This window comes from Thermoanaerobacterium calidifontis, from assembly GCF_055381745.1.
In genome coordinates, this window is record NZ_AP042436.1 from 2,556,349 (window position 1) to 2,614,019 (window position 57,671).

Below are 57,671 nucleotides of genomic sequence, written 5' to 3' on the forward strand. Positions count from 1 at the left end.
ACATGACCATTAACATGGCCAAGGTAATCCTGCTGCTCTCTAAAGTACTTCTGGGAAAAGCGTACTATAAGAGCGATGATTCCCATTGATACAGGTATCATCAAAAATGTAACACCTGTCATCTCTACGCTTATGGTAAGCATCATTATTAAAGCACCGATTACCGATGTGACAGATGTGATGATCTGTGTAATGCTCTGGTTTAATGTCTGGCTTATTGTATCAACATCATTTGTTATACGGGATAGTATTTCACCGTGGTTTGTGCCGTCAAAGTACTTAAGCGGCATGCGGTTTATCTTCTCCATTATGTCCCGCCTAAACTTGTAGGTGACTTTCATTGCCACGTTTGTCATTATCCAGCCTTGTATATAGCCAAGACCTGAGCTTAAGATGTAAAGGCCTATAAGCAGGAGGATTATTCTGCCAATGTAGTCGAAGTCAATATTTCCTGTACCTGCTATCTTTGCCATGACACCTTCGTAAAGCTTCGTTATAGCCTTGCTGAGTATCTTAGGCCCCGCTATAGACAGTGCTGCACTTCCTGCCGCAAAAAGTATGACGAAAAATATGGAAATCTTGTATTCGCCAAGATACTTCATCAATTTCTTCATTGTCCCTTTAAAGTCGTTGGCTTTCTCACCGCCCACCATAGGACCGTGACCGCCCATAGGACCACGTCCTCTCATGACGGGCCGCCTTGGAGTATTTGCGTTTCTTCCATCCATTATGCCAATTCCTCCTTTGAAAGCTGCGAATAAGCGATCTCTCTATACGTCTCGCAGGTTTTCATAAGCTGGTCATGTGTGCCTATTCCAGCTATTTTGCCATCATCTAAAACTATGATCTGATCTGCATTCATTATAGTTGATATGCGCTGTGCTACTATTATGACAGTGCTATTTCCAGTGTACTCCTTTAAAGCCTTTCTCAAAGCCCTATCTGTCTTGAAATCAAGCGCTGAAAAGCTATCGTCAAATATATATATCTCCGGTTTTTTGACAAGGGCCCTTGCGATAGACAGCCTCTGCTTCTGTCCACCTGAAATATTTGTAGCGTCTTGCGAAATTTCGCTGTCATAGCCATTTGGAAGTCTTTCTATAAACTCTGCTGCCTGAGCCACTTCTGCAGCCTTTTTAACTTCTTCATCTGTAGCATTTTCATTGCCGAACTTTATGTTTGACATGACAGTGCCTTTAAAAAGGGAAATCTTCTGAGGCACATAGCCAATCTTTTCCCTTAAATCGTGCTGCTTCACATCCCTTACATCTACGCCGTCTACTAAAACTTGACCTTCTGTGGCATCGTAAAATCTCGGTATCAAATTGACAAGGGTAGACTTTCCGGCACCGGTAGAGCCGATTATAGCTGTAGTCTTGCCTGGCTCTGCTTTAAAAGATATATTCGATATGGCATATTCCTCTGCTCCATGGTATTTGTATGAAACATTTCTAAACTCAACAACGCCTTTTTGAGTATCGTCAAACTTCTTGCTTTCCTTAGGATCCAAAACAGTAGGCTGTGTCTCCAATACCTCCGCAATACGGGATGCAGATACAGATGCCCTCGGTATCATGATAAACATCATAGACATCATAAGGAAGGCGAATATTATCTGTATAGCGTACTGCATAAATGCCATCATGTCGCCAACCTGCATCGACGAATTGGCAATGTCATGTGCACCTACCCATACAATGAGAAGGGTTATGCCGTTCATTATAAGCATCATGACTGGAAACATAGTGATCATGACGCGGTTTATGAATAGCATCGTATTTGTGATGTCGCGATTTGCCTTATCAAACCTGTTTTCCTCAAACTCTTGAGTATTAAAAGCCCTTATAACCATCATGCCAGCCAAATTCTCGCGGGCCACAAGATTTAACCTGTCCACCAACTTCTGCACAGACTTGAATTTAGGCAATGCAATAGAAAACACAGTTGAAACCAACCCTAAAAGCACTATGACTGCCAATGCTATTATCCATGACATAGACGCACTTTTCCCAACGGCTCTTATGACACCGCCTATGCCTATCATAGGAGCGTAGAATATCATCCTTATCATAAAGACGATAAGCATTTGTATCTGGGTTATATCGTTTGTGGTCCTTGTTATCAAAGACGCTGTGGAAAACTTATCAAATTCTTCATTTGAAAAGCTCTCAACTCTCGTAAAGAGCTTCTTCCTTATGTCCCTTGAAAAACCAGCGGCAACTCTGGAACCTAAAAATCCCACCATTATGGAACATGCCGCGCTTAAAAGAGTAATGAGTAGCATTATAAGCCCTGTAGATAAAATGTAGTTGGTTTGGATCTTGTCTGTATTTACTCCCAATGATTTATACTCTGACTTTACTGCTGGAGTAGCAGCCTGTATAACCATGTTGTCGCCAAGGGAAGTAAACTTCTTATTCATGTCATCAGTTATTTTCTGCCTCTCTGATTCAGGAATCTTTGCAAATAGCGCAAATAGATCGGCATTTGCTGGGATCTTCATGTTGTTAAATGTGATAAATCCGCCTTTAGCGCTTGACTTCATCTTTTCAACACCTGATACAGCCAAGAACGCCTTGCCCATCGGAAGGTTTATCTTGTCTATCTCTGTCTTGTCTATGTTCTTCAATACGTATATAGGCTCTTTCTTTAAATCAGGATATTTTTTTACGTACTTATCGTAATCTGAGCTGTTTTTGTCAACTAACACATAATCATTTAATACATTGTTTTTATCACTGTCATTCATAAACAATGTCAGTTTATCCATGGTGCTTTTTCTTATGGCATCCGGCACAGCATTGACAATACCTCCTTGCTGTATGCCTTGATTTACTATGTTTGACATGTAGTCAGGAAGGGCCAAATCGCTCATTGCCTGAACAAATATAAATAGTATGGCAACAATAGTTATAAAGATGTATGGCTTAAAATATTTCCGTAATTTTAGCATCCATCAAAACCACCTTTCTTAAAATCATCACTACCTTGACTACTGCTTGATTCAATCAATTTCTTAAGGGTATTAAGCCCCTTTACGATATCAGCATGTTCTTCATCTGTCGCTTTGCTCATTATCGTCTCAAATCTCTCATAAATATTCTTGAAGCTTTCTTTAGACTTCTTTTTGAAATCCTCGTCTACTTTCACATAGACAACCCTCCTGTCATCGCTACTCCTTATTCTCTTTACCATGCCTTGCTTCTCCAGCCTGTCTACTATGCCTGAGACAGTGCTGCTTGATAGTCCCATCTTTTCACTTAAATCGCTTATCTTCATCTCTCCATGGTGCATAAGGATTCCGATGATCATGCCTTGAGGTCCCGTTATATTAAGATCCTTAAACTCGCTTTCCATGTTTTTGTGAATCATGTTCATTATTGACTTTAAAGTCTTTAAAACATCTATTCTTTCGTTGTACTCCTTCAAAAATTCTTCACCTTCTTTCACTATGTTTCTAAACCGTATATTTTGTACGCGAATATTTCGGATGCTAAATAATTATATCGCCGCAAAATAAAAAAGTCAATAGGCTTTCTGAAAATCCCATTAACTTTTTTCATAATTTATATTTCAGTCATCTTCCTTATATTGTTTTTTATGTTTACAACATCTTTTTCATTCCCCAGCAAGACTATATAATCACCAGCCAGTATCTTCGTATTTCCTTTTGGTATTATCTCCTTCCCACCTCTTTTTATTCCAACCACAAGGCAACTATGAGGCCATTCTATGTCTTTTAATTTTTTGCCATCTACAAAAGACCCTACAGCAACAGGCATCTCAAATAATATTTTAGCCGCATCATCACTTTCATCGACATTAGCCACGTTCACTTTGCTTTTTATTATCCTATCAAGCAGCGATTCATATATTGGTTCATTTCCGTAAAAGCCAGATACAATGTAAGCCGTTATGGATACAGTGCTTAAAGCAAGCAAATGGCTAAATGAACCTGTCATCTCCGTAACTAAGAGGCTTCCTGTTATAGGGGCCCTTACGATAGCAGCAAAATATCCAGCCATAGCTAACACAACAAAGTCCTTTAGGTATATGCTATTTATATTAAAGGCATGAATGATAGTTATGCCGTATAAATTGCCTATAAGCGCACCTATTGCAAGAAGTGGCATGAATATGCCTCCCGGCACTCCAGACCCATAGCTTATGATTGTAAAAAGGAATTTAGATATAAGCAATATGGCAACAAATACAAATCCTAAATCCGCACCACTTATCTTATCTACAAGGCTTTCGCCACCGCCAAGCACCATTGGCAGAAAAAACCCTACAATGACTGATAGCAAAAGAGGAATAAAGATCTTTAATTGGGGTATTTTTACATATTTATTGTACAGATCTTGCGATTTTAGAAGCGATTTGTTGAATATGATACCTCCAAAACCTATTATCACTCCCAAAAGCAGCAGATAAAAATATTGAGAAAACGGAACAATCGGCATATTAGCAATATCAAATACCGTCTTAAGTCCCAAAAAAGTATCTGTAATATATGTCGCAGTAAGGGATGATACCATTGATGACACAAGAACGATTGGAGAAAAATTTTTATGAAGCTCCTCCAAAGAAAATATAACCCCCGCTAACGGTGCATTGAACGCTGCAGCCAAACCAGCACCAGCGCCGCAAGTTATAAGGTACTTCTCTTCAAAGCGCATCCTTTTTAATGACCTGCTGACACCTTGACCTAAAGATGCACCAAGCTGGACACATGGACCTTCCCGTCCTAAAGACAGCCCAGCACCGATCATCAATATCGTACCTACAAACTTCATAATGAATATTTTTAGCCAATTTAATTTAAAATAGCCTATAATCGTCCCTTCCACCTGCGGTATGCCGCTGCCACTGATCATAGGCTCCAATTTAAGCATATAGTTTGTAAATATGCCTATCGCAACTAAAAATATAAGCCATATAGGCAAAAGATAAATCTTCGTTTCCAAAACTCTGTATACATCCAAAAGATAGATACCAGCTTTTTCTAATACAAACCTTAAAGCTGATACAACCAACCCTATCAAAACTCCAACAACTATCCCTTCTAATATCAATCTATCTTTGAAATTTTCCCTGTTTTTAAACATTTCATAAATATGACTGCTGCTTTCCATCAGTCCGCCTCCCATACGTTTCATAAAAAAATTATACAACAAATTTATATATATGTTAAGAGATAAGCTAGGACAAAAACCTTCCCTATGGCGCCAGTGGAAAGCAAAAATATCACCAAATATCTCTTGATGTTACCCAAAAAATAATAAATAGCGATTTCCTTTGGTAGCTCATACAAACAAGCTTTCTCCACCTTTTTCAAGCCCTATTATCTCTCTATCTGAATACTTAGTAGTTCTCAAAATATATATGATTACTGAATCCTCCTCCTTATCGATAATCCTTGAGATCTCACTCTTTAGTTTTCTAAAATTTGCATCAGATATTTCACCTTCCAAAACTGAATTTTGTACCCAATTTAGGTACTTTCTGCACGTCTTCAGAACCTTATTTACCCTTTTCTCATTTACATCATATACTAGTATGATAAACATAATATCACCCTTTTACCATTGAGCAACAAATGGCGTGTACTCTTGTTCTTCCATAAGATGTTTTTCCAGCTTATAAAGTTCAAGCCTTATAAGCCTGCGGTATGAAACATTATTGCCTAACGATCTATGATTTATCGTGGTCTTTAGTTTATTCTCGTATTCCTCTATGAATGCCATCTTCGCTCTATCTTTAAGCAAGAGTCCTTCTGCATCTTGGTCAAAATCATCTTTTTTGATGATATTTTTACTCACAACTGTAAATATGACTCTATCTACAATAATAGGTTTAAATATCTCTGAAACGTCTAAGTTTAGTGTAAATCTCCGGAAGTTCGTGGAGTGCAAATACCCTATCCTTGGGTCCAAATGTGTCTTATAAACTTCGCTTAGTACGGTTGTGTACATAAGAGAATTTCCAAAGCTTATAAGGACATTTAGAGAATTTTTTGGCGGTCTTTTGCTTCTTACATCAAACTCAAAATCACTATTCCCTAATATCTCATCAAATGATTTATAGTAATACTCCCTTATATTTCCCTCAATAGCCATAAGCTCATTTACATCAGATGTTCCAGCTATCAGATCTCCTAATCTTTCTATAGCATAAATGATGTCATCCAAGTTTTTGCCTCGGTTTTGATAGTACTTTAAAACTTGACGGATGTTTCTATATGCACCTTCTACAAATCTTTGCGCTATAAATAGACGTTTCTTCTCATCAATATAATTTTCCGCTTGCTTTAATATCATGTAGCCAGAGTTTAAATGCTCTCTCGGATAAAATGACCCTATGTAGTAGCCGTAGTGGTTGAAGAAGTGAAGTATTATCTCCGATTGTGAGATAAACTCCAAAAATCTTTTGTTGAGACTAACTTCGCCAAAAATCATTATTTCAGAAGTATTTTCAACCGGTATAAACTTCCTGCCGTTTTCTCCTTCAAAATACAATGTGTTGTCTTTTCTATGCAATTCTCCGTCTGAAAAAATATAAACAGGCTTTTTCATGATAAGCAAAACTCCTTATAACCACAATTTTTGCAGTAAGGTATCTTTTCAAAAGCCGGCGCCTTGTCCATATTTATAATATCTCTTATTTCATTTATAGCACTTACAACTTCCATCTCCGACTCATTCGTAAGACGCACATCAATCTTTTTTCTCTCATCGGGAAAAAAAAGCTGTCCTTTTGCCTCAATACCGTTTTGCTTCAGCTTATATAAATAAAAAAGAAGCTGAAGCTTGGCACTATCTACGGCTTTTGAGCTTTTCTTTATCTCGCCCACTAACAAATTGCCATTGTCATTTCTCACAAGATCTATGACGACATTCTCAAAATTTATCTTCTTCCTGTCCCTGTCATAAGATATGTCATCGATCAAGCGTCCCATCTCAATGTATGGATGCTCTTGGTCAGGAATTATCTGATGAGCCATAAGCCATACCTGCCTTTTGCAAATGCTGTAACTTTGCACAAGTGAGCCTGTAACTTCTTCATACATAATATCACCTTTTTAAGTGTTCTCTCATTCGCCATGCCACTTTTCCTATCTGGTCAAATGAAATTCCCACAATCTCGCCATCATTTTCCTCTACAAACATCGCTATTATACCACCTTTCCAGTGAAAAGAAATGTATAAGAAATCTTTTCAAAACCACTGTTTCAATTCCTTATAGGTAGGCTAAAAACCTTAACTGGTAGCGCAACAATACAATTACCACAAGGGTTTCAATTCCTTATAGGTAGGCTAAAAACGATTTGAACCCCCACGTCACTAAAGACACTAGATCCGTTTCAATTCCTTATAGGTAGGCTAAAAACGCCGATATGCCTATAATAAAAATAAGGAGGAGTAAAAAATTTCAATTCCTTATAGGTAGGCTAAAAACGGAGGAATTTGTGATGAAACAAAGAAAGTGGACAATGTTTCAATTCCTTATAGGTAGGCTAAAAACGAATTGATTGAAGTAGGACTGCATGAAGATTTAGAAGGTTTCAATTCCTTATAGGTAGGCTAAAAACTAGGCAAATTCGTAGTATGGCTGATTTTGAAGTTATGCAGTTTCAATTCCTTATAGGTAGGCTAAAAACTTGGGAAAGTATACAGTGGTTTATAAAAGAAGCATGTCTGTTTCAATTCCTTATAGGTAGGCTAAAAACTGTTGCTGTGTTTGCCACGAGGAAACGTGGAGGTTGGCTGTTTCAATTCCTTATAGGTAGGCTAAAAACTGAAGATGAGGACAGAACAACTGTAAACGCCACTTTGTTTCAATTCCTTATAGGTAGGCTAAAAACGCAGCCAACACCAGCAGCCAGCACCAGCTGCAGCCAACGTTTCAATTCCTTATAGGTAGGCTAAAAACTAAACCAAAAGAGAGGGGAAATTGCAAATGTTGAAGTTTCAATTCCTTATAGGTAGGCTAAAAACTAAGGCCCTGTTGCGATAACTTCATAACTTCTGCCGTGTTTCAATTCCTTATAGGTAGGCTAAAAACAAACTCATTTTTTGCTGTTCTTAAGTTTTAAAAAAATGTTTCAATTCCTTATAGGTAGGCTAAAAACAAAAGAGAAAAGGAAATCTAATACCGTGTAGTGCTTGGTTTCAATTCCTTATAGGTAGGCTAAAAACATACCTTATTAAGACCATAGCCAATACCCCAAGCAGTGTTTCAATTCCTTATAGGTAGGCTAAAAACTGATAAGTCTATCATTACAAATCTTGTTGCTTTGCCGTGTTTCAATTCCTTATAGGTAGGCTAAAAACAAAGAAATTTTAAATGAGGAAGTGAGGTGTGAAGAAGTTTCAATTCCTTATAGGTAGGCTAAAAACGTTAGAGTAAACATCTATTGCGAAAACAGAAATACTAGTTTCAATTCCTTATAGGTAGGCTAAAAACCTTCTTCAGGACCGAAAATGATCCGGCGGATGATCCGTTTCAATTCCTTATAGGTAGGCTAAAAACTGGAGTAGGAGATGTAAAAGTATTTCCGCTTTGGAAGTTTCAATTCCTTATAGGTAGGCTAAAAACTTAGCATCTCCCTTAACATATCCACTACCATTATGAGTTTCAATTCCTTATAGGTAGGCTAAAAACATCGGCAGTCCTTTTTAAAACTGATAGTGTGTATGGTTTCAATTCCTTATAGGTAGGCTAAAAACCTGTTTGAGTCTTTCAGTCTGTTCTTTTTCGTCTAGTTTCAATTCCTTATAGGTAGGCTAAAAACTGACAAGGCTCTTTTTTAATTTGGCAAAAGTAGGCGAGTTTCAATTCCTTATAGGTAGGCTAAAAACCTTAACTAAAAAATTGATTGATAAACAATATCCATGGTTTCAATTCCTTATAGGTAGGCTAAAAACAAATGTTCATATTCTTTCAACAGCTCACCTTTTCCTTGTTTCAATTCCTTATAGGTAGGCTAAAAACAAAAGAAAATACCAAGAAAAGCGGGGCAATTCCTAGTTTCAATTCCTTATAGGTAGGCTAAAAACTTGGGAATTTCTGGCGGTATTACAACAAGTTTTCTTGGTTTCAATTCCTTATAGGTAGGCTAAAAACTTTTGCATCAGAAACCGGCGACGCAAAGGTTTTTGTGTGTTTCAATTCCTTATAGGTAGGCTAAAAACGCAATACTCACAATAATCTTTTCTAACTTCCTGAAGTTTCAATTCCTTATAGGTAGGCTAAAAACTAAGTTATATGAAGGTTTTTGAACAGGCACAATATTGTTTCAATTCCTTATAGGTAGGCTAAAAACCCGTTTGTTCAAGCATTATTCCTTCCTTATATGTGTTTGTTTCAATTCCTTATAGGTAGGCTAAAAACTTCTAATTATGAACATATCTAAAATTAAAGAGGTAATAGTTTCAATTCCTTATAGGTAGGCTAAAAACTAAAAAAGATAAAAGAGATAAAAGTAACTTTATTGGAGTTTCAATTCCTTATAGGTAGGCTAAAAACTTCTCTGGATTGCGAATATCGCTTTTGCCAAGAAGAGTTTCAATTCCTTATAGGTAGGCTAAAAACGCAAAAAGAGCGAAAAGGTCGATATTATGAAAAAAGTTTCAATTCCTTATAGGTAGGCTAAAAACAATTTCCATACCAGTCCTAAAATACTACAATGTCTTGTTTCAATTCCTTATAGGTAGGCTAAAAACAGAAAGATAGTTATTGTTGACGAAGCATGGATGTTTAGTTTCAATTCCTTATAGGTAGGCTAAAAACCCATTTTGCGCCGGTTGTGAACTTTGTTCCTGCTGGTTTCAATTCCTTATAGGTAGGCTAAAAACCCTTTTTGCCCTCCCATGTTGAATGAAGTATTTACTGGTTTCAATTCCTTATAGGTAGGCTAAAAACTGGTTATATCTTGCTCTTTATACCAAATGGAAGCAGGTTTCAATTCCTTATAGGTAGGCTAAAAACTTCTATACTTTTTTATATTTTCTCCAATAGACATTTGTTTCAATTCCTTATAGGTAGGCTAAAAACCAGCAAACGCACAGCAAGCAGTACAAAACAAAAAATGTTTCAATTCCTTATAGGTAGGCTAAAAACTGCTTCTATAAAAGAGCTGTTATCTTCTTCTATTTGGTTTCAATTCCTTATAGGTAGGCTAAAAACTTAAAGCAGTTTTGCCACACACTGCAGGAGATCAGTTTCAATTCCTTATAGGTAGGCTAAAAACCCGTATCACTCGCATATGCATTCTGCCCGAATGGCGGTTTCAATTCCTTATAGGTAGGCTAAAAACGTAATAGCAGCATTATTATCAGTACCCCAATTATCAGAGTTTCAATTCCTTATAGGTAGGCTAAAAACTGCCATTTAAGACATTCGCTTATATAGAATATTGGAGTTTCAATTCCTTATAGGTAGGCTAAAAACGCAGTTTAGAAGCTGTATTGCAAAGTGTTGTTATAGGGTTTCAATTCCTTATAGGTAGGCTAAAAACGGTTCTTGCCCTGCATCCTTAATGTGCTTTGCAAGAGTTTCAATTCCTTATAGGTAGGCTAAAAACATTTGCAGTTAAAAAGCGGGTGAATTCAGGGAACGCCGTTTCAATTCCTTATAGGTAGGCTAAAAACTTTAAAAAAATTTTTGTAAATAATTTATTGACATAAGTTTCAATTCCTTATAGGTAGGCTAAAAACCTTCGCCATCTGCAACCAGCATATATAATGCTATTCCGTTTCAATTCCTTATAGGTAGGCTAAAAACACACAAATGTACAGACACAAGCACAGGCAGTTAGTATGTTTCAATTCCTTATAGGTAGGCTAAAAACCTGACGCAGATTTTACAGTGTTCCAAGACCCAGCAAGGTTTCAATTCCTTATAGGTAGGCTAAAAACCCTGTGCATACTTTTATTGTTCACTTTGGATATTTTTGTTTCAATTCCTTATAGGTAGGCTAAAAACAATATAACGTTTATAGTAAGCTGAAGAACTCCAACCAGGTTTCAATTCCTTATAGGTAGGCTAAAAACATGGTAATGGTAAACAATGGTCTACTTCTGTTTCTGTGTTTCAATTCCTTATAGGTAGGCTAAAAACTGGTTATAGATGAGGCACAATTAATGTTTAATAGTCGGTTTCAATTCCTTATAGGTAGGCTAAAAACATGGTAATGGTAAACAATGGTCTACTTCTGTTTCTGTGTTTCAATTCCTTATAGGTAGGCTAAAAACTGGTTATAGATGAGGCACAATTAATGTTTAATAGTCGGTTTCAATTCCTTATAGGTAGGCTAAAAACACACAAATGTACAGACACAAGCACAGGCAGTTAGTATGTTTCAATTCCTTATAGGTAGGCTAAAAACCTGACGCAGATTTTACAGTGTTCTAAGACCCAGCAAGGTTTCAATTCCTTATAGGTAGGCTAAAAACCCTGTGCATACTTTTATTGTTCACTTTGGATATTTTTGTTTCAATTCCTTATAGGTAGGCTAAAAACAATATAACGTTTATAGTAAGCTGAAGAACTCCAACCAGGTTTCAATTCCTTATAGGTAGGCTAAAAACATGGTAATGGTAAACAATGGTCTACTTCTGTTTCTGTGTTTCAATTCCTTATAGGTAGGCTAAAAACTGGTTATAGATGAGGCACAATTAATGTTTAATAGTCGGTTTCAATTCCTTATAGGTAGGCTAAAAACATACAATGGTACTCAATATTATATAGTCAGAACTTAGTTTCAATTCCTTATAGGTAGGCTAAAAACGTTGGTTTTAGTGACGATAACCCATTCATAATGAGGGTTTCAATTCCTTATAGGTAGGCTAAAAACCTTATAAAAAACAATTGCGCCTATATCACCACCTATGTTTCAATTCCTTATAGGTAGGCTAAAAACATACCAAAAATTCTCGATAACAGTCAAGAAATATTGTTGTTTCAATTCCTTATAGGTAGGCTAAAAACCCAGTTTGTACTTGATGTATTAAACCCATTACCGCAGGTTTCAATTCCTTATAGGTAGGCTAAAAACTAAAAGAAGGATTTTTAATCCTTCAAATATTTTTTAGTTTCAATTCCTTATAGGTAGGCTAAAAACAAAGACGCTGGCAAACTGAAGAAGGCTTGATTGTTTGTTTCAATTCCTTATAGGTAGGCTAAAAACTGTATTTAATCGTAACAATTTTAATGTGTATTGTTTTGTTTCAATTCCTTATAGGTAGGCTAAAAACTTTGTTTTTCTATATATATTATATTCGACACGTTTTGTTTCAATTCCTTATAGGTAGGCTAAAAACTGCTTTTTATCATTGCTCGCAAATTTGCAAATCCTGGGTTTCAATTCCTTATAGGTAGGCTAAAAACAATTTCAAGGGAATATGCAAGACTTCAAAAAATACATGTTTCAATTCCTTATAGGTAGGCTAAAAACTTTTATTATATATTTCGGTTACCATTTTTGAAAGATGTTTCAATTCCTTATAGGTAGGCTAAAAACTATTTTTATGCCGGGAAGTATCCAAAAAAGAGGCAAGTTTCAATTCCTTATAGGTAGGCTAAAAACTTTCTCTGGATTGCGAATATCGCTTTTGCCAAGAAGAGTTTCAATTCCTTATAGGTAGGCTAAAAACAAGTATAAAGCAAATAGTAAGAATAATCAAAGACATGTTTCAATTCCTTATAGGTAGGCTAAAAACTATTTACACAGCATGACGGGAAACCAATGCACCCGTTTCAATTCCTTATAGGTAGGCTAAAAACTTTTAAAATATCATTTGTTGTGAAATATCTTTTGCCATGTTTCAATTCCTTATAGGTAGGCTAAAAACCGCAAAAACAAGCAAAGCGAATGTTTGCTCTTGCGAAGTTTCAATTCCTTATAGGTAGGCTAAAAACGATATACAAAAAAGAAACTCTGCTTTAACTGATGATTGTTTCAATTCCTTATAGGTAGGCTAAAAACGAACTAGTTCTTGTTCAGTTTCTTCAATCTCTGTGTGTTTCAATTCCTTATAGGTAGGCTAAAAACAGAGCTCTTTGACAAGGCTCAAGAAATAATCAAAAAGTTTCAATTCCTTATAGGTAGGCTAAAAACAAAGAGAAAAAGAGAACAAAAAACAATGATATTATCAGTTTCAATTCCTTATAGGTAGGCTAAAAACACAGGGTCAAAATACCGACAGGTGGTGGCCTTACATTGTTTCAATTCCTTATAGGTAGGCTAAAAACATTGTGAGTGACATAAAAAAATACCTGAAAAGCCTGTTTCAATTCCTTATAGGTAGGCTAAAAACTTCTCTGGATTGCGAATATCACTTTTACCAAGAAGAGTTTCAATTCCTTATAGGTAGGCTAAAAACTGTCATAATCTCTTTTTCTTACCTTTGCTAATGTTATGTTTCAATTCCTTATAGGTAGGCTAAAAACTAGGTTTCCATTCTCCAGCCGAAGAAGGTCCTGCAAGGTTTCAATTCCTTATAGGTAGGCTAAAAACTAACGCCTTATGATACAGTACATCACATAGAACCTATGTTTCAATTCCTTATAGGTAGGCTAAAAACTACGCCAGAATTGGACAAAGTCATTGATGGTGCTATGTTTCAATTCCTTATAGGTAGGCTAAAAACGGTTATGGTATGTGCGTGAGCATAAGGACTATCTGGTTTCAATTCCTTATAGGTAGGCTAAAAACTACGCCAGAATTGGACAAAGTCATTGATGGTGCTATGTTTCAATTCCTTATAGGTAGGCTAAAAACTTCTTCTGTGCTTTTCTCCACCATGTGTACGCCAGGTGTTTCAATTCCTTATAGGTAGGCTAAAAACTGTGCACCCCTCAGGTAATCTGCCACCCATCAGCTGGGGTTTCAATTCCTTATAGGTAGGCTAAAAACTTTCAAGCGTCCTTGTTGCTATTCCTGTTTGACTTGGTTTCAATTCCTTATAGGTAGGCTAAAAACTAAGATTGTAACGAGTGAACTTGATGGCTCTTTTGAGTTTCAATTCCTTATAGGTAGGCTAAAAACCTTCCTACCAGTATCCCTATGCAACCCCTTAACTTGTTTCAATTCCTTATAGGTAGGCTAAAAACGTTATACTTCCGCAGCCTTCTTCTCAAATACAACTGTTTCAATTCCTTATAGGTAGGCTAAAAACTTCTAGGGGGTTTTTTTATGTATGATACTATACGATGTTTCAATTCCTTATAGGTAGGCTAAAAACGCTCTTGTTCCTGCTTTTGCTTTTGCTACTACTACGTTTCAATTCCTTATAGGTAGGCTAAAAACAGGAGTATTATGGGATTGATTTGACTAAGGAATCTTAGTTTCAATTCCTTATAGGTAGGCTAAAAACAATCAGTATTTAAAGCTTATAAATTATTTTATACCTTTGTTTCAATTCCTTATAGGTAGGCTAAAAACAGTTTGGGTATGATGTAATTCTTGTAGCGCAAGATTGTTTCAATTCCTTATAGGTAGGCTAAAAACGCATTATACAGATCGTCCATTTCACCATTTAGAAGGTTTCAATTCCTTATAGGTAGGCTAAAAACCCTACTAAATTATAAACTTCTTCAACAAACTCTTCGGTTTCAATTCCTTATAGGTAGGCTAAAAACCTTGTAGCAGCAACAGGTAAATTAGTAATGGTTACAGTGTTTCAATTCCTTATAGGTAGGCTAAAAACAATTATATTCCTTGTCTTCAAATCCTTCATTGTAGGGGTTTCAATTCCTTATAGGTAGGCTAAAAACATACTTTAGAGCAAAAGAAATGAAACCTGCAACAATGTTTCAATTCCTTATAGGTAGGCTAAAAACTAAGATTGTAACGAGTGAACTTGATGGCTCTTTTGAGTTTCAATTCCTTATAGGTAGGCTAAAAACATCGTACGTATAATAAAAAATATATCATCTTTTATTGTTTCAATTCCTTATAGGTAGGCTAAAAACAATCAGTATTTAAAGCTTATAAATTATTTTATACCTTTGTTTCAATTCCTTATAGGTAGGCTAAAAACTAAATACAAAATTGCCTCCAATCTTGGATATTGAAGGTTTCAATTCCTTATAGGTAGGCTAAAAACAGTTTGGGTATGATGTAATTCTTGTAGCGCAAGATTGTTTCAATTCCTTATAGGTAGGCTAAAAACGCATTATACAGATCGTCCATTTCACCATTTAGAAGGTTTCAATTCCTTATAGGTAGGCTAAAAACCCTACTAAATTATAAACTTCTTCAACAAACTCTTCGGTTTCAATTCCTTATAGGTAGGCTAAAAACACAGACAAAATTGGCGCAGGCTACAGCACAAGCGAAGTTTCAATTCCTTATAGGTAGGCTAAAAACTCGATGAATTAGGCTTGAGAAAGGAGCGTTATATTGTGTTTCAATTCCTTATAGGTAGGCTAAAAACCTATTTTAGCCCATATTTGTCTTTTGTATTTGTTATAAGTTTCAATTCCTTATAGGTAGGCTAAAAACAATAATCATGGCCCTTCGGGGCCTATTTTTTTATGGGTTTCAATTCCTTATAGGTAGGCTAAAAACTATCTTACATCGTTCCTACTTGTCTAAAGACTATTTCGTTTCAATTCCTTATAGGTAGGCTAAAAACTTGCGATTGTTGATTGTGAAATTATATCAAATTGTGTGTTTCAATTCCTTATAGGTAGGCTAAAAACCTATCTGCTATAAAGCTTTGGACTATGCCTGTACTGGCGTTTCAATTCCTTATAGGTAGGCTAAAAACAAATTTAACGCCAAACAATCTTATTTTTTCTTGAGGGTTTCAATTCCTTATAGGTAGGCTAAAAACAATTTACATAGCAGGAGGACAACGCAATACAATTCGGTTTCAATTCCTTATAGGTAGGCTAAAAACGCTTCGTATTCCTGCTGGCATTTATCACAATATTTTGTTTCAATTCCTTATAGGTAGGCTAAAAACTGACTGTGTGCTCCATCCGCCGGGACTGTTCCCCCGGTTTCAATTCCTTATAGGTAGGCTAAAAACCTTAATGTTCCTAAAGAATGCAAAAATGTGATTTGAGTAGTTTCAATTCCTTATAGGTAGGCTAAAAACGTTAAAGATGAAGATATTGAAAAATATAAACTTCCGTTTCAATTCCTTATAGGTAGGCTAAAAACTCTTATTTTTTTTCATTATATCACCCTTTCAAGTCTGTTTCAATTCCTTATAGGTAGGCTAAAAACTACCTGTACCATCATAAGACAAAGAAGTATTACTAGTTTCAATTCCTTATAGGTAGGCTAAAAACTGTAAATATGACAAGAAGGTTAGCAAAAGGTCAGAAAGGTTTCAATTCCTTATAGGTAGGCTAAAAACGAAGGCAAGCTGTATTTGCTCTTTATTATCTGTGCTGTTTCAATTCCTTATAGGTAGGCTAAAAACAAGGCAAAGAAACATATATAAATATTCAATACTCGCTGTTTCAATTCCTTATAGGTAGGCTAAAAACAAATAGACATCGACATAATCGAATTAAATGCGTGTGGTTTCAATTCCTTATAGGTAGGCTAAAAACTACATCTATTCAAATACAACTATACACGATTATAGAGTTTCAATTCCTTATAGGTAGGCTAAAAACGTCTTGTAAATGTATATGACAAAACGACAATTGGCAGTTTCAATTCCTTATAGGTAGGCTAAAAACTACCTTGATGAGTATTTCTCCATATCCAAGCTGTCTAAGTTTCAATTCCTTATAGGTAGGCTAAAAACCTCGGGGCCTTGCGAATCATTTTTACGTTTGTATTAGTTTCAATTCCTTATAGGTAGGCTAAAAACTCTTTAATGAAGTAGAGTGGATTGCAATAAATGAATTGTTTCAATTCCTTATAGGTAGGCTAAAAACAGACAAGCTATGGCGAATGGCTAGACAAGAGAGCTGCGTTTCAATTCCTTATAGGTAGGCTAAAAACCAGACTTTGGATATAGTTGATTCTTTTGGTAATAAGAGTTTCAATTCCTTATAGGTAGGCTAAAAACAAACAGCTAAAAACTTTTTATTATTTTTTATTTTTTGGTTTCAATTCCTTATAGGTAGGCTAAAAACATTATTGCTCTAGCTCTCGAACTATATTTATATAGCGGTTTCAATTCCTTATAGGTAGGCTAAAAACAAAATCTCTGACTTAAGACTTGCAATGGAAGAATTAGAGTTTCAATTCCTTATAGGTAGGCTAAAAACTCGCTGAAATATCGAATACTTCCGCAACACGTTTCAGTTTCAATTCCTTATAGGTAGGCTAAAAACCTACGCCTATTTTGGTATATTCGAGAACTTTGTCTAGTTTCAATTCCTTATAGGTAGGCTAAAAACATATCACCCTGACAGACCAGAGGGAGACCTTGAACTAAGTTTCAATTCCTTATAGGTAGGCTAAAAACAGGAGTAACAATAACAATTAATAACGCTTTATGTAGTTTCAATTCCTTATAGGTAGGCTAAAAACAATTTATGTAGAATAAATTTTGTGAGGTGTTTTGTTAGTTTCAATTCCTTATAGGTAGGCTAAAAACTATCTTGTTAAACTGGATTAAGATGTTAGGAGAGGTTTCAATTCCTTATAGGTAGGCTAAAAACTTATAATTAATAACATCAACAATAGGTATAATCATAGTTTCAATTCCTTATAGGTAGGCTAAAAACAATTTATGTGATTTTACTTATGCAATTTTATTTGTGGTTTCAATTCCTTATAGGTAGGCTAAAAACTTTCTTGACAATTTGAAAGCTATTTATAATTCTAATTTGTTTCAATTCCTTATAGGTAGGCTAAAAACATTATGTATTATATCACATGATTTCGTCAAAAAAAGGTTTCAATTCCTTATAGGTAGGCTAAAAACTACATTGTTTCCAATCAAATTTCAACTCATATCGAAGTTTCAATTCCTTATAGGTAGGCTAAAAACTTAAAAACTTTTTTACTGATACATTTAAAAATGCAGTTTCAATTCCTTATAGGTAGGCTAAAAACGACGTTTTATTACGCAGGAGGATAAAAAGAATAAGATGTTTCAATTCCTTATAGGTAGGCTAAAAACCGACAAAGAGGATATAACATAGACGACGAGAAAGACATGTTTCAATTCCTTATAGGTAGGCTAAAAACTTGCGACGACTGCTATGAGGAATATAGCATTATTAAGTTTCAATTCCTTATAGGTAGGCTAAAAACGGAACTTGGGAATTAAGGGAATTTTTCCCGGGAGGTGTTTCAATTCCTTATAGGTAGGCTAAAAACCCTCCAAAAAATTTTTTATATTTTAGAAGTCTTAATGTTTCAATTCCTTATAGGTAGGCTAAAAACCGTCGTCAACGATGAGGAATACTGTGAGGAATGCTAGTTTCAATTCCTTATAGGTAGGCTAAAAACCGGGAATACGATTTATCAAGACGACGCTTACTGGGAGTTTCAATTCCTTATAGGTAGGCTAAAAACTGTATTGCATCGCTCTTACTTGTCGAAAGACTGTTTCGTTTCAATTCCTTATAGGTAGGCTAAAAACTAGAATACTGGGAGAAGTTTCTGGGAATAGATGTAGAGTTTCAATTCCTTATAGGTAGGCTAAAAACGCGCTTTTAGAAATCCCCGATTTTTCAGCCAAGGCTCTGTTTCAATTCCTTATAGGTAGGCTAAAAACAACTGCATGATAAAAGATAATCCATACAGTGTACTAAGTTTCAATTCCTTATAGGTAGGCTAAAAACGCTTTTATCTTTTGTAAAATATCTATTATTCTAATCAGTTTCAATTCCTTATAGGTAGGCTAAAAACGCAAAGAGTCGTCACTCTTAATATAGACGTGCTCTTTAGTTTCAATTCCTTATAGGTAGGCTAAAAACACAATACATACAATTGTATTTATTTATCAAACTTCGGTTTCAATTCCTTATAGGTAGGCTAAAAACCATGTAAACCACAAGTTCCAGCGTCATGGGACTTGGTTTCAATTCCTTATAGGTAGGCTAAAAACGCATTGCTCTATTATGCAGAAGAAGAACATTTGTGGGAGTTTCAATTCCTTATAGGTAGGCTAAAAACCAGTAATATTCAGGACGCAACTTATTCAGAAAGCATGTTTCAATTCCTTATAGGTAGGCTAAAAACAGTATATGCAAAGATAAAAAAATAATAATAATCGCTGTTTCAATTCCTTATAGGTAGGCTAAAAACTAGCAAGAGTTTGCTTAAATGAAGAACTAGACATATCAGTTTCAATTCCTTATAGGTAGGCTAAAAACGCCTTTTTTAGATGTGCTAACTGTGGCGACATCTTTGAGCGTTTCAATTCCTTATAGGTAGGCTAAAAACCTGGCTTGTATTGCACATGTCAAGCGATGCCACATATGTTTCAATTCCTTATAGGTAGGCTAAAAACTCGCAGGTCAATGGGGCGAAAAAATGATTTGGACAGTGTTTCAATTCCTTATAGGTAGGCTAAAAACTATAACAGCGAGGAGGAGGCGAATAACGATAAGTAGTTTCAATTCCTTATAGGTAGGCTAAAAACGCATTATGTCTATACTGTTTCTGGTCTTACTGTTCATGGTTTCAATTCCTTATAGGTAGGCTAAAAACCCGCAAAAAGAAGAAATAATTTTTGAATAAGAAAGGGTTTCAATTCCTTATAGGTAGGCTAAAAACTAAATTAAATCCTCCAATCTCAAATGCGTGTCATTTAAGTTTCAATTCCTTATAGGTAGGCTAAAAACTTAATACTGCTTTCAATTTCTCACTCCCTCTCTATGTTTCAATTCCTTATAGGTAGGCTAAAAACTGATAGAGATTATAGCCTTGGATCAATAGATTCAGGTTTCAATTCCTTATAGGTAGGCTAAAAACCCGCAAAAAGAAGAAATAATTTTTGAATAAGAAAGGGTTTCAATTCCTTATAGGTAGGCTAAAAACCTTTCTCTGGCATTTTTATTTTGCCAGCGTCTAGCTGGTTTCAATTCCTTATAGGTAGGCTAAAAACGTAGAAGATGTTCAACAATTTAGATAGCACTCATTGTTTCAATTCCTTATAGGTAGGCTAAAAACTAGAGTGTGCTGCCTACCTGTTTTGTCTGACTTAGAGTTTCAATTCCTTATAGGTAGGCTAAAAACCTTTCTCGTATAAATCAAAAATATATATGTGCACAGTTTCAATTCCTTATAGGTAGGCTAAAAACTGCAACAGTTAAAAAATACTCAGTTATAAATCATAGGTTTCAATTCCTTATAGGTAGGCTAAAAACCATTGTTTTTGAAATTTATAGCAGAAAGAAAGATGTAGTTTCAATTCCTTATAGGTAGGCTAAAAACAAGTTATTCCAGCTCTCTATGCTTTTGAGTAACGTGTTTCAATTCCTTATACGTAGGCTAAAAACCAAAATAACTTGACACATACTATACTTTATAATACGTTTCAATTCCTTATAGGTAGGCTAAAAACATAAGAGGCGCTACAATAGCAGGTGCATATTGCGAGTTTCAATTCCTTATAGGTAGGCTAAAAACGGATACCAATGAGTGAGCATCCGCTTGAGAGAACAGAGTTTCAATTCCTTATAGGTAGGCTAAAAACTCATCATCAAAGAAGGATATTTGCTTCGTCTGTTCCAGTTTCAATTCCTTATAGGTAGGCTAAAAACCCAGAATATTTCTTTAAAATACCAGCATCGTCAACGGGGTTTCAATTCCTTATAGGTAGGCTAAAAACACGGAAAGTCATTTGTTTTTAGACAAAAAGATTGTAGTTTCAATTCCTTATAGGTAGGCTAAAAACGTTTTTTGATGTGTTTTATTTTAACTAATATCAACGGTTTCAATTCCTTATAGGTAGGCTAAAAACGCCTTGTATGCCCACTTGGGTTATAGTATGTGTGTGGTTTCAATTCCTTATAGGTAGGCTAAAAACACAGACAAAATTAAAGACAGGTTTTGCAGAGATTAGTTTCAATTCCTTATAGGTAGGCTAAAAACCGTTTAGGTGGCGGGCACTCGTGTCGAGTTTATTGGTGTTTCAATTCCTTATAGGTAGGCTAAAAACCATTCTCCAATTCTTCAAGATAAGCATTTATAGCTGGTTTCAATTCCTTATAGGTAGGCTAAAAACTGCCCAGATCTTGGGTTCAAGGTAGACATCGAAGCAAGTTTCAATTCCTTATAGGTAGGCTAAAAACTTTAATATCTTTATCTAAATAATACTTTAAACGCGTTTCAATTCCTTATAGGTAGGCTAAAAACGTTTGCAAAAGAAACAAAAACGAAGTTTATTCAGTAGTTTCAATTCCTTATAGGTAGGCTAAAAACGCCAAGATGGTGGTGGATAATTGGAGAATGTTCTTGTTTCAATTCCTTATAGGTAGGCTAAAAACAAGGCCTCTAATTTGTCTATCAATCATTCTATCATCCGTTTCAATTCCTTATAGGTAGGCTAAAAACCCTTATCCGCTCCCATTCAGGACTATTATAAAAATCAGTTTCAATTCCTTATAGGTAGGCTAAAAACTATTACTCTTTGGAAATGACATAGCAACATTAAAATGTTTCAATTCCTTATAGGTAGGCTAAAAACAAATTATTTTCGAGTCCATATATTAATTCTGGAGTAGAGTTTCAATTCCTTATAGGTAGGCTAAAAACCACTGTAACAAATACACAGCCTACTGTAACACCTTAGTTTCAATTCCTTATAGGTAGGCTAAAAACCAGAAAATTTTAAAAAATAAAAATCAAAATAAAAAATGTTTCAATTCCTTATAGGTAGGCTAAAAACATTCAAGCGATCTTGATCAAACAGAACAAATTATAATGTTTCAATTCCTTATAGGTAGGCTAAAAACTATATATCAAATTCAAATATTGTTATTAGTTGTAAGTTTCAATTCCTTATAGGTAGGCTAAAAACGTCCTTCAAAGATCTCCTTTGCATCACTGTTAGAATTGTTTCAATTCCTTATAGGTAGGCTAAAAACGTCTGCTAATTCTATAATTGATAGTGTTGTTGCTCGGTTTCAATTCCTTATAGGTAGGCTAAAAACATAAGTGCTTTTGCTTCTGTTGTGTCTGCTGTTATGTTTCAATTCCTTATAGGTAGGCTAAAAACCTTTTTATCGACTATTCTATGTCCTCGCTCAATAAGAGTTTCAATTCCTTATAGGTAGGCTAAAAACGCGTTAGAACGTAGAAAATCCAGCACTTTTATCTTGCGCAAAATTTATCTCATGTAAAGCTTATGCCTTTATTATATCACAAACTGCCGGAAATTCAACTTATCGCTATAGCAATGTGTCGTCGATGTCCAGCAATTTTTGCACTATTGTACATCGACGACACTTACCAAATGCTTAATACATCACTCGTTTTAAACCCTGTTTCACTATCGTAATAATCTTTTAAAGAAGCAGCATTGACATATTTGAAGCCTTCTACTTCTGCAGGCATGTTTTCTGTTTTCTCTGGTATTGATATTACGTATTTATAAAAATCAGCTTTAAATTCGTCAAATATACTTCGCCTTTTAAATAGATTTTTTATTTTCTTGAGGTTGGTATACCTTTGCCATAAGTCTATTGCTTCTTCGTTATACTCTATAAACACATCTACTTTGTAGTATTCATCATCAATGAGTTTAAATTTGCTTACACTTGGCGTCCCATCATCACTGTCATACTTTAGCTTGAAAATCGCATCTAAAATGTCAAGTGTTTCTTTTGATGAAAGATTTTGTGATATTTCCCTATAATAATGATCTATTATGTCTAGAAAATCTTTTTCTGATATTGTTTCGTACTCTGACAAGATCCTTTCAGTAATATTTAGCATGACTTTATTGTAAATCCTCGAAGCGTATTTCCTATTTTTTTCATCAATCAATGATACTACATATACTTCTCCTTTTTTCTCCCAATTTCTGTTACACCTGCCTGCTGATTGATTTATAGAATCCAGCGGTGCCAAATCTCTTACAACAACGTCAAAGTCTATGTCTACACCAGCTTCCACAAGTTGTGTGGTAACAGCGTATTTTATGTTATTTGTCTTTAAAAGGTTTATCCTTTCAAGCCTTTCATGCGGTATTACGTGGGTAGACATGTATACTATTTCTTCATCCGGCAACTTTTCTTTTAATAATTGATAAAATTGTCTCGCTGATGATATGGTGTTCAGTATAAAAAGATAGCTCCTTCCATCCCTTAAATTAAACATATCTATTAGTTCATCAAGATGCATTTCTTTTTGTAAAACTGGCCTTATTACTACTCTATCCATTTGACTGAAGTACTTTCTTTTGTCTGTAAGTTGCCCAATCTCATTATCGTCAAATATCATAGGCTGTGTTGCCGTAACAAATATTATGTATGAATTCAATTTATATGCAACTGCTTTTAAGACTTCTTTCACAAGCTTCCAGTAATAAAAAGGTATTGACTGAATCTCATCAAGTATTATTATGGAATTTGCTATTCTGTGAAATTTTCTTAATGCGCTGTTTCTGTTAGACAAAAGAGTGTGAAAAAGCTGTATAAATGTCGTAACTATGATTTCCGAATTCCAGCCTTCAATCATTATTTTTGACTTTTCTGTGTCAAATTCTGTTTCATTGTCACTATATTTTACTTCTGAAAGATGGTGGTGTTTCAACAATACATTTGTGCTAATATCTATATTATTGCTTTTTAATATCTTTTCAAATTCCTGATAGTTCTGCTCTATTATACTTAAAAAGGGAAGCGAATAGATAATCCTGAAATCTTTGTTGTATACATCGTAAAGCTTCTTTTTCAATTTTAAAGCAAATGAAATAGACGCCAAAGTCTTGCCAAGCCCTGTAGGAAGGTTTATGGATAAAATTCTTTCATCTACATTTATCTCATTTTCATTTACTTCTCTATACGCATTTTCCCTTAATACATTTATTTTGCTATCTTTGTAGCTAATCTGTGATTTGTATTTATCAACTGCGTCTGAAGTCAATTCCGTATAAGATGGCGAAATCTTTCCAATCACGACTTCACTTTTGTCTGCATCTATAAGCAGTGAAAATACATAGTTTATGAGAATATAGTACGTCAAATCCTCTTTTTGCTTTATCTTCCTTAGATATGACCTTATGCTTCTCATCTCATTTTTTATATTCTCTATATTATTAGCTATAGTTGTCTTATTAAGATCAATATTTAAACCAGCTTTCTTTAAATTGTCGCTTAATATCTTAAATTTTGTCTCGTCTATGCTATGAAGTTGAGACTTCATTATCTCTATGTCGCTGTCTTCTAAAGAGGCTTCTGTAGCTACATCATTCAGATTTCCGTGATGCTTTTTTACTGCTATATACGATATAAAAGGAAGCAATATTTTAGTATCATTGTCAATGTCTAATCCGCTTATCTCCTGCTTTACAGCGAAATAAGCTATAACCGCCGAAATCAGTGAATGATGTGTTTCTTTCTTTGATTTAAGCTCTTTTTTCTTATCGTTATCTTGTGAAGTCAAGTATTCTTGAAAAAAGCCTGTAGACTTACCAAGATCATGGCATAAAGCCACAATCTTGACAAGCTTTGATAGAAACTCATCATCCATCAAATTAACCTTGACTTCATCTAAAAACTGCTCTGTTAAATCTGCACATCCTGATAAATGTTCTTCTAAATATTTATCAGGGTGTGAATAAAGCTCAGAAAAACACGATGTGTTCATCTTTTATCACCCAACTATTTGATACGTACGATCTTATGCTTTTGCCGTTGGCTTCATATACTACATCCGCATAATCCAATACAATTCTTTCTTCGTCCATATCGGCAGGAATCTTTTCTTTAAAGTATTTTTTGCCGTCTTCAAAGACTATCCTATCCTCTAAAATATACTTATATGGTAAAACAGAGGATATCTCAGTCTCAACATCTCCAGTCTCAAAAGCATCTTCCACGCCAACAAATCTATAATCCGCAATCATTTCACTTAACCCTAATGAAACTGTGTACACATTTTTGTGATTTTTTAGTTTTTCAATTATGTCATTAAAAAGATCTTCATCTGTGTGATGAAAATATATCCTGTACATAGGGTCTTTTAAAAGCTCCATCTTTACCTGCGTTCGAGCTTCGTGATTTTTCTTTTTCAGTGGGATCCAAAAATTATCCTTTGTATTTATAAGGTTAAGTCCCATTCTCATTTTTTTGACTGGATTTAGAATTCTCACCGCTAATTTGCATTTGTCAGAGCTTAGAACTTTTAAATAATCTTCTTTCCCTATTCCCTCTATCGCACCTATTAATCCTTTTATAGTCGGCGGCGGGGGAAATGAAAATGTAAGCGGCGATGATGTGGTATAGTACTTCTTAAAATGCCCAAAATCACCGTATACGTCAAAAATCAATAACTTCATTCTATACATTCCTTTCTCAAGAACCTCATTATCATCTTTTCCTGAGATGTTTACTGATTTATCCTAAAAGCTTAACTTTTCTGCAGTAAAGTCTTTTACCACATCGCCAAAATCACATGCGACACCATCTACTGCAAAAACTGTCCTTTCATCTAACGCATATCTCAACTTTTCAATTTTGCCTTTGTTTGCATTAAGGCTTTCGATTAATTCTTTTATCTCGATCTTTCCATCTTGTATGTCCCGCAATTCTTCGTCTTCTGTATCATGGACAAATTTTATCCTTTTGTTTAACTCACCTATCTGATAATTTTTTTCTTTCATGACTACCTGAAGCAAAAATCTTGGCATGTGGCCCATCTTTGAATTAGACATAAGGTTTTTGGTACCATTCCACATTGCTTCCAACATCAAATTTACATCGTCATCTGTAAGCGGTATATTCTGATTTTTAGCTGCATTTTCATTTACAATACCATAGAACGAGATAAGAGAATATGGAAGTATATATTTCTCTGTAAATGTTCCTTGAACATTGCCGCTCTGTGACGGCATTACAGTTGTGCCTTTTATGTAAGTCATGTTGACCTTGTGAAGGGACCTTCCATATCCAAACTGAACAGGACCTGTTAAAGTCATAGTTTTGTCCTTCACTGCTGTCGTAGCACCAAAGAGCCTAACATCTATACATTTATTGATGATATCGTCATTCGACCCGAAGTCGCTTATTCTATCATCTTTTGTCCGCAGTTTTCCGCTTTCATCTCTCGTCTCTAAGATAAACACATCCTTTCCTTTATACTCTGCCAAATAATCTCTTATGGTCCTTTTAAGTCTTACGTCTGTAACTATGTTTATGCCTGTTTCCTCATCGATCCTGGGCTTGTTTTCGTCTACAGGATCTCCATTTGGATTTGCAAAGCTTACATCATAAAGAAAAAGTATTTCTGAGCGGTTGTTTATAACGTTGCTCATCATTGTTCCTCCCCTTTACTATAAATTATTGATGCTATTTCGTCTGCAAGATTTAATCCACAGGCGAAGTAGAAGTTTATTTCATCTACTGGCATATGCCAATCATCTCCCGCTAAAAGAAGATAATTTGATACCTCCTTTGCCAGCAGCCTCTTGCCTTTATCAAATGAATCGTACTCCTCAAGCTTATTCTGCACTTTTGGCAAAAGCCCTCTTATGTCTTTTTCATCCATCTTGAGGCTTTTTAGATTTTTCATGAAAGGCTTTGCACCTCTATCTTTGTACTGCTTTCTGAGAAGCAACTCTGTAAGAGCACCTAATAGCACAAGTCCTCTTTTGATAGGCATTTCGAAGTTTTCATCGTACTTTTTAAAGAAATCTGATAATGGTCTTTCCTCCATGGCTTTAACCTCCATTTCTATCAATCCTAAATTTTGTAAAAACTTAATTGTCATCATTCCATCTTTTATAGCGCTTTGATAGTATTTGTCCTGAATGAATTCATCTCTTACCCGCTTCATTATAAATTTTAGTATCAAGTTTATGTCAATTTTCCTGCCTCTAAAAATCCTGTCTGTCAAATCTAAAAAGTAACCGTCAAGATCGCTGTCTCGCTTCTTCATGTCAGACTTAAACAAAAAATTACGTATATTTTTGAAAGTGAAGTTTTCATTAAAAATGCCGTCTACTGTGTCTTTCGCCTTAAAAATCTCCCTTAGATGGGAAGGAAACACATCTTCTATAAGAAGCAGTATTCTTTCAGCAGAATTTTGCTTTTCTATAAATAGATAGTTTAATGAAATTGAGTCATCAGCATCTTTTAAAAAATACATTATGTCGTCTTCATCCGTTATGACTCTTTTTTTCGTTGATTCTTTTAAGGACACAAGCTTTGAAGACTCTTTGAATATGTCCAATATCTCCTCTTTTACAAATTTTTCACCTATTAGAAATTTGGGTATTAGTTGATATTTGAGCCCATAAAACTTAAATGTCAAATTGTTTTCTATGTACTTCTTACCTTCTTCAAGCTTTAATCTGCAGTCTGGACACACAGGAAAGTTTCTCCACGATTTTTTCTCGTCAAACCCTCCGACTATGTACCCTGTTTTATCAATCGTGTAGAAAGCGTACGTGTCAACCTTGCCAAAAACCAAATCCTTCTTCTCACCACATATTGAACATACTTTGTCATTTGCTGAAAGTTTATTGTATTTTTCATTGTCCGTATCTACGAGGAGTTTTCTAAATAGCGGCATATCGCCGATGTATTTGTATGTACTGCCTTCTACGAATTTCAGCATGAGCACAAACTTATCCTTTTTAGAAGATTGTTTGATAAACTTCACGATTTCCTCTAATATCTCATCTCTATTTTCTTGAATAGCACTGTTCAAATTTTCAAGAAATCGCCTTTCATCTTCATCGATGTTTAATCCTTTTTTGCTAAGGATTTTAAACCAACTTAGAATCTTACCGTTAAACGTCTTGTCAGGCTCTGTAATCTTTGCGACAGGCATATAACCAGGGCCATTGCCACCAGCGCTTGAGTACAAGTACCTTGATATTTTTGGGCTGTCTGTCTCCTCTATCGTCACATCTTTGTATTTTACATCATTACCATCGACTGTAAAATTAATAGCTATGATGTTTTTATACGATCCATTTTGATTTGGATCTTCTATCAAAACATCTAAGAGACTTTTCTTTCCAGCACTTATAGACATCTCTCCTATGTCTTTTACAGCATCCAGCATTTTGCGCACCCCCTTTACAATATCTCAAAGCATCCGAAACCTTGTGAGTTTTTGGCTCCAAGTCCTGAGTAGTAAGCAACCTTCAAAAGATCCGGGTTACACTCCACATCATATATTCCCATCCAGCCTTTTATGACTGTATTTTTGTACTTCATGATTTTTTGATATTTCACATTTTCGTTGCCAATCGGATAAAACTTAAAATATGGATCTTTTACCTTCTCACCATAAATTACCTCATACTTTTTTAATAGGTTTTTTAATAAAAGATCAGAAAAGTTTTCATGCCAAGGTGAGTAGTAATAAGTATACCTTACACCCTTGTCCTCGATTGTAGAGTATGTGACGACAGGTGACAAAAACTTTATCCTTGCCTTATCTCTAAAGACAGGTGGATTCTCGATGTTTATTGAATTAAGCTTAAATGTCTGGTTGTTGAATACGCAAAAGTCTTTTTTAAATATGTTTTGTGAAATGTCGTATATAAACTCATCAATGGGAGAAGATACAGTAAGCTTAAATGGTGGCTTTATCAATATCTTGTCATCTCTTTTTAAAAGCCTAAATTCCCCTTCAAGTCTCGAATACGTAAATAGCTTAAACTGCCTTTTCCCATGTTTGAATCCTTCGTCGTGCATGAATGCGCTGAAATCTCCATCTGTCATGCTGTTATATATAAAGCCTTGCACTATGTGATTGTACTGTATAGGCAAGCGCAACTCTTTGTCACCGCTGAACTCCAATACCACCCTCATCGCTTGATACCTCCTCATTTTCAAAAAGAACATCCACACCACATTCCTATTAAAATTTTTTCCAATGTAATATATTCTCCAAAATCCTCCATTTTCCTGCTAAAGTTATGGAAATTTTTAAAAATAATAAGCGGATGATACCGCTTTTTAAGAAGGTCTTTTATCATGTCCAAAACACTTTACATATCTATTAGCCCAGCACAAAACATAAATCATCTCATCTGTCGTAAGTCTTGCAAAATCTATATTGCAGCACTCTTCATTTTTAAACTTATACACAATGGATAGATACCCTTCTACAAACTTTTTAAATGCTTCTTTTTGTGATTTCCCGCCGCCTAACATAAAGGGATCTTTATTTACAAGATTAAGCATATTAAAAAATTTTGTTTTCACTTCATTTTCATTAGCACTTGCTTTCTTCGCACTATCAAAAAGATTTATAACGATGTCTAATATATTCGTCAATTTATTTTTTACAAAGTATTGCCCCATATTTACTGCCATATCATAAATACCGTCTTGCATTTTATCACCTCTCAGTATCCTCTCTGATTGTTTACAGTATGCCAAACGCTCTTTGTATGCCTTCTGTTCCAAGATAGCAACTCTTTCAACCTTTTTACATTCTTGGCCACATCACCATCATTTTCCCCATACCTATTAGCTCTTTTCGATGCATCAATATGATCGTCTATTGATTTCACCTTTACAGAGCCATAGTAAGCAGGCTTGCCATAACCTAATTTAAGGTAGATATCACCACTTAATCCCAGTGAAAAACACAAGAGATCTAATTCATTATCATCTAAGCCATCAAAAAATACTTCCCCTTCAAATATGCTGCCCGGCATTACAAATTCACAAGGTACTGTGCCTTTTTCTATTATATTCGCATCTCCATGGCTGTAAAATTTTATTCCCTTAAATTTCCCATTAGAATCATAATAAAGGCTATTTTCTGCCTTTGGTTCGTAAAATGTCGGTATGTTTATTATTTCTACGCCATTATCTTTCACAAGCATCAAATCAGTAAACCGCAACCTGCTTTTCTTGCCTAATGAGCCAAACATATCGCATATTATGCAATCATTTTGGTCATTTACACTTTTCCCAATCTTGCGTATGTCTTGCTTTGTGTTTATACAGCTTCTTGATACACTCTCAGCAATGGCCCTTGCGCATCCTTTTAAAGATGAACCAGGTATGATATACTCTCCATTGTACTTTGCAAATTCTCTAAATACAGTGCTGCCGTTTTCATTGTAATATCCTGAAAATATATGGACTGGCGTCACTACCTCAATGCTTATTCTAAGCTTACCACTTTTTAACTCAGACGATTTCACATATTTTTTAGCACCTAATATAGGTACAAAGTTATAAGGTTTCATCAAACTCCACCTTCCTGAAACACTCATCATTCAATGACAACTTGGATAATTTTTCTCTTAATGTTTCTCTGTCAAACTTTCTCTCTATGTAAAATCCACAATCTTCATAACCTGATACGTCTTTTCTATCGTAGTATCTCATTGTAAGCTGAACATCTTGTACAGCCATGCGGCCAAAACCCCTTGATGTTATGCCTCCAAAGACTACATACCCATCATCGATTTCATCTAATATTTCCGTAATCACTTTAATCTGCCAATTAAACACATTCTCCATTTTTATTTCGCATTCAAATATGCCATCTTCTACAACTTCAGGCTCAAATAACGCTTTTCCTTTTGAAGCACCCGTTATTCTATCGATGGCAACATTCTTTCTCTTGCCCATCTTAACTTCTCCTATTGGATAAGCATCTTTAAATAGAATTCGGCTCTTTAAAGCAGTATTGCCAAACATTTTACATGCAGGACAGCTTTCTCTGTACCGCTCTTTTCCATTCATACTGCTACTAAGCTTCTTTCCACAATATTCGGATCCAAATATATCACAGCCTTTTAACTTTTTCTCTGCTCTACTTCTAAATACACCTTTTATACTGCTGCCAGGCATCACTACCGTTAACTTACCATCTTTATAAGACCTTAAAAATTTGTTATCAGGCACTGTCGGATCAAAATCATTGTTGTCAGCGGCTTTTATTGAAAGAGGGCTCATGGTCTTTAAATAAAATTTGAAATATCCTTCATTGTGCAGTTCTTTAAACATCATTCCACCTCATTTCTTCATTTAAACCATTAGATACGTACTCCTTTAGATTGGATTTATCGACTTTATAGATCTTCTCATCAATAAGCTTAATAGTTCCTAAACCTCTGCTTGTCATTCCTCCTACTGATATCTGCCCATTTTTAAGCACATTTAGGCAAAGTTTTAAAAGTTCTATATCGTCGTCATCCAGATTATCCCCTATCATGTGAAGCTTAAATCTCGTGCCAGATGGAGTAATCTCGTAATTGTACTTCTTTCCATCTTTCGCAGTACCTGTATCTCTGTCTATGCCAACACCATCTCTCATATCAAAAAAAGTCTTTTCATCTATCGAATTTAAATCTTTTATAGTAAGTTTTGCTGCTAAATGATTTGAGCCAAAAAGCCTACAAACATTGCAAGAACTTTCGTATATTTCTTCTGCAATTTTTTTGTAATCTTTGTCGTACTTAGTTTTTAATCTTTTAACATCGTCATCACTCACACAAGGTTCATCATTGACTATTAGACATGACCTATAACCTTCAAAAGCGCCGCTTGAAAGGACTCTTTCAACAAAGCTTCTAAGGACTCCTTTTAGACTTGAGCCAGGTATTAAAGGTAGACCATTTTCATCCTTTATAACAGGTGAATCAACTTCAGTAGGATCCATGCTTTCTTGGCCTTTGCCTATGTGAATAGGCTTTAAAGCTACAATTGTACCTTTCACAATATACTTATTTTCAAATTTATCAAACATCTACATCACCTCTTATCATCCTTTAATGCTTATTTCTATTTTTAAAATAGCCGCTTTGACTCTCATTGTTTCTCATTGGCTTTACTCTGTAAGATGACTGCCAATACAAATATCCAAAAAATAGACTTAAAGCCTTTGGCAAAATATCTTCAGGTACATCATTTTTTATCTTCCTCATGTATTCTATTATCTTATCTCCATACTTCATGCCATCAAAGATGCTATTCCAGCCGTTGCCCCTTGATTCTTTGTACTTTATGTAAAGTTCAAATTCATCATAAGAGTCGATATTTGAAGCAATTTCAGCCAATGTCCTGTATTGTGATATGCCAATCTTGTCTTTTTCTCTTCCTTTTTCATCATTTGCGTGAATCGATAAAAAATCTCTTTTTGATGCTATTTCATCTGAATATTCAATCAGCTTTTGCTTTAACTCTTTGCCTATATTCATATTTTAATTACCTCCATTCAAATGTATTTTATCGCAAATTTTCACATTCCCATATCCATTTGCAGTATTTTGCCCAATACCTGACTTCTCCGCAGAATACAGCTTGTCTTTGATGCCATCAATGTCTTCATTTGTACCGATTAAAACGACAGAGCCTTTTTCTATATAAACTGATGGTTTCTCCCTCATGTCATCCGTTGGTTTTGATGTATCGTATCCTCTGTATAAATTGCTTTCTGAGTAAACTTTTATCACGTCATATTGAAATCCAAGATTTAATATTTTCTTCCACAATTCTTTGTAATCATCTGTCGTCTTTAAAGGAATATTATAGTCTATATCAGGTATCATGTCTGAATAAAAATCAAGCGTTATAAGCGTCTTATATGTCTTACCACCATACTGCCTTTTGCCGACAATTTTATTCAACTTTTCGATTCTTTCTATCAAATCAACTTCATTTCCTGCACCTTCACTACATATTTCGATCTCGCATTTACCAAATCCGCTGGAAGTATCTGCACCAATCCTAAGCGTTTTAAATTCTTCAAGATCATTTGTTCCATCTACATACCCTTCAAATTCTAAGCCTTCTTCTATTGCTAATATGCTGTACAATCCTCCATCTCTTGCTGTCTTCGTGTATGGATCGATTGCTGTTCTTGTAAAAAGCCTCTTAGGGACATCTACCATTTTCCCATCTTTATAATACCCTGTAGCAAACTCCATTCTCTCTTTGCATCTTGGACATTCACTCTTTCTATTAAAAAGCACATCTACAAGACCATGGTCAATGTGATACTTGCATTTCATTGCAGAAAGCGGAAATGGCCTTGCACCATCATAATAGAAGTTGTAAAATCTTATATTGCTAAAATTCCTACACCAATCTTTATACTTACATCTGCTGCACTTTTCATGATCTCTTATGTATATCCAATTGTACCTGCCATTTTTATCAGGTCTTCCTACATCGTGCAGTGGACAATTCCTCAAAATCTCTCTTGCAATAGCTGCCCTTATAACGTCACCTGGTATGTAATCTTTAGTAGTTAAAAAATTCCCTACCAAGTTTCTAGCACCTACTATAAGAGGTGAAATAAGGTTTAACTTTACCTTTATCATTCATCCCCCTCCTTAACATCAACATGGACCCATCCATATCCTCTGCTTTTACCCGCCCCAATGCTTTCTATCATTTTTAAAGATATCAAGATGAGTTCTTCGTACTTTTCTGTACTCTCATCTAAGTATAAATCCATTGTTCCTTTGAATGCACCACCTTCATAGATTTCCATTGAGTTTAGCGAATTGTCTTTTGCCACTTTTCTATACCTATCAACAGAAGTTGAATACCTTATAGTCCTGCTGCCAATGTTAACACTACTTTCATCTAATAATAAATCATCTATATACAACTTAGATGGGTTATACCCAGGTGAACCAAATACCTTGCATACAGGGCACGTGCACTTCATATCATCACGGTGTTCTTCATCGATCAAAGACATGAAATTTTGCCTCATGATCCCTTTCATTGTAGAAGCAGGTATATAAGGTTTTCCGAGCCTATCTTTTATAAAGTATTTATCCACAAGGTTGCCAGTGCTACTGCCTGTAGCAATGCACATTGGGGATTTTAATTTTACAACTATGTTAAACGTCTTTTTCAAAATATCACCTCAATCCTATACATAATCCCAAATCTCGGTAATATCATACCATGGCGAGTAGTATTCCATGCCGTTTTCACCTGAAAACTTAAAAAGCCCTTCTTCAAAACAGCCATTGGCTATCTCCACAAGTCCTTTTTCAAAGTCTTCTATATTTGACCTTGACCTATCATACATGTAAAAAAGCCTAAACTCCAATGGCAACATCATGCTTGCAGCATCCCTAAGTTTGTATATATGGTTTTTCATCATCTTTTTGCTTTCTTTCATTTTCAGTATCAAGTCTACAAGCTTAGTCATTTCAATCCACGTGTAATTTAAAATACCTTGATGTATGAAATCATAATTGCTACCTTTATCCCTATTCAATTCCAAATACATATTGCTTTCTAAAACCGCAAATGAAACAGTACCAATTTTGTTGTCCATCTTTTTTGAATATGATTTAGCTTTTTTCAAAAGCTTATTGGCCAATTCAAACATATTCCGTATAGGTGTGGAATATTTGCTTATTGCAACGCCAATAGACATTGTCACATTTGCACTTTTGTTAATATCCGACTTATTTTGAAATTCCATGTCAAATGTTTCAATAAGCTTTGACGCCATTATCAAACTGGATTTTGCAGGGGTTATTATGAATATATCGTCTCCTCCAAGTTCAATAACTTCAAATGGGATCTCTTCTCCTTCTACCTCATACCCTTTCCGTATAGCCTCCAATGTCGCTTTAAAAGCAGAACTTTCCGCTTTTCTGCTAAAATACATCATCTCGTACACATTTTTTATGTTCTTTATTATGTTCCCGAAGTTATTGCCATCACCGTATATTAATGCCATGTATCCATTGTTTTTAAAAGCCCCAATCTCGTCTAAGCCTTGAACTTTTTTGCCGCCGTATTGTCCTTGTCCAAATCTTTTTAAGTGCATTCTCTGAAATTCCTCATGAAATCCACTTTTAGCGTAAGTCCCAGCTTCAATTTTGTGAAGGCAGCTTAAGCATACTCCTTTTTCCCCTTCACTTGTCTGAATTGTATAGTGGGCATCTCTCAAATTACAGAATTTACATATCAATTTAGATTTGCTTTCTATCTGTTTGTGGGTTATCTCATTTATCACCATGTCTTTGTCTTCTATTCCTTTATTTATATCACCATAATTTGGATCAACATTTAAGTACAGCTTTAACTTTTTCCTGTCTTCCAGCATTTCTTCACAATCTCTTATGACATCTTTATAATCATTCAGTAGATCTTTTAAAGTTGTTTTGTACGATATAAAGGCACTTTGAGCTGTTATCGTCACATCTTCATAAAGTCTTTCTAAGTCATACTCTATATCAATATCATTATCAGGAACTACTGCAAAGACATTTCCTCCACCACAGTAGATAATAGCCTCTGGTATAAACTTCTCTTTGAAGTAATCAGGAATCCTTACTCTGTTTATGTTGTCTAAAAGATAGCTGGAACCTCTCAAGCACTTTATATCATTGTTCTCAACGATGTACTTTTTTGTCTTGTATACACCGCCTTTTATTATCTTTATATCTGCATTCTTTATGGAATCTTCAAATTTTTCTCCAATCGCCAACATATCTACCATCTTTAAAGCAAGATTTACACTTTCACTTTGAGAAATTTCTATGTCAAAAAAATGACGATACATGTTAAGTCTTACTTCCTCTCGGCTGTCAAAGGCGTACGCAAAACAAACAGCCAATGTAGCAGCATCTTTTAAAGATGGCGCCTTAACATCTTTTTTGTCTTTGTATGGCCTAATGTACGGTATTTCGTCTACATCGTTTTTCAAGTACTCGTATATTTCATCACTGTTCATCACAGATATGTCTCGAGCTATTTTCTTAAATCTCTTTTCATAATCATCCATTTTCATACAGTAATTGGTGCCAGTAACAATGTCTACCCAACTTATATATCCACCGGGAAGTTTCTCATGTCTAACCTTCTCATCTGCGAAATCTATGTACACGCTATCACCTCACTCTATAATTTTTTCTACATCAGCTATAAAGCTGTTAAGTTTTTTTGCAAAAGTTTTATACGGTTTGCTGTTTTCTCTCCAACCAGCATGATTTATGTCGTTTCTAAAATCTTTTATATTGTAAATCAGTTTAGCAAATTTATCACTATTCTCGCTTTCTAATATGTTATTTACAATATCTTCATAAATTTTTGCCTCGTCTTTCCACTTTTCTTTAGGGAGATTATTCCTCTTTATGTAAAGAGCTTGACCTACAGCATCTCTGATTTTTTGATTGCATTTATCAACCCCAAACTTGTTGCAAAAATAAGTTATTATGCCTTCTTCCAGTATCGTAAGCCCTTGCTGTATCATGTTGTGGTCTCTGCACCATTTCACCACCTGTATCATGTTTTTGTCTTCATCATCAGTAAAATTGTCAAAATGATTCTTTATGTTCTCTATTAATGGTGTCATAGGTTTTATGTAGCTTTTCTCTGATATGTTAAAAGCAAAATCTATCTTTTCCTTAAGATCTATCCCATCGTTTGATATAGATCTGCCTCTACAAACTGCCACATTGTTTGTGTAATTCTGTATCGATTTGCCAACCTTCTCTAATATATCCTTGTCATCTCTCATGCCTTTTTTTAAAAGCTGGTCTTTCCCACGCTCTATAAGCTTATTTATGTACCTTGAGTCGCCGTCCTCTATGAAGCGGTCGATTCCAACCGTCCAATCAAGAAGGTTTATAAAAGGGGTGAGATTAAATATAGGCGCATTTCTGTCTTTTAATTCTAGTCTGTCCTCAATTTCATTTGATGGGACTCCAAGTGCCTCTACTGCTCCGTAGTACATGCCTTTTATCTCGCATTTCTTTACGAATTTGGCGTAATTCAATATTATAAGTGCTAAGACAGGCAGTGATCTAAACGAATGCGTTATGTCAAAGATTATCTCATCTTTGTAGTTTATCTTTCCTAATACTTTGTCAAATATATCCCAAAGTTCTTCTTCTATTTCCCCAGATGGGATATCTACGGCTTCAATAGTATTTACTATGCCTTCGTATTTTTTAAGCACACCAGAAAGCCCACTTTTCTCAGGATGCTTTGCATTTGAAAGCCAATTAGCTGTAGTCGCTTCTTTTGTCTTGAAAATGTAAATACCATCTATTTTGATGCCTTTTTTTAAAAAGATATCTATAAGCGCTTCTTGAACATAGCAAATCGCGTCGATTTTTATGTCATCCAACAAATAATTACATTCAGCATATTTGCCTGTACCTAAAAATGAAAAAAATTTTGTTGCCATCATTTCCACCTCTCATATTTTCTAAATCTTACATGTCTAAATATCCTTTGAACTTTTACAGTACCATCATTAAATGTCCTTTCGTCTGCATCTCTCGCAGTCGTAGAATATACAGGTATCAATCCGCTTTCAAAGCAGAAATCCACCAATAAAAATGTAGCTCCAAAATCGCCTTGTATAAGGACATAATCGCCTTTTTTAGAATTTTGCTTTATCCACTCAGCAATCCTATCTACATAAAGACGTATAGACTCTTCCTCCGGCGGTATAGATGTCCATACTTTTTTAAGGTCATCTGGAAGATATATAAATTCATCGACACCAAAAGTGCTATAAGCATCTTCCATTTGGCCCTTTGTAAGTTGATGTGAAAATACTAAAAATATTTTTCTCATTTTGTCATGACCTCTTTTATGAATTATAAAAGGATATAGACTAAAAGAAATGATAATCCTGATAGGTAGGCTAAATATGACATTTATATAGATATTTCTACATAAATCGAAAATTTCCTGCTTAAAAAATAAAAAAAAACGCCTTAACGTAAGTTAAAGCGTTTATTGTTATATTATCTTTTCAAGTGTCTTCCATGCCAACAAGGCACATTTTACTCTGGCTGGGAAGTCTGACACACCCTGCAAGACTTGTGCATCGCCAAGGTCGTCTATGTCCACATCTTTCTTGTGTATCATGTCTATAAATTTTTCCACCAATTTTAAAGCTTCTTTTTTATCTTTTCCCTTTATAAGGTCACACATCATTGATGTTGATGCTTGGCTTATGGCGCAACCATGACCCACAAATGATGCATCTTCGATAACATCGCCGTTCATCTTAAGCTCCAGCGTTATGTCATCACCGCAGAGAGGATTGTGGCCTCTTTCTTTTATGGTAGGATTATGCATCTCCCTTTTATTGGGAGAATTTTCATAGTGCTCCATTATTATCTCTGAGTAAAGCTGATTTAAGTCGCTCATCTAAACCACTTCCTGACATCTTTTAATCCATCTACAAAAGCATCTACTTCGCTTTTATCGTTGTAAACGTAGAAACTTGCCCTCACAGTGGCAGGGACACCCAAATACCTCATGAGAGGCTGGCAACAGTGGTGACCGCTTCTTACCGCTATTCCATCCTGATCAAGTATCGTAGCCACATCGTGGGGATGTACATTTTCCACATTGAATGATATTATACCTGTCCTATCTTTTGCATCTTTAGGTCCGTATAGTTTTACGTAGTCTATCTTAGACAATTTCTCTAAAGCATATTCCGTAAGCTCTTGCTCATGTCTTAAAATATTGTCAAGGCCTATTTTCTCTACGTACTCTATAGCCTTCATAAGGCCGTAAGCACCTTCAACATTTGGCGTACCTGCTTCAAATTTAAGTGGTGATGGTGCAAATGTGGAATGATCCTCAAAAACCTCGTCTATCATCTCTCCACCGCTTAAAAACGGAGGAATGTCATCCAGAAGATCTTCCTTTATATACAGGACACCTATACCCATAGGCGCCATCATCTTATGGCCTGAAAATGCATAGAAGTCACATCCAAGCTTTTCTACATCTATCTTCATATTTGGTATGCTTTGTGCACCGTCTATCAATACTTTAGCACCATTTTCATGCGATAAATTCACAATTTCGTAGACAGGGTTTATGATGCCTAAAACATTTGACGAATGCTGTAAAGCCACAAGTTTAACTTTTTCGTCTCTCAAAATGCTTTTAAACTCGTCTAAATCAAGCCTGGAATTTTCATCAAGGTGAACGTATTTAAGCTTTGCACCTTTTTTCTCCGCCACCATCTGCCATGGAAGGATATTGCTGTGATGCTCGGCTATCGTCAATACTATCACATCACCTTCACCAATGTGTTTAAGTCCCCATGTATATGCCACAAGGTTTATAGACTCTGTGGCATTTCGCGTAAACACGATTGACTCAGATGATTTGGCATTTATAAACCTTCTTACAGCATCTCTTGCTTTTTCGTAAGCTTCCGTCGACAATGCGCTTAGATAATGAGGACTTCTGTACACATTGGCATTGTACTCTTTGTAATACTTAGCAACCGCATCAATCACATACATTGGCTTTTGAGTCGTAGCCGCATTGTCAAAATATATGAGCTTTTTCCCGTGTGGAGTCGTCTTTAACACAGGAAAATCTTCTTTTATCTTTAAAACATCCAGCATCAGCCAGAAATCCTCCTTCCGATGTAACTTCTAACTGCCTCCTTAAGACTGTCATCAGGCAGTGTGTCAATTACTGGATTAAAGCTTGCTTCCACCATCAAAAGCTTTGCTTCTTCCATGCTTAAACCTCTTGACATCATGTAGAAAAGCTTATTTTCATCGATTTGTCCAGCGCTGGCAGAATGGTTTGCCTGCACGTCATCTTCAGAACACCATAATGCCGGTATTGCGTCAGATCTTACTGTCTTATCAAGCAGCAAAACTACCTCGCTTTCATTGCCTTTTGCCTTTTTAGCTCCCCGCTTCATGTCTAAGTTTCCTCTGAAAACCGCCCTTGCTTTATCTTTTAATGCGCCTTTCACATCAACATTGCTTTCTGTCCTGACTCCTATGTGATTAACCTTGTATGACATATCATGGCTTTGATCATAAGCTCCCAAGAATATGGAGCTGAAGTAAGCACTGCTGCCTGCGCCTTCCAATTCTGCCGTCACATCATAAGCATCTACTTTTCCGCCTAAATCGATTTGCGTCCATTTTACAGTAGCATCATTCCCTGTTATTATTATATTATTGTCAAAATTTGAAGAATCATCACTGAACCTTTGAATCTTCACTATATTTACGCTTGCGCCATCTTTGGCAATGACGGCTGTAAGGCCATTGTGAAATCCTCTTTTATCTGAAACCAAATCAAACACAACCGTCAAGTTTGATAGCCTCTCTGCAATAATAAGGTTTAAATCAATTATAGTGTCGTCATCGCCAACTACACTGTAATTCACTGTGACAGGCAGTTTAACATTTGAATTTGGCAGCGCTCTTATACTATAGCCTGTATTGTAAAACGCCAATACCATATTTTTAAACTTTTCGTCAACGCCAAAATTGTGATCCAATGCAGACTTTATCGCATTTAAATCGTCATCCATCAAAGCTTTTGTCAAAGGATTCACCACAAGTCCTTCTTGAGCGTCATTGCCGACGACTGCACTTTTGTATTCTTTATAGTATGGAATGTGGACATCATCCAGTTTAACTCTTTTCCACATAGGCATTGGCACTTTTGAGAATACCTCGTAGCCTTTTACTCTAAGCTCTTTCTCTTCACTTCCGCCTTCCTTTATGATATCTTGTATTGTATTGTAATCTAATGACTTAATCATAGAAACATCTCCTTTACCCTATAGTTCCTTCAAGCTCCAGCTTTATAAGGCGATTAAGCTCAACGGCGTACTCAAGCGGAAGCGACTTTGCTACAGGCTCTACGAATCCTCTTACGATCATGGACCTTGCCTCATCTTCACTTAATCCTCTTGTCATAAGATAGAATATCTGCTCATCGCTGATTCTTCCTACCTTTGCCTCATGCCCTATGTCCACATTGTCGTTTAAAACTTCTATTATAGGCATCGTATCTGATCTCGATATTTCATCTATCATAAGGCCTTCACACTGTACAGATGCCTTAGCACCTTCTGCATTAGGCCCTATCCTTAAAAGTCCTCTGTAATTTGTGATTCCACCGTCTTTTGATATGCTTTTTGCCAATACTTTGGACGATGTATACGGTGCTAAGTGTATCATCTTAGATCCTGTATCTAAATGCTGTCCTTTTGCCGCAAATGTCACACCTGTGTATTCAGATTTCGCACCTTTACCTCTTAATACAGACGCCGGATAAAGCATAGTCTTGTGGCTGCCAAAAGAGCCTGATATCCACTCTATGACACCATCTTTATCGACTAAAGCTCGCTTTGTATTTAAGTTGTAAGTATTTTTGCTCCAGTTTTCGATAGTAGAGTAAATAAGCCTTGCTCCTTCTTTTACAAAAAGCTCCACACAGCCTGCGTGTAAATTGGATACTGCATACTGTGGTGCTGAACACCCTTCTATGAATCTCACTTCGCTGCCTCTATCGGCTATAATAAGCGTGTGCTCAAACTGCCCTGTTCCTGGTGCATTCATCCTGAAATATGCCTGAAGCGGCACTTCTACTTTCACATTTTCAGGCACGTACACAAATGTGCCACCGCTCCATATGGCCCCGTGTAGCGCCGCAAATTTGTGGTCATTTGGCGTAACATTCTTCGTCATAAAATACTCTTTAATAACGTCAGGGTATTTTTTTAAAGCCGTGTCCATGTCTTCAAATATTACGCCTTGTTTTGCCAGATTGTCTTTTATGCTGTGGTAAACAACTTCTGAGTCGTACTGTGCACCTACGCCAGATAAAGCCTTTTTCTCTGCCTCAGGAATGCCCAACTTCTCAAACGTATTTCGTATGTCTTCAGGTACTTCGTCCCATGAGTTTTTTAATTTAGCGTCAGGGCTTAGATATGCTACAATGGAGTTTATGTCAAGCTGACTTAAATCAACGCCCCATGTAGGCATTGGCTTGCTTTCATATATTTCAAGAGATTTTAAGCGAAAGTCTCTCATCCACTTAGGCTCATTTTTTCTCTCTGATATTTCCTCAACGATCTTTTTAGAAAGCCCCTTTTCCGTCTTGTACGAATACCTGACTTCGTTTTTTATGTTGTACCTGGAAAAATCTATATCATTAACAATGGTCTTTTTCATCTGATTCACCCCTTTATGACAGAACTTCGTCCAGTATAGACTCGTATCCTGTCTTCTCCAGCTCCTTCGCCAGATTTTTGTCTCCTTCTTTGACAATTCTTCCATGTGCCAGTACGGATATTACGTCTGGCTCTAAGTAATCCAATATCCTATTGTAATGAGTTATAATTAGTATTGACATATCTTCTGTCTTCAATTTCCTTACTGTCTCAGCAACAATCCTTAAAGCGTCTATGTCGAGGCCTGAATCTATTTCATCCAACATGACAAGCTTTGGATTTAACATAGCCATCTGCAAGATCTCACTTTTCTTCTTTTCTCCGCCAGAAAAACCTACGTTTAAGTACCTTGTCCTGTACTCCTGCTTCATGTCCAGCATATCCATCTTTTCCTTCATGCTTTTTGCAAATTGCAGCATAGGCATGTTTTTATTTGTAACTGCATTTAAAGAAGTCCTTATGAAATTATCTACCGTAATCCCTGGGATTTCCTCAGGAGATTGGAACGATAAAAATATGCCTTTCTTCGCCCTTTCGTTTACTTTGAGGTTTACGATATTTTCCCCTTCAAAAAGTATCTCACCATCTGTAACTGTGTAATGTGGATTTCCCATTATTACATTGCAGAGGGTACTTTTTCCGCTGCCGTTAGGGCCCATAATAGCGTGTATTTCTCCTCTTTTTATAGTCAAATTAAGTCCTTTTAATATCTCTTTGCCGTCCACTTCTGCTTTGACACTTTTTATTTCTAACAAATTATCCTTCATATTTACACTCCCTTTTTAATTCCTACTATTTTAATGGGATTACTTCCATGTTTTAATTATACCCTAATATTAAAAAAAATCAATAAATATATGAAAAATATAATCATTGTTTATTTTTCCCTTGTGTAACATAATCTATAGCGAAGAAAAATAATATGGATTTAAAAAATTTACTTCTTTTACTTTTATCAATATAAAATCTTTGATAAAATAAAATTAAGTTTTTATTTTTCAAAATTATACAAAAACGGGGTATGATGATGAAAAAGCCATTAATTAGAATTTTAATTGATCGACTATTATATTTGTTAATTGCATCATATGGAATTATCAAGGTATTTATCGTTAAAGGTGTTATAGACAAAATATTCTTATTTGCAATATTCATTTCATTCTCTTATGAATTTTACAAAACTTTTAACCACCAAACCAAATTCAAGTAGTAAAAAAATTAATTAACGCTAAGGGGGTAGCATTCATGAAATATGCTGGTTTTTGGAGAAGGTTCATCGCTTTTTTAGTAGATTACATTGTCATCGTCATAGCTGAAATGATCTTGCTTTTAATCTTTGGAGTAATTTTACAATTGACAGGAAATGTAGATAAAAGTAGTAGTCAGACTGATACGGCTATTGGAATGTTTATTTTAATTGTACTCATAGTTGGTAATTGGTTGTACTATTCGTTAATGGAATCATCAAATTTTCAGGGAACATTAGGTAAAGTAGTTTTAAACATTAAAGTTACAGATTACGATGGCAAAAAAATTTCTTTCAAAAAAGCAACAATCAGATACTTTTCAAAAATTTTGTCCACTTTAATAATTTTCATAGGTTTTGCTATGGCCGGCTGGACGAGATACAAGCAAGCTTTGCATGATATAATTGCTGGTACTTTTGTAATAAAAAGTTGAACTTTTCAAATGGAGGGAGGAGCAAATTGCTGAAACTTTTTATAAGGGCATTGATTTCTAGTTTAATTTTTACACTGTTAATGTTTCTGTTATTAAAAAGAGAAAAAAGTGACTATAAAAAGAAGAGTTTAAAGCAATTCGCCTTTATGTTCTTAGTTTATTTCATATCATATATGCTTATTAGCTTGCTCATCAAGTAAAAATTTTAAATTTTTTCTGAAGGAGTATCATTGTAAATGAATAGAAAGAACATTATAACAATAATTATTGCTGTGTTAATAATGGCCTTTGGATTAATTATAGGATCATTAAGTAGATATAACATCTTAGAAAAAATTTTTTCTGTTCTCTTAGTTACAGCAATACTGGCTTTAATATACGATACATATTTTCTTTTCAAAGATAAAAGATATTTTGGAAAAGCAAAATGGATAGTAAAATCAACCAATAATCCATTACTGCTTACAATCAGCTTGTATTGTATCTTAATACCGAATTTAAGCAACAACTCTAAAGACTCTCTGCACACCATGCTTATCTCAATTATCTTTGTATCTGGACTAATCCCCTTTCTTCATTCCATATTAAAAGACGGAATAAACGAAAAAGGCATATTTCATTGGGGCACTTTATATACATGGGATAAGATTCAAAACTACAGCTTTACAGACAATTTCTTAGTCATAGCTTTAAATTCCGCCACTAATAAAATCAAATTAATTGTCAAAAAAGAAGATAAAGAAAATATTAAACTCTTATTAAAAGAGCATATAAAGCGCTAACATCAATCAACAAATAAAATAACAAGCCACGAAAAAACCGAGATTTACTCTCGGTTATATTTCATCTACATCCACGTATTTAGCTATTATATCGTCAACAGGAATTATCAAATACTCGGTATCGCCGTGCTTTATCTTAGTACCAGAAAATTCTTTGTATATGACTCTATCGCCTATTGATATCTCATCTGTGGCACCGGCTGCAAGGCCTTCCACAATTCCTTCATGAAGCTTTTCTTGTGCGTTTCTTGGGATTATTATGCCGCCAACTTTTTTATCTCCTTCAGCTTCTTCAAGCCTTATAAGTGCGTTCCCATTTACTGGTTGTATCTTTTCCATGTACATCATCCTTTCTATTATATTTATAAATAATTTTTATCCTTGGATACCTAATAGTGTGTTTAATCTGGCCTTATCAAATCCCACTACTATTGTACCATCTATGTCCGTCTGTGGCACACCTCTTTGTCCGCTTCTCCTTACAAGTTCTTCAGCAGCACCAGGATTTTTGGTCACATCTACTTCTCTAAATGGTATATTGTTTTGCCTCAAGTACGACTTTGTTGCGCTGCACCACGGGCACGAAGGCGATGTGTAGACAATAACCCTATGGTATTTTTTTGATCCATCGCTTGACTTTACAGGCGATGTAGTAAGCAACTTTTCGTAATAATCTTCTGTCTGTACGCCGTAGACTATCTGCTGTACTTTCCCGTCACCGTAAGCAATTAAAGCAGGTACAGCAGTAATGCCAAATTCTGTATGCAATCCTACTTCTGACGCATTTACTGCATAGACTTTTACATCCTTGTTTTTATCGCTGAATTTCTTTAAATTATCTAACGCCTCTAAACTTTTTTGAGATTTATTAGAGTAAAATAACAGCATAAAGAAATCTGCCGACTTTTTTATGTCCTCAAATTCACTCCTGTCCTTTATAAAGCTTAACATACGCAACACCTCTTACAATCGTATATAAGTCGCGGGTTTATACCCCCCAATGGTAACTGGTTTAATCTACAATATATTATATTCACACTGCATTAAAATGTCAACATATCAAATATTATGTGAACAGTATATGTTTATATAAGCTAATGTATACTATCTATAAGGAAAGGAGTTGTTTTTATGAAATATGAAAGAGCTGAAGAAATATACAATTCTCCATCAAATTATGAAGTTATCTATGATGGTCAGGCAGTATGGATAAATTCTCTAAATCCCAATAAAAAATACGCTAATATCAAATTTTTGCACGACAACGCCGTCATGGATGTTCCTGTCGGTTTTTTGGTGGAAGGCAAAAAATTAAGCTAAAAACAAGGGCAGCCTTTCTCGATTACAGAAAATAGCTGCCCCTCATCTTATGACATTAATCGTTTTTCTCCTTCCAAGGCTTTAATAGGTCCTATATCTTGTGTGACTTCTAATGTTCCTAAATACTCTCCATCTTTGTCTCTTACAGCAAAATACCTGATGTACACGTATTTGTTCCCTATTTTTATCCAGAAATCTTCATGACTCTTTTTCCCTGATTTAAAATCCCTCAAAAGTTCTTCTACTACATGTACACTGGCAGGCGGATGGCAATACTGAACCTTTCTGCCTATTACAGCCTTCGTCCTGGCAAAAATCCTGTCTTTCCCATTCGAAAAATACCTTACCACATCATCTTTGTCAACAAACGTCACATCAAAAGGCAAATTATCAAATATGGCACCTATCTCTTCCACCTTCAAAACACCTGTGTCAAATTTAATATATCCATGCTGTGCATCATTTGCAAGTTTTCCTTCTTCTTTAGCCTTTAAACTTTCCCTTTTTGGTTTCCACTTTGACTCAGGTGATATTAAGCAATATCCGATTTCGTCACTTTCATCCATGATATTTACCCATTCATCCTCAGTAAGCGTATCCAAAGCCATCGGGAGAAGTATGTTCTCCTCTTTGAATATCATCTCTATTATCTTATTGATAAGCTTATTTAGCTTATCTTCAATTGCACCTTTTTTAGATTCATTGTATCCTTTTAAATCACCGATGGTGGATTTTAAAAGCTCTCTAATTTCATCGTCCACACCCCACATGACACTTGGAGGGCCTGTTATTCCGTACTTCTCCAGATATGGAAACAAAAGATTTTCTTTCCTTGAATAATGTTTATCAATATCCATGAGAAGATTTATATTTCCCAAAAGCTTTGATATGCTCTCTTGTGTGCCATTGCGTTTAAAATCCTCTAATGTTGGCCTTAAATTTTCATTTATATGTTTTTCAATTGCTCTATTTTCTTCCTTAAATGTATGAACCGGATGTCCGGGTATAGTCTCAGGTTTCTTTAGCTGCTCCAATGACTCTCTGAAAACAGCCGCATGAACATCGCAAAGCCTTTGAATTTCCTTTACAGAAAGCCCCTCGTTCATAAGCTCCTGTTCTATCTGAGACAATTCTGTATGCGTAATGCCGTCTATTACGTCTTTGAATTTTTGCTTCACCTCATCCACCGATTTGCCTTTGTGAAGCTCTCTTATCACTTCTTTTAAAAGCTCTTGCCTGTGCTCTCTATTGTTTATAAGCTCACTCATAGTAAATCCTCCTTTCTTAAATTATTATCTAATTGTTGCATTCATATTTATTATGCCGTCTATCTTCTTATTTAAAACAGATGTCTCAACTTAATTTTACCTCAAAATACAGTTATTACTGTGATATAAATCACTACTTTAAAAATAATTTATCCTTGCTTACATGCTTTGCCAATCTATCGTACACAAATTCTTTCATGTACTTTTCATTTTTATATGTAAATACTCCATCCTTTACCTCCGTATCATAGCAAAATACAAATGATGTTTCTTTAAGCTTTTCCACTTTTTTAGCCTGCTCCTTTACCATCCTAAATGCGCCTATATTAAAGTCGTATATATCTTGAAGTGGCAATTCTTCGTACAATTTATCTATAAAGTCCGAATATATCTTTTCAAAACCATCAACATACATGATAGGTTCTAACGATATTCTCACTTTTACTCCTTTTTCAATAGCCTTTCTTATGGCCATTATCCTTTTGTCAAGGGATGGAGTAGAAGTCTCATAAATCGAAATCACTTCCTGAGGTAAAAGGGACCACGAAAATATTACATTATTAGGAATCGCTGTAGATTCAAAAAACGCCGCATTAGCACATTTTGTCCTTATCTCCATCAACAAGTTTTCATTAGTCGTTGCGTATGAAATCCACATAGACGCAAAGTTTGTCAACGGCTCAAACGCCAATAAATCTGTCTCATATGATATGCTTAAATATATCCTTTTGTCACAAGAAAGTTTGTCAACCTCATCAAAAAAGTCTTCTAAATTGACAAAAAACACGATATTAGCCGATGGATACATGCCTTGAAGATAACAGTAATCGCAAGAGTAAATGCAGTTTAAGACATTCGAAGTATGGTAAAACTCATCAATCCCAAAGTTTTCGCACATCTCAGAACCTCTGTATATAAAATCGTACCTTTTCTTTGCCAGTATTATATTTGGATATTTCTTTTGCATGACATAATTCTGCCTTTGCCTTAAAAATAAGTCGCTATACCTTTGGATTTCAATAACAGTACTTCTTTTCAATGCATTTAATATTTTCTCTGTAGTAGAGTGGTTTAAAACATCTTTTTCAACGTAAACATGAGAAAACTTCATATGCCATTCATCCTCTCAAAGTGTATAAAGATAAACAAAAAAGCGCCCATAGCGCCATTTAAACATCATTAAGCTTGTGTATATCTAAAAGCAGCTTCACATCTGCTTCTCTTTCAAGTATGTGGTCATTCAAAACGTCAAATTTCTTATCTATCCTCTTAAAATTCAATTCAAACTTGCCAAGTTGGCTTGTGTGCTTTGTGACTTCTTCAAATGTATGCTTTAAGATGTACTCAACATCACTTTGCTGCCTTTCAAGGTTGTATAGTCTATTTTCAACACCATCAAGCCTCTTGTCAATCTCGTCAAGTCTATATTCAACACCGTCAAACCTCTTATCCATGCCATCAAGTCTATTTTCAACACCGTCAAGTCTTTTTTCTACATTGTCAAGTCTTTTTTCTACATTGTCAAGCCTTTTATCCATATTGTCCAGTCTTTTGTCTACGTCGTCCAATCTCTTTTCAACGCTGACAAGTCTTCCGTCCATGTTTTCCAGTTTTAGGTCAATCGAGTCAAATCTTTGAAGCACCAAAGTCATAAACTCTTCATTTGTCAAGGTTTTTTCCCTCCCCTTTTACCTTTGTGTCCATTATAACACACCCAAAAATCACAAGCAATGAAATAATTTGAGTAAAATTTTTTAGTTAATCGTTTATAAAAAATTTTCTATATTGACAAACTAATAGTGATAATATATCATATAAGTGTAAGGTGATTGTTAAATGAATAACAAAAATTATTTACATCATACGGTTCAAGATTCAATCCATTCAGGCAAATTTCCTATTAAAATGCTTGAATAACAAGTACAATCACCCCAAATATAAAGATTTATTGTTAATAAATTAACACGGAGGTGTTTATCATGGCAACGACGAAAACGGAATTAGACGTTCAGAAGCAGATAGATTTACTTGTATCAAGAGCACAAGAGGCTCAAAAAAAATTCATGTCTTACACACAAGAACAAATCGACACAATCGTAAAGGCAATGGCTTTAGCAGGTGTAGACAAACACGTAGAGCTGGCAAAGATGGCATATGAAGAGACAAAAATGGGTGTGTACGAAGATAAGATTACGAAAAATCTCTTTGCCACAGAGTACGTGTACCACGACATAAAAAATGAAAAGACTGTAGGAATCATAAACGAAAACATAGAAGAAAACTACATGGAAGTGGCAGAACCGATAGGCGTAATTGCCGGTGTCACACCTGTCACAAACCCGACATCTACTACGATGTTTAAATGCTTAATATCCATAAAGACGCGAAACCCCATAATATTCAGCTTCCATCCAAAGGCAATAAAGTGCAGCATCGCAGCAGCAAAAGTCATGTACGAAGCTGCATTAAAGGCAGGTGCACCTGAAGGATGCATAGGCTGGATAGAAACGCCATCGATAGAAGCAACACAGCTTCTCATGACACATCCAGGCGTATCTCTAATCCTTGCAACAGGCGGTGCAGGAATGGTAAAAGCAGCATACAGCTCAGGAAAACCAGCATTAGGCGTAGGTCCTGGCAACGTGCCATGCTACATTGAGAAATCAGCAAACATAAAAAGAGCTGTATCAGATCTCATCTTAAGCAAGACATTTGACAATGGAGTAATATGCGCATCAGAGCAAGCTGTGATAATAGATGAGGAAATAGCAGATGAAGTCAAAAAGCTTATGAAAGAGTACGGCTGCTACTTCCTAAATAAAGATGAAATCAAGAAGCTTGAAAAATTCGCAATCGACGAGCAAAGCTGCGCCATGAGCCCTGCAGTGGTAGGTCAGCCAGCCACGAAGATCGCCGAGATGGCAGGCTTCAAAGTTCCTGAAGGCACAAAGATATTAGTGGCAGAATACGAAGGAGTAGGTCCAAAATATCCTCTATCAAGGGAGAAACTAAGTCCAATTCTTGCTTGCTACACTGTCAAAGATTACAACGAAGGAATCAAAAAGTGCGAGGAAATGACTGAATTTGGAGGTTTAGGCCACTCTGCTGTAATACACTCTGAAAACCAAGACGTCATAAATGAATTTGCAAGGCGAGTCCGCACAGGAAGACTTATCGTAAATTCACCATCATCACAGGGAGCAATAGGAGATATATACAATACAAACACGCCATCACTTACATTAGGCTGCGGTTCTATGGGAAGAAACTCAACAACAGACAATGTAAGTGTCAACAATCTTTTGAATATTAAGCGTGTCGTGATAAGGAAGGATAGAATGAAATGGTTCAAGATTCCACCAAAGATTTACTTTGAAAGCGGGTCACTGCAGTATCTGTGCAAGGTCAAAAGGAAAAAAGCCTTTATCGTCACAGATCCATTCATGGTTAAACTTGGCTTCGTAGACAAAGTGACTTATCAATTAGACAAGGCAAACATCGACTACGAAATATTCTCAGAAGTTGAGCCAGATCCATCTGTTGACACAGTCATGAACGGCGTAAAAATAATGAATTCATACAATCCAGACTTAATAATCGCTGTAGGCGGCGGTTCTGCAATAGATGCAGCAAAGGGAATGTGGCTTTTCTACGAATATCCTGACACGGAGTTTGAAACATTAAGGCTTAAATTCGCTGATATAAGAAAGAGAGCATTTAAGTTCCCAGAGCTTGGCAAAAAAGCGCTGTTCATCGCAATACCGACGACAAGCGGTACAGGCTCAGAAGTTACAGCATTTGCCGTAATAACCGACAAAAAGAGAAATATCAAGTACCCACTGGCAGACTACGAGCTTACACCTGATATAGCCATAATAGATCCTGACCTTACAAAGACAGTGCCACCATCTGTAACAGCAGATACAGGTATGGATGTGTTGACACACGCCATAGAAGCATACGTGTCAGTGATGGCATCAGACTACACAGATGCGCTGGCAGAAAAGGCCATAAAGATCGTATTTGAATACCTGCCAAGAGCTTATAAAAACGGTAACGATGAAGAAGCCCGCGAAAAGATGCACAATGCTTCCTGCATGGCTGGTATGGCATTCACAAATGCATTCCTTGGAATAAACCACAGCATGGCACACATACTGGGCGGAAAGTTCCACATACCACACGGAAGAGCAAATGCAATACTTCTGCCGTATGTAATAAGGTACAATGCAGAAAAGCCTACAAAGTTTGTGGCATTCCCACAATACGAATATCCAAAGGCAGCAGAAAGATATGCAGAAATCGCCAAATTCTTAGGACTGCCTGCATCAACCGTTGAAGAAGGCGTAGAAAGCTTAATCGAAGCTATAAAGAATCTCATGAAAGAGCTTAACATTCCGCTGACCCTAAAAGACGCCGGCATCAACAAAGAACAGTTTGAAAAAGAAATCGAGGAAATGTCAGACATCGCCTTCAACGATCAGTGCACAGGGACAAATCCAAGAATGCCTCTCACAAAAGAAATTGCAGAGATCTACAGGAAGGCATACGGTGCATAAGTAATAAAAAAAGTACGGCTTACAAGTTAATTAAAACTTATAAGCCGTCTTTTTTTATCACTTTTTTGACACATACATCAAAATCTTATACAGCAAATATATTATAAAAGCTAAAGCGCCAACATTTATTATTAGAATTATATTTGAGATTAAATACATAAATAGGACTCCCCTTTATTTACAAATTATTGTATATTTATATAATATCACAAGTCGAAAGAAATAAAAGGCATCAATTTTAAAAAAAGACGGCCTATCTAAGAGCCGCCTTTTTGCATCTATATTTAATTCCCCATAAACATCTTTATGTCATCTTCCACATTTGTTATGCCGCCGATGCCGAAGTTTTCAACTAAAACTTTTGCGACGTTTGGCGACAAGAATGCTGGAAGTGTCGGTCCTAAGTGAATATTCTTTACCCCCAGGTACAGAAGTGCCAATAATACTATTACAGCTTTTTGCTCATACCATGCAATGTTGAATGATATTGGAAGCTCATTTATATCTTCAAGTCCAAATACTTCTTTAAGCTTAAGCGCAATCACTGCCAATGAATACGAGTCATTGCACTGTCCTGCATCAAGCACTCTCGGTATGCCGTTTATATCGCCAAGATTTAATTTATTGTATCTGTACTTTGCACATCCTGCTGTCAATATGACCGTATCTTTTGGAAGTTCTTTTGCAAATTCTGTGTAGTATTCTCTTGACTTCATCCTGCCGTCGCAGCCTGCCATTACAAAGAACCTCTTTATAGCTCCAGTCTTTACTGCATCAACTACTTGATTAGCCAAAGCCAATACTTGGTTGTGAGCAAATCCTCCTACTATCTCTCCACTCTCAATTTCAACTGGCGGTTTGCATCTCTTTGCGTGCTCTATTATCTCTGTAAAGTCTTTCTTGCCGTCTGGGCCAGCATCAATGTGCTTCACACCTTCAAATCCAACGACGCCTGTCGTGTAAAGTCTATCTTTGTATGAATCTTTTGGCGGCGTCAAGCAGTTTGTTGTCATTAGTATAGGGCCATTAAAGCTTTCAAATTCCTTATCCTGTTGCCACCATGCATTGCCGTAGTTGCCTGCAAAGTGTGAATACTTCTTAAATGCTGGATAGTAGTGGGCAGGAAGCATTTCACCGTGTGTATATACATCAACGCCTGTTCCCTCTGTCTGCTCCAGCAGTTCTTCCAAGTCTTTTAAGTCGTGTCCGCTTATCAATATGCCAGGATTGTTTCTGACGCCGATATTTACCTTTGTGATCTCAGGATTGCCGTACGTGGACGTATTTGCTTTGTCCAAAAGCGCCATCACATCGACGCCGTATTTACCAGCCTCTAATGCAAGTGATACATAGTCATTTGCACCTAAGCTGTCATCCAATGTTGCAACTAACGCCTTTTCAATAAACTCTGATATATTAGGATCTTTAAAGCCAAGGTTTGCAGCATGGAATGCGTACGCTGCCATACCCTTGATGCCGTAAGTTATAAGCTCCCTTAGAGACCTTATATCTTCATTTACAGTAGCAAGCACACCTACTGATAAAGCCTTCTCATCAAATTCACTTTCATCTGCACTCCATGTAGCTGCATCATGCAAATTGTTTAATTCAACTCCATTACTTTTCAATTGGTTTTTTATTGACTCTCTAAGGTTTAAGCCTTCTTTAATTTTGCCAACAAAGTAATTTTTGTCAAAGTTGACATTCGTTATTGTTGAAAACAATCCGTCGATGATGAATGAATCCGTGCTTTCACTGTTTAAACCATGTTTTCTGGCTTCTTTGTTAACAATTGCGATGCCCTTTAGCGTGTATATTAGCAAATCTTGCAGCCTTGCTGTGTCGTCAGTTTTGCCACACACACCTCTTAATGTGCAGCCAACGCCTTTTGAAGCTTCTTGACATTGGTAACAAAACATTCCCATATCATTTCCTCCTTCATTTATTTCAATTCGCCAATGTGCGAATTGTATACAGTATTTCGTACGTTTATTATTATACAATCGTCAACCGATTTTTTCTGTGATAAATATCACAATAACAAAAATATGAGGGTTTTTCCCCTCATATTTTATTTAGACAGTATATCATCTATTTCTTTCAATTCTTCATGGCTGAATTCCAGGTTGTCAAGCGCCTTTACATTCTCCTCTATCTGGCTTACCCGGCTGGCGCCAATTATAACAGATGTGACTTTTCTTAAGTCCCACGCCAAAGCCATCTGTGCAATGCTTTGGCCTCTTCTATCTGCGATTTTTTTCAGTTCTCTTACCTTATTTATATTCTCCTCTGTAAGATTACCTCTCAGTGAAGTGTTCTTTCTGGCAGCTCTCGAATCGTCCGGAACTCCATTTAAGTATTTATCAGTAAGTAGTCCCTGTGCCAATGGACTAAATGCTATACTTCCGACGCCTTCTTCCTCAAGGACATCTGTAAGCCCATCTTCTATCCATCTGTTAAACATGGAGTAGCTGGGCTGGTGTATTAGAAGCGGCGTCCCAAGCTGCCTTAGGATTTCAGCGGCTTTCTTGGTATCTTCAGTATTGTAATTTGAAATGCCAGCGTATAAAGCCTTTCCTTGCCTCACAGCCTGTGCCAGCGCTGACATGGTTTCTTCCAAAGGTGTATTTGGATCTCTCCTGTGGGAATAAAATATATCAACGTAATCTATGCCCATCCTCTTTAAACTTTGGTCCAAACTTGATAGCAAATATTTCCTTGAGCCCCAATCACCATAAGGGCCAGGCCACATTGTGTAACCAGCTTTTGTGGAAATCAACAATTCATCTCTGTAGCCTTTTAAGTCCGTCCTTAAAATCTTGCCGAAGTTTTCCTCAGCAGATCCTGGAGGCGGCCCGTAATTGTTTGCCAAATCAAAATGGGTTATGCCAAGGTCAAACGCCTTTTTGACCATCTCTCTCATGTTTTCAAATACATCATATCCGCCAAAGTTGTGCCATAGTCCAAGTGAAATCGCAGGAAGCATTATGCCACTTCTTCCGCACCTTCTATATATCATTTTTTCGTATCTATTTTCGTTTGGTATGTAGCTCATTTTTCTCCCTCCTAAATCGGTTTCTATTTTAATTATATAATAATTATTATTAAAAACAAAATATTTAAAAGTTAATTTAATTTTTGTCAATTTAAAAATATGGTATATTAAATAAGTAAACTATTTGAAAGGGGAACATCAAATGAATTCTATAATGCTTTATATAGGCGCCATTATTGTTGGACTTGCTTTAGGACTGCAGTCGCCGATGAATTCAGCTCTTGGCAAGATAGCTTTACCAAAAAACTCTGCAGTCTTAAATAATTTAGTTGGACTTATAATATTAGTCCTCATCAGCATATCAGACGGCAGTATAAAACAATTTGCAAGTTTATTTAAAGCACCAACATATCTTCTATTTGGCGGCGTATTAGGATCTATAATCGTTTTAGGATCAATCATTCTGATTCCAAAGCTTGGTGCAGCGACTTTTGCATCTATTATAGTCTCAGCTCAAATGATTGCTGCTGTGCTTATCGATAATTTTGGATTATTTGGTGTGGAAAAAACTCCCATCAATTGGTTCAAAGTAATAGGTGTTGTGCTTCTCATAATAGGTGTAAGGTTAATAAAAGCATAAAAAAACCTTATAGATTTTTCTATAAGGTTTTTTCTCAGGTTATCTTCTATAGCCTCTGTTGTTATTGTACTGCTGCTTTCTTGCTTTTCTGCATTCAGGGCATCTCTGAGGCTCATTCTCAAAGCCTTTTTCTTTATAGAAAGCTTGCTCGCCTTCTGTAAAGACGAATTCCTTGCCGCAGTCTTTGCATACTAATGTCTTATCAGCCACAACACTTTCCTCCTTTTTAAGATTTATAAGATTTAAACAAACCAAATTCCATCCTAAAAAGGGGAAATGTTGTTAAATCTCTTTTTTAACTACGAATTAAAGTATACCACGTTTCATCACAATATGCAATACTTTTATTTAATTTAATATCGGCTATTGCTATAAATAGAACCAATCTCATCAAATGGCCATATCCTATATAATACTTTTCCTTCTATTTGCTTATAATCTACAAATCCTATTATCCTGCTATCTAGACTGACTTCGCGATTATCGCCCAACACAAAGACTTTACCTTTTGGAACCACTAACGGGAATGTTAAGGCATTAGGATAGCCATTCCCTTTAACATATGGATAAGTCTTTCCTTTAGCATAGTACTCATCTTGTTTAACGCCATTTACGTATACATATCCATTTTTTATATCAATTTTATCACCCGGTATCCCAATCACACGTTTTATTAAAATATTATCATCTTGATATCCAATGATATTATTATATGTTTCTTTTAATTCTGAAGTTACATTTGATAAAACCCCATTGCTTTTTTCTACTTTATTAAATATAATTATATCCCCTCTTTTCGGCTCTTCAAAATTATATACCAGCCTATTTTCAAATAATTTCTGACCATTAAATAAAGTATTTTCCATAGAACTTCCTTTTACTTGAACCATAGCAAAAGCTGTACTTTTAAGTAATATTGATATAGTCAATGCAATAAATAATGTCAAAATCCATTCAAACACTTCTCTTTTTAATGTTTTCTTACTTTCTGATTTTGCGAATTTGGATTTTCCCATGAATTAATTCCTCCATCTCAATATATATGTTTCTCAATTGATTACTAATACTCGCCTATTTTCGCTAAATATTTCTAAAATTGATGTTTTAATCTATGGTAGCAAATTTTTCTTATTCCTCACTGGTAAAATAGTTCATATACGCCTTATCAGCGGCACTTACTTCCATTCCGTTAAACACAATTGTCTTTTTATCACCATCTTCTGATATGAGAGTAAGCTTAGAATCAAATGTTGCAGGTATGTTTTTGCTGGGCTTAAAATAGTACGGTTTATAGCCATCTTTAATAAGTTTCACTGCATAAGAAATCTTATCCATCCGTAAAACCTCCCGTACTATTTATAATGCCCACATTTTAAAAAACTATATTTTCTCTGTGGCAGCAATCTGCTCGAATGTTTCATTGCTTTTTTCTAATTTCTTGAAAGCTACAGACAGCATAAGCTTTATTCTATTTAGCTGATTTACTTCGCTGGCGCCGGGATCATAATCAACCGCCACAATGTTAGCTTCTTTATAAAGCTCCCTTAATGCTTTAATGACGCCTTTCCCCGTTATGTGGTTTGGAAGGCATGCGAAAGGCTGTATGCAAACAATATTTGATATGCCTTCTTTTAATAACTCCACCATTTCTGCAGTAAGATACCAGCCTTCGCCAGTTATGTTACCAAGAGATACTATAGGTGACGCCAACTCCTTTAGCTCATTTAGGGTTTTGGGAGAGATAAATCTTTTGCTTTTCTCTAAAGCCTTTCTCATCTCTTTTCGATAGAACTCAAGTCCTGCAATGCCTATATTCTGCAAAACCTGCCTTATCTTGCTGCCTGACAAATACTTATACTTTTCATTTGCATGATCCAGTATAAACATCAAAAAGTCTATCAGATTCGGCAGTATCACTTCTGCCCCTTCTTTTTCAAGCACATCCACGATGCTGTTATTTGCAGTAGGATGATACTTCACAAGTATCTCGCCGACAATGCCAACTTTAGGCTTAATTACATTATTGATCTCAAGATTTTCAAAATCCTGAACAATCTGATGGACATTTCTCTTAAATAATTTCAAATCTCCACTTTTTACGGACTCTATGCACTTTGCCACCCATTTTTCATAAAGCTTATTAGCAGAACCAGGTATCTTCTCATATGGCCTCACCCTAAGCAGCACATTTTGTAGAAGGTCACCATATACGAGGCCTATAAATGCTTTATTCAGAAGTCCTGGCGTTATTTTAAATCCAGGATTCTTCTCCATGCCAACAAAATTCAATGATATGACGGGTATATTTTCAAATCCTGCATCTTTCAAAGCCTTTCTTAAGAAACCTATGTAGTTGGTAGCTCTGCAACCACCGCCTGTCTGTGTGATTATGACAGACG

The 57,671-nt window shown here is 35.7% G+C and carries 43 protein-coding genes and 1 CRISPR repeat array (2 of these 44 only partly in view); of the genes, 5 read left to right on the forward strand and 38 right to left on the reverse strand.

Translation table 11 applies throughout. From position 1 onward, the window contains the following. The 27 genes from ACZ42G_RS13180 to sufC all read right to left on the reverse strand — a co-directional run. Positions 1 to 728: the 5' portion of an ABC transporter ATP-binding protein gene (locus ACZ42G_RS13180; protein ID WP_274893601.1), read on the reverse strand. The gene continues 1,144 nt to the left of window position 1, outside the view; 728 of the gene's 1,872 nt are visible here — the first part of the coding sequence; it begins with the start codon at positions 726 to 728; its stop codon lies beyond the left edge, outside the window. Then, positions 728 to 2,953 (reverse strand): ABC transporter ATP-binding protein, encoded by a 2,226-nt coding sequence (locus tag ACZ42G_RS13185; protein ID WP_464850787.1) that lies wholly within the window; start codon positions 2,951 to 2,953, stop codon positions 728 to 730. The genes ACZ42G_RS13180 and ACZ42G_RS13185 overlap by 1 nt, the downstream gene beginning before the upstream one ends. Then, positions 2,947 to 3,450: a MarR family winged helix-turn-helix transcriptional regulator gene (locus ACZ42G_RS13190; protein WP_464850788.1), complete on the reverse strand. Its 504-nt coding sequence runs from the start codon at positions 3,448 to 3,450 to the stop codon at positions 2,947 to 2,949. The genes ACZ42G_RS13185 and ACZ42G_RS13190 overlap by 7 nt, the downstream gene beginning before the upstream one ends. 116 nt (positions 3,451 to 3,566) lie before the next feature. Continuing rightward, complete coding sequence (locus ACZ42G_RS13195; protein ID WP_274893604.1) at positions 3,567 to 5,135, reverse strand: ClC family H(+)/Cl(-) exchange transporter; 1,569 nt, start codon at positions 5,133 to 5,135, stop codon at positions 3,567 to 3,569. A gap of 171 nt (positions 5,136 to 5,306) precedes the next feature. Continuing rightward, positions 5,307 to 5,570, reverse strand: coding sequence for a CRISPR-associated endonuclease Cas2 (cas2, locus tag ACZ42G_RS13200; protein ID WP_464850790.1), 264 nt, complete (start codon positions 5,568 to 5,570; stop codon positions 5,307 to 5,309). A gap of 12 nt (positions 5,571 to 5,582) precedes the next feature. Then, on the reverse strand, positions 5,583 to 6,575 hold the full coding sequence (gene cas1b, locus ACZ42G_RS13205; RefSeq protein WP_274893605.1) for a type I-B CRISPR-associated endonuclease Cas1b: 993 nt from the start codon (positions 6,573 to 6,575) through the stop codon (positions 5,583 to 5,585). Next, a complete protein-coding gene (gene cas4, locus ACZ42G_RS13210) occupies positions 6,572 to 7,069 on the reverse strand; it encodes a CRISPR-associated protein Cas4 (protein WP_464850792.1) in 498 nt (165 codons plus the stop codon). Before cas4 ends, cas1b begins: the two co-directional genes overlap by 4 nt. Positions 7,070 to 7,228: 159 nt before the next feature. Beyond that, a CRISPR array of direct repeats spans positions 7,229 to 22,218; the repeat unit is 30 nt; unit sequence GTTTCAATTCCTTATAGGTAGGCTAAAAAC. A 163-nt stretch (positions 22,219 to 22,381) separates the two neighbouring features. Next, positions 22,382 to 24,745 (reverse strand): CRISPR-associated helicase Cas3', encoded by a 2,364-nt coding sequence (gene cas3 / locus ACZ42G_RS13215; RefSeq protein WP_464850794.1) that lies wholly within the window; start codon positions 24,743 to 24,745, stop codon positions 22,382 to 22,384. Continuing rightward, positions 24,723 to 25,436: a type I-B CRISPR-associated protein Cas5b gene (cas5b, locus tag ACZ42G_RS13220; RefSeq protein ID WP_464850796.1), complete on the reverse strand. Its 714-nt coding sequence runs from the start codon at positions 25,434 to 25,436 to the stop codon at positions 24,723 to 24,725. Before cas5b ends, cas3 begins: the two co-directional genes overlap by 23 nt. 63 nt (positions 25,437 to 25,499) lie before the next feature. Further along, the gene (gene cas7b, locus ACZ42G_RS13225; RefSeq protein WP_464850797.1) at positions 25,500 to 26,411 is read right to left on the reverse strand and encodes a type I-B CRISPR-associated protein Cas7/Csh2; all 912 of its coding nucleotides are present in this window, start codon (positions 26,409 to 26,411) and stop codon (positions 25,500 to 25,502) included. Further along, positions 26,411 to 28,168, reverse strand: a complete 1,758-nt coding sequence (locus tag ACZ42G_RS13230; RefSeq protein ID WP_464850799.1) for a TIGR02556 family CRISPR-associated protein — start codon at positions 28,166 to 28,168, stop codon at positions 26,411 to 26,413. Before ACZ42G_RS13230 ends, cas7b begins: the two co-directional genes overlap by 1 nt. A gap of 14 nt (positions 28,169 to 28,182) precedes the next feature. Continuing rightward, a complete protein-coding gene (cas6, locus tag ACZ42G_RS13235; protein ID WP_464850800.1) occupies positions 28,183 to 28,923 on the reverse strand; it encodes a CRISPR-associated endoribonuclease Cas6 in 741 nt (246 codons plus the stop codon). Positions 28,924 to 29,070: 147 nt separating this feature from the next. Beyond that, positions 29,071 to 29,451, reverse strand: coding sequence for a hypothetical protein (locus ACZ42G_RS13240; protein ID WP_464850802.1), 381 nt, complete (start codon positions 29,449 to 29,451; stop codon positions 29,071 to 29,073). A gap of 11 nt (positions 29,452 to 29,462) precedes the next feature. After that, positions 29,463 to 30,317: an RAMP superfamily CRISPR-associated protein gene (locus tag ACZ42G_RS13245; RefSeq protein ID WP_464850804.1), complete on the reverse strand. Its 855-nt coding sequence runs from the start codon at positions 30,315 to 30,317 to the stop codon at positions 29,463 to 29,465. Next, positions 30,304 to 31,083 carry an RAMP superfamily CRISPR-associated protein gene (locus tag ACZ42G_RS13250; RefSeq protein ID WP_085113391.1) on the reverse strand — a complete coding sequence of 260 codons (780 nt, stop codon included), beginning with the start codon at positions 31,081 to 31,083 and terminating at the stop codon, positions 30,304 to 30,306. Before ACZ42G_RS13250 ends, ACZ42G_RS13245 begins: the two co-directional genes overlap by 14 nt. Beyond that, positions 31,076 to 31,825 (reverse strand): type III CRISPR-associated RAMP protein Csx7, encoded by a 750-nt coding sequence (gene csx7 / locus ACZ42G_RS13255; protein ID WP_464850806.1) that lies wholly within the window; start codon positions 31,823 to 31,825, stop codon positions 31,076 to 31,078. The genes ACZ42G_RS13250 and csx7 overlap by 8 nt, the downstream gene beginning before the upstream one ends. A gap of 22 nt (positions 31,826 to 31,847) precedes the next feature. After that, positions 31,848 to 32,276: a hypothetical protein gene (locus ACZ42G_RS13260; RefSeq protein ID WP_274893613.1), complete on the reverse strand. Its 429-nt coding sequence runs from the start codon at positions 32,274 to 32,276 to the stop codon at positions 31,848 to 31,850. A 3-nt stretch (positions 32,277 to 32,279) separates the two neighbouring features. After that, positions 32,280 to 33,401: an RAMP superfamily CRISPR-associated protein gene (locus tag ACZ42G_RS13265; protein ID WP_464850808.1), complete on the reverse strand. Its 1,122-nt coding sequence runs from the start codon at positions 33,399 to 33,401 to the stop codon at positions 32,280 to 32,282. Next, on the reverse strand, positions 33,398 to 33,949 hold the full coding sequence (locus tag ACZ42G_RS13270; protein ID WP_085113396.1) for an RAMP superfamily CRISPR-associated protein: 552 nt from the start codon (positions 33,947 to 33,949) through the stop codon (positions 33,398 to 33,400). Before ACZ42G_RS13270 ends, ACZ42G_RS13265 begins: the two co-directional genes overlap by 4 nt. Before the next feature lie 15 nt (positions 33,950 to 33,964). After that, on the reverse strand, positions 33,965 to 35,941 hold the full coding sequence (locus ACZ42G_RS13275; protein WP_464850810.1) for a Cas10/Cmr2 second palm domain-containing protein: 1,977 nt from the start codon (positions 35,939 to 35,941) through the stop codon (positions 33,965 to 33,967). A 9-nt stretch (positions 35,942 to 35,950) separates the two neighbouring features. Further along, complete coding sequence (csx2, locus tag ACZ42G_RS13280; protein ID WP_464850812.1) at positions 35,951 to 37,246, reverse strand: TIGR02221 family CRISPR-associated protein; 1,296 nt, start codon at positions 37,244 to 37,246, stop codon at positions 35,951 to 35,953. Next, positions 37,246 to 37,641, reverse strand: a complete 396-nt coding sequence (csx20, locus tag ACZ42G_RS13285) for a CRISPR-associated protein Csx20 (RefSeq protein WP_464850813.1) — start codon at positions 37,639 to 37,641, stop codon at positions 37,246 to 37,248. Before csx20 ends, csx2 begins: the two co-directional genes overlap by 1 nt. Before the next feature lie 168 nt (positions 37,642 to 37,809). Beyond that, the gene (gene sufU / locus ACZ42G_RS13290; RefSeq protein WP_464850815.1) at positions 37,810 to 38,223 is read right to left on the reverse strand and encodes a Fe-S cluster assembly sulfur transfer protein SufU; all 414 of its coding nucleotides are present in this window, start codon (positions 38,221 to 38,223) and stop codon (positions 37,810 to 37,812) included. Next, the gene (locus ACZ42G_RS13295; RefSeq protein ID WP_274893618.1) at positions 38,220 to 39,446 is read right to left on the reverse strand and encodes a cysteine desulfurase; all 1,227 of its coding nucleotides are present in this window, start codon (positions 39,444 to 39,446) and stop codon (positions 38,220 to 38,222) included. Before ACZ42G_RS13295 ends, sufU begins: the two co-directional genes overlap by 4 nt. Further along, positions 39,446 to 40,612 (reverse strand): Fe-S cluster assembly protein SufD, encoded by a 1,167-nt coding sequence (sufD, locus tag ACZ42G_RS13300; protein ID WP_464850816.1) that lies wholly within the window; start codon positions 40,610 to 40,612, stop codon positions 39,446 to 39,448. The genes ACZ42G_RS13295 and sufD overlap by 1 nt, the downstream gene beginning before the upstream one ends. Before the next feature lie 13 nt (positions 40,613 to 40,625). Further along, positions 40,626 to 42,029, reverse strand: coding sequence for a Fe-S cluster assembly protein SufB (gene sufB, locus ACZ42G_RS13305; protein WP_085113405.1), 1,404 nt, complete (start codon positions 42,027 to 42,029; stop codon positions 40,626 to 40,628). 13 nt (positions 42,030 to 42,042) lie between these two features. Next, positions 42,043 to 42,795 (reverse strand): Fe-S cluster assembly ATPase SufC, encoded by a 753-nt coding sequence (gene sufC / locus ACZ42G_RS13310; RefSeq protein WP_464850818.1) that lies wholly within the window; start codon positions 42,793 to 42,795, stop codon positions 42,043 to 42,045. Between the two features lie 478 nt (positions 42,796 to 43,273). Here sufC and ACZ42G_RS13315 point away from each other — a divergent pair, with 478 nt between their 5' ends. Further along, on the forward strand, positions 43,274 to 43,708 hold the full coding sequence (locus ACZ42G_RS13315; protein ID WP_274893621.1) for an RDD family protein: 435 nt from the start codon (positions 43,274 to 43,276) through the stop codon (positions 43,706 to 43,708). A gap of 236 nt (positions 43,709 to 43,944) precedes the next feature. Then, the gene (locus tag ACZ42G_RS13320; RefSeq protein WP_464850820.1) at positions 43,945 to 44,490 is read left to right on the forward strand and encodes a DUF5673 domain-containing protein; all 546 of its coding nucleotides are present in this window, start codon (positions 43,945 to 43,947) and stop codon (positions 44,488 to 44,490) included. A 54-nt stretch (positions 44,491 to 44,544) separates the two neighbouring features. Here the strand turns inward: ACZ42G_RS13320 and ACZ42G_RS13325 are convergent, their stop codons facing one another. Both ACZ42G_RS13325 and ACZ42G_RS13330 read right to left on the reverse strand, forming a co-directional pair. Next, positions 44,545 to 44,829, reverse strand: a complete 285-nt coding sequence (locus tag ACZ42G_RS13325; RefSeq protein WP_041592273.1) for a co-chaperone GroES — start codon at positions 44,827 to 44,829, stop codon at positions 44,545 to 44,547. Positions 44,830 to 44,865: 36 nt separating this feature from the next. After that, a complete protein-coding gene (locus ACZ42G_RS13330) occupies positions 44,866 to 45,441 on the reverse strand; it encodes a glutaredoxin domain-containing protein (RefSeq protein WP_274893623.1) in 576 nt (191 codons plus the stop codon). A 180-nt stretch (positions 45,442 to 45,621) separates the two neighbouring features. Here ACZ42G_RS13330 and ACZ42G_RS13335 point away from each other — a divergent pair, with 180 nt between their 5' ends. Next, complete coding sequence (locus tag ACZ42G_RS13335) at positions 45,622 to 45,810, forward strand: H-type small acid-soluble spore protein (RefSeq protein ID WP_464850822.1); 189 nt, start codon at positions 45,622 to 45,624, stop codon at positions 45,808 to 45,810. Between the two features lie 47 nt (positions 45,811 to 45,857). Here the strand turns inward: ACZ42G_RS13335 and ACZ42G_RS13340 are convergent, their stop codons facing one another. The 3 genes from ACZ42G_RS13340 to ACZ42G_RS13350 all read right to left on the reverse strand — a co-directional run bounded on the left by ACZ42G_RS13340 (position 45,858) and on the right by ACZ42G_RS13350 (position 48,748). Next, a complete protein-coding gene (locus ACZ42G_RS13340) occupies positions 45,858 to 47,078 on the reverse strand; it encodes a DUF438 domain-containing protein (RefSeq protein WP_464850824.1) in 1,221 nt (406 codons plus the stop codon). 133 nt (positions 47,079 to 47,211) lie between these two features. Further along, a complete protein-coding gene (locus ACZ42G_RS13345) occupies positions 47,212 to 48,189 on the reverse strand; it encodes an SPL family radical SAM protein (protein WP_464850826.1) in 978 nt (325 codons plus the stop codon). A gap of 58 nt (positions 48,190 to 48,247) precedes the next feature. Next, positions 48,248 to 48,748 carry a zinc ribbon domain-containing protein gene (locus tag ACZ42G_RS13350; protein ID WP_464850827.1) on the reverse strand — a complete coding sequence of 167 codons (501 nt, stop codon included), beginning with the start codon at positions 48,746 to 48,748 and terminating at the stop codon, positions 48,248 to 48,250. 309 nt (positions 48,749 to 49,057) lie between these two features. Here ACZ42G_RS13350 and adhE point away from each other — a divergent pair, with 309 nt between their 5' ends. Then, complete coding sequence (gene adhE, locus ACZ42G_RS13355) at positions 49,058 to 51,637, forward strand: bifunctional acetaldehyde-CoA/alcohol dehydrogenase (RefSeq protein ID WP_085113415.1); 2,580 nt, start codon at positions 49,058 to 49,060, stop codon at positions 51,635 to 51,637. Between the two features lie 284 nt (positions 51,638 to 51,921). On the opposite strand, the gene hcp is transcribed toward adhE, so the two are convergent. Beyond that, complete coding sequence (gene hcp, locus ACZ42G_RS13360) at positions 51,922 to 53,562, reverse strand: hydroxylamine reductase (protein ID WP_464850828.1); 1,641 nt, start codon at positions 53,560 to 53,562, stop codon at positions 51,922 to 51,924. A 146-nt stretch (positions 53,563 to 53,708) separates the two neighbouring features. Further along, positions 53,709 to 54,692 (reverse strand): L-glyceraldehyde 3-phosphate reductase, encoded by a 984-nt coding sequence (mgrA, locus tag ACZ42G_RS13365; protein WP_274893629.1) that lies wholly within the window; start codon positions 54,690 to 54,692, stop codon positions 53,709 to 53,711. A 142-nt stretch (positions 54,693 to 54,834) separates the two neighbouring features. On the opposite strand from mgrA, the gene ACZ42G_RS13370 reads away from it, so the two are divergent. Then, positions 54,835 to 55,272, forward strand: a complete 438-nt coding sequence (locus ACZ42G_RS13370) for a DMT family transporter (protein WP_085113418.1) — start codon at positions 54,835 to 54,837, stop codon at positions 55,270 to 55,272. Positions 55,273 to 55,311: 39 nt separating this feature from the next. Here the strand turns inward: ACZ42G_RS13370 and ACZ42G_RS13375 are convergent, their stop codons facing one another. The 4 genes from ACZ42G_RS13375 to ACZ42G_RS13390 form a co-directional block, all read right to left on the reverse strand. Further along, on the reverse strand, positions 55,312 to 55,482 hold the full coding sequence (locus tag ACZ42G_RS13375) for a zinc-ribbon domain-containing protein (RefSeq protein WP_085113419.1): 171 nt from the start codon (positions 55,480 to 55,482) through the stop codon (positions 55,312 to 55,314). Between the two features lie 143 nt (positions 55,483 to 55,625). Then, entirely contained in the window at positions 55,626 to 56,288 is a 663-nt protein-coding gene (gene lepB, locus ACZ42G_RS13380) for a signal peptidase I (protein ID WP_274893630.1), read from the reverse strand. 112 nt (positions 56,289 to 56,400) lie between these two features. After that, on the reverse strand, positions 56,401 to 56,607 hold the full coding sequence (locus ACZ42G_RS13385; RefSeq protein ID WP_274893631.1) for an XkdF: 207 nt from the start codon (positions 56,605 to 56,607) through the stop codon (positions 56,401 to 56,403). Between the two features lie 45 nt (positions 56,608 to 56,652). Continuing rightward, positions 56,653 to 57,671, reverse strand: the final stretch of a protein-coding gene (locus ACZ42G_RS13390) for an acyl-CoA dehydratase activase-related protein (protein WP_274893632.1). Its footprint extends 3,244 nt past the window's final position; 1,019 of the gene's 4,263 nt are visible here — the last part of the coding sequence; its start codon lies beyond the right edge, outside the window; its stop codon occupies positions 56,653 to 56,655.

What these genes read in the sequence shown, in the direction of transcription:
- ACZ42G_RS13185 (WP_464850787.1), bottom strand. Translation starts at nt 2,953, where the DNA reads ATGCTAAAATTACGGAAATATTTTAAGCCATACATCTTTATAACTATT.
- cas2 (WP_464850790.1), bottom strand. Translation starts at nt 5,570, where the DNA reads ATGTTTATCATACTAGTATATGATGTAAATGAGAAAAGGGTAAATAAG.
- adhE (WP_085113415.1), top strand. Translation starts at nt 49,058, where the DNA reads ATGGCAACGACGAAAACGGAATTAGACGTTCAGAAGCAGATAGATTTA.
- sufC (WP_464850818.1), bottom strand. Translation starts at nt 42,795, where the DNA reads ATGAAGGATAATTTGTTAGAAATAAAAAGTGTCAAAGCAGAAGTGGAC.
- ACZ42G_RS13345 (WP_464850826.1), bottom strand. Translation starts at nt 48,189, where the DNA reads ATGAAGTTTTCTCATGTTTACGTTGAAAAAGATGTTTTAAACCACTCT.
- ACZ42G_RS13335 (WP_464850822.1), top strand. Translation starts at nt 45,622, where the DNA reads ATGAAATATGAAAGAGCTGAAGAAATATACAATTCTCCATCAAATTAT.
- ACZ42G_RS13370 (WP_085113418.1), top strand. Translation starts at nt 54,835, where the DNA reads ATGAATTCTATAATGCTTTATATAGGCGCCATTATTGTTGGACTTGCT.
- cas1b (WP_274893605.1), bottom strand. Translation starts at nt 6,575, where the DNA reads ATGAAAAAGCCTGTTTATATTTTTTCAGACGGAGAATTGCATAGAAAA.
- hcp (WP_464850828.1), bottom strand. Translation starts at nt 53,562, where the DNA reads ATGGGAATGTTTTGTTACCAATGTCAAGAAGCTTCAAAAGGCGTTGGC.
- ACZ42G_RS13340 (WP_464850824.1), bottom strand. Translation starts at nt 47,078, where the DNA reads ATGAGTGAGCTTATAAACAATAGAGAGCACAGGCAAGAGCTTTTAAAA.
- csx2 (WP_464850812.1), bottom strand. Translation starts at nt 37,246, where the DNA reads ATGGCAACAAAATTTTTTTCATTTTTAGGTACAGGCAAATATGCTGAA.
- ACZ42G_RS13330 (WP_274893623.1), bottom strand. Translation starts at nt 45,441, where the DNA reads ATGTTAAGCTTTATAAAGGACAGGAGTGAATTTGAGGACATAAAAAAG.
- ACZ42G_RS13295 (WP_274893618.1), bottom strand. Translation starts at nt 39,446, where the DNA reads ATGCTGGATGTTTTAAAGATAAAAGAAGATTTTCCTGTGTTAAAGACG.
- cas6 (WP_464850800.1), bottom strand. Translation starts at nt 28,923, where the DNA reads ATGAGGGTGGTATTGGAGTTCAGCGGTGACAAAGAGTTGCGCTTGCCT.
- cas4 (WP_464850792.1), bottom strand. Translation starts at nt 7,069, where the DNA reads ATGTATGAAGAAGTTACAGGCTCACTTGTGCAAAGTTACAGCATTTGC.
- ACZ42G_RS13320 (WP_464850820.1), top strand. Translation starts at nt 43,945, where the DNA reads ATGAATAGAAAGAACATTATAACAATAATTATTGCTGTGTTAATAATG.
- mgrA (WP_274893629.1), bottom strand. Translation starts at nt 54,692, where the DNA reads ATGAGCTACATACCAAACGAAAATAGATACGAAAAAATGATATATAGA.
- csx20 (WP_464850813.1), bottom strand. Translation starts at nt 37,641, where the DNA reads ATGAGAAAAATATTTTTAGTATTTTCACATCAACTTACAAAGGGCCAA.
- ACZ42G_RS13195 (WP_274893604.1), bottom strand. Translation starts at nt 5,135, where the DNA reads ATGGAAAGCAGCAGTCATATTTATGAAATGTTTAAAAACAGGGAAAAT.
- ACZ42G_RS13230 (WP_464850799.1), bottom strand. Translation starts at nt 28,168, where the DNA reads ATGCTGGATGCTGTAAAAGACATAGGAGAGATGTCTATAAGTGCTGGA.
- ACZ42G_RS13325 (WP_041592273.1), bottom strand. Translation starts at nt 44,829, where the DNA reads ATGGAAAAGATACAACCAGTAAATGGGAACGCACTTATAAGGCTTGAA.
- cas7b (WP_464850797.1), bottom strand. Translation starts at nt 26,411, where the DNA reads ATGAGCAACGTTATAAACAACCGCTCAGAAATACTTTTTCTTTATGAT.
- ACZ42G_RS13240 (WP_464850802.1), bottom strand. Translation starts at nt 29,451, where the DNA reads ATGCAAGACGGTATTTATGATATGGCAGTAAATATGGGGCAATACTTT.
- sufU (WP_464850815.1), bottom strand. Translation starts at nt 38,223, where the DNA reads ATGAGCGACTTAAATCAGCTTTACTCAGAGATAATAATGGAGCACTAT.
- cas3 (WP_464850794.1), bottom strand. Translation starts at nt 24,745, where the DNA reads ATGAACACATCGTGTTTTTCTGAGCTTTATTCACACCCTGATAAATAT.
- ACZ42G_RS13245 (WP_464850804.1), bottom strand. Translation starts at nt 30,317, where the DNA reads ATGAAACCTTATAACTTTGTACCTATATTAGGTGCTAAAAAATATGTG.
- csx7 (WP_464850806.1), bottom strand. Translation starts at nt 31,825, where the DNA reads ATGTTTGATAAATTTGAAAATAAGTATATTGTGAAAGGTACAATTGTA.
- sufD (WP_464850816.1), bottom strand. Translation starts at nt 40,612, where the DNA reads ATGATTAAGTCATTAGATTACAATACAATACAAGATATCATAAAGGAA.
- ACZ42G_RS13260 (WP_274893613.1), bottom strand. Translation starts at nt 32,276, where the DNA reads ATGAATATAGGCAAAGAGTTAAAGCAAAAGCTGATTGAATATTCAGAT.
- ACZ42G_RS13250 (WP_085113391.1), bottom strand. Translation starts at nt 31,083, where the DNA reads ATGTTTAAAGAACTGCACAATGAAGGATATTTCAAATTTTATTTAAAG.
- lepB (WP_274893630.1), bottom strand. Translation starts at nt 56,288, where the DNA reads ATGGGAAAATCCAAATTCGCAAAATCAGAAAGTAAGAAAACATTAAAA.
- ACZ42G_RS13385 (WP_274893631.1), bottom strand. Translation starts at nt 56,607, where the DNA reads ATGGATAAGATTTCTTATGCAGTGAAACTTATTAAAGATGGCTATAAA.
- ACZ42G_RS13315 (WP_274893621.1), top strand. Translation starts at nt 43,274, where the DNA reads ATGAAATATGCTGGTTTTTGGAGAAGGTTCATCGCTTTTTTAGTAGAT.
- ACZ42G_RS13265 (WP_464850808.1), bottom strand. Translation starts at nt 33,401, where the DNA reads ATGATAAAGGTAAAGTTAAACCTTATTTCACCTCTTATAGTAGGTGCT.
- sufB (WP_085113405.1), bottom strand. Translation starts at nt 42,029, where the DNA reads ATGAAAAAGACCATTGTTAATGATATAGATTTTTCCAGGTACAACATA.
- cas5b (WP_464850796.1), bottom strand. Translation starts at nt 25,436, where the DNA reads ATGAAGTTATTGATTTTTGACGTATACGGTGATTTTGGGCATTTTAAG.